Consider the following 56,689-nt stretch of genomic DNA (forward strand, 5'->3'; position numbering starts at 1 on the left):
TGCCTGCCATTGAGCAGATTAAGCAACACTGTGAGGTGATGAACGTCGATGCGGGCATTGATTACCGTCTGCGTACGCTGACGTCAGCACATTTATGGAAGTTCCCCTTGGCACCTGACACGTACGCTGAGATGGATCGCCTGTTTCAGGCGCTGTCAGGCGAAAAACGCGGTGAAGCGCCGGTGCTGGAAATCAACCATCGTAAAATGGCAACGATGGGCGTAGCGGAAGGGGTGATTGCCATTGATTTCAAAACGCTGTGCGGAGAAGGGCGCAGCCAGCATGATTACATTGAGCTGTCGCGCCGCTTTCACAGCGTTCTGCTGTTTGATGTGCCGGTGATGATCTACAAAACGGAAGATCAGGCGCGGCGTTTTCTGGCGCTGGTCGACGAGTTTTATGAGCGCCATGTCAAACTGGTCGTGGCGGCAGAAACTTCGCTGTTTGAAATTTATCAGGGCTCGCGCCTGAAATTTGAATATCAGCGCTGTTTGTCGCGTCTGCAGGAAATGCAGAGCGAGGAGTACCTGCGGCTGGCGCATTTACCCTGAGATTACGCGTAATAAATGAAAATAGGGTTCGATTTTTGTAATCGACTTCTCTATAATCTTGCGACCCCACGTTACAGCACAGGATTTTTTTCCCAAATCCTCTGCGTTCCGGTAACGCTATCCGAAGGGGTGGCTTGCTGGTCAAAATGGTCGTGTGAGCCTCATTCGTTTACTTAAGCGTTTGGGATTTCACCAACGTGTAACTTAATTTGGGTAAGCTTTTCGATGAAAACTTTTACAGCTAAACCAGAAACCGTCCAACGTGACTGGTATGTTGTTGACGCAACTGGCAAAACCTTGGGTCGCCTGGCGACTGAACTGGCGCGCCGTCTGCGTGGTAAACATAAAGCGGAATACACTCCGCACGTTGATACTGGTGATTACATCATCGTTCTGAACGCTGAAAAAGTTGCTGTAACCGGCAACAAGCGTACTGACAAGATCTACTATCACCACACCGGCCACATCGGTGGTATCAAACAGGCGACCTTTGAAGAGATGATTGCTCGCCGTCCTGAGCGTGTGATTGAGATCGCGGTTAAAGGCATGCTGCCGAAGGGCCCGCTGGGTCGTGCTATGTATCGTAAACTGAAAGTTTACGCAGGCAACGAGCACACCCATGCGGCACAGCAACCGCAAGTTCTTGACATTTAATCGGGATTAAAGGCAATGGCTGAAACTCAAAACTACGGCACTGGTCGCCGCAAAAGCTCTACCGCTCGCGTATTTATTAAGCCGGGTAGCGGTAACATCGTTATTAACCAACGTTCTCTGGAACAGTACTTCGGTCGCGAAACTGCCCGCATGGTAGTTCGTCAGCCGCTTGAGCTGCTGGACCTGGTTGGTAAATTCGATCTGTTCGTCACCGTTAAAGGTGGCGGTATCTCTGGTCAGGCAGGTGCGATCCGTCATGGTATCACCCGCGCTCTGATGGAGTATGATGAGTCACTGCGTGGCGAACTGCGTAAAGCAGGCTTCGTTACCCGTGATGCTCGTCAGGTTGAACGTAAGAAAGTCGGTCTGCGTAAAGCACGTCGTCGTCCTCAGTTCTCCAAACGTTAATTGTTGCTGCTTCGGCAGACACAGTTGGCAAAAAACCCGCTTCGGCGGGTTTTTTATTTTATGCATCAGGTCGCCCTGTCGCATAAAACCACAATACTGTTCGCATTTTGCCCGCAAAAATGCATTCCCCCACCCACAAGCTGCCTAAAATCTGGTAAACTCTGTGTCACTTTGCGCCCGCAAGCTGGCGCGTTATGCGCCTGGCATTTGTCGGGGGTGGTTAGCGCGAATTGCGAGCGAGTTCTATGAGCAGGTGAGTCGCCGTGTGGTTGGCTATTCGCAGTAACTTTTTGTGAACAAACTGGGAGGTTTTCATGGCTGTCGCTGCCAACAAACGTTCGGTAATGACGCTGTTTTCTGGTCCTACTGACATTTTTAGCCATCAGGTACGTATTGTGCTTGCCGAGAAAGGTGTCAGCGTAGAGATCGAGCAGGTCGAAATGGATAACCTGCCGCAGGATCTGATTGACCTCAATCCGTACCGCACCGTGCCGACGCTGGTAGATCGCGAACTGACGCTGTACGAATCACGCATCATCATGGAATATCTGGATGAGCGTTTTCCACACCCACCGTTGATGCCTGTTTACCCTGTCGCGCGTGGCGAAAGCCGTTTGATGATGCACCGTATCGAACAAGACTGGTACAGCCTGATGAGAAAGGTTGAGAACAGCAGTGGTCAGGAAGCTGAAGCGGCGCGTAAGCAGCTGCGTGAAGAGTTACTGGCGATTGCCCCTCTGTTTGGACGGACGCCATTCTTTATGAGCGACGAGTTCAGCCTGGTTGACTGCTATCTGGCACCGCTGCTGTGGCGTTTACCGTCAATGGGTATCGATCTGCTCGGTTCAGGCTCCAAAGAGCTGAAAGGCTATATGAACCGCGTATTTGAGCGTGACTCCTTCCTTGCTTCACTGACTGAAGCTGAACGTGAAATGCGCCTGCAAGCCCGGGGCTGATTTATGGAAATGTCACAACTCACAGCCCGTCGGCCTTATTTACTGCGTGCTTTCTATGACTGGTTACTGGATAACCAGCTCACACCGCATTTGGTCGTCGACATCAATCTGCCTGGTGTTCAGGTACCACTGGAATATGCACGTGATGGTCAGATTGTATTGAACATTGCGCCGCGTGCCGTCGGTAATCTTGACCTGGGTAACGATGAGGTTTCGTTTAACGCACGTTTTGGTGGCGTTCCGCGTCAGGTGAACGTCCCGATGGCGGCTATACTCGCTATCTACGCGCGTGAAAACGGTGCAGGCACGATGTTTGAACCTGAACCGGCCTACGAAGGCGGGACGCAGGAATTCCCAGAGAATCAGGAAGAAACGGTGATGTCAGTCATTGACGGCGACCGCCCTGATGATGCCAGCGATGATGATCATTCACCTGATGACGATCCGCCGCCACGTGGTGGCCGTCCCGCACTGCGTGTGGTGAAATAACACAGCATGCCCGTCACCTCGACGGGTATTTTTTTGCCTGCCAGATAGCGCGTTTTTGCCTGCCAGAGAGCAGGCATAAAAAAATCCGGGAACACAGGTTACCCGGATTTTTGCTTTCTGCGGCAGGGATTAATAAACGTCGCGCAGGTAGCGTTTCTCTTTCTTCAGCTGATCGATGTAGTCGGCCGCTCGCTCGCTGGACAGCCCGCCAAACTGGCGCACGATTTCATACAGCGCGCTATCGACGTCTTTCGCCATGCGTGATGCATCGCCACAGACGTAGAAGTAGCCCCCTTCCTGTAGCCAGGCATAGAGCTCTGCGCCCTGTTCCAGCATCCGGTTCTGCACGTAGATTTTCTTGTCCTGATCGCGCGAGAAGGCCAGATCAAGACGCGTGAGCAAACCGCTCTCCTGCCAGGCTGTGAGCTCTTCGCGATAAATGAAGTCGTGCTCCTGATGCTGATCGCCAAAGAACAGCCAGTTCTTGCCCTGGGCACCTGTCACCTGACGCTCCTGCAAAAACGCACGGAACGGCGCGATGCCCGTACCCGGTCCCACCATAATCAGCGGGGCATTGCCGTTGGCGGGCACACGGAAGGCTTTGTTAGGCGAAATAAAGATCGCGGGCTTTTCACCACGGCGCACGCGCTCTGCCAGGTAGGTTGAGCACACACCGCTACGGTTACGGCCACCGCTGTGATAGCGCACAGAGGCAATGGTCAGGTGCACCTGATTAGGATGCGCTTTTGAGCTGGATGAAATGGAGTAGGCGCGGTGCTGCAGCGGGCGCAGCAGGGCAACAAACTCTGTCACGCTCAGGCTACGCGTTAGCTCAAGCTGCAGCAGATCCAGCGTATCTTTGCCCCACAGCCAGACACCCAGGGCATCTTTATCATCATGCTGAAGGACATGGCGCAGCTCCTGGTTGGTGGTATTTTGTCCTACCCACTCAATCAGCTTGCGTGATGGCTCAGAAATTTCAAACTGGTAGGTCAGCAGGTCGCCCAGACTTCGGTCGAAACCCGGCACCGGCGTCTGATAATCGGCGTTCAACTGCGTAAGCAGCAGGTTAACCAGCGACGGTTCGTTGACCGGAATCACGCCAAGCGCGTCACCGGCTTCATACTTGAGACCGCTGTCGCTAAGATCAAACTCGAAGTGGCGAATGTCCTTGGCTGACTGTTCGCTCGACAGGCGCTTGTTGGTGATCAGGGCAGCCGCATAGGGGTTGGATTTGTTGCTGCCAGGAATGACGGGTGCTTCCGGGGCGCTCTCCAGCACCGTGCCGCTGCTGCCTGCGCTGCTGGCAAACTGTGGCATCGTGCTGTTCAGCCATTCATTCGACGGCTCTTCGTAATCAATATCGCAGTCGATACGGTCGACAACGCGTTTTGCACCAAGCTGTTCCAGACGCATATCCAGGAACTTACCTGCCTGGCAGAATCCGTCATAACCGGTATCGCCAATGGCCAGCACGGCGAAGTGCATCTGCTCCAGGCGCGGCGCAGTGCTGGCTGAAATCGCGTCCCAAAACAGCTGGGCGTTGTCGGGCATTTCACCTTCGCCATAGGTTGAGGTGACAATCAGCACGTGGCGCATGGTGGCGAACACGTCGAGATCCACATCGCCTAATGCCTGAACGACGGGCACCAGACCTTTGGCTCGGGCTGATTTCGCCGCTGACTGGGCCAACGCCTCAGCATTGCCGGTCTGAGAACCATAAAGGATGTGCAGTTGGGTGGTGGCGGCAGCACTGCTGCCCGCCGCTGGCTGCTGTTTATCTTCCAGCACCAACAAACGGGAGTGCAGGCCAGCCAGAAAGCCCGCCAGCCAGTATTTCTGGTCACCATTAAAAGGTGCATCTTCAGGAATATATGGAATTTTCATGGATACCTTTACTCAATCCCGCTCTTGACCGTCATACGTCGCCGTGTCGATGGCAGTCGGTTCCTGCGCGCTCAGCAGCTTGCTGCTGAGCGGATAAGGTTGCCGCTGCGCCCGGTACGACGAATAAATCCGGGTAATCATGATTAAACACAGTTCTGTTCACTGACTCTGCTGTCAGGCCAGTTTACCCACCGCTGCTGCAATTTCAGGTAACGCCGCACGCGCAAACAACTCTTCAAAATCAGGCAGGCGACCGAGGATTTCACGGTTGCAGGCATCCTGATACATGATCCAGCCATAGGTGGCCAGGCTGTCCATCGAGCGGATGTTACGTTGCGTCAGTGCCGCTTTATAATCGGACATGCGTTTTGAACCGATCAGGCTGGCCAACTCGCTGTCACTGTAGTTTTCAATCGCTGCTCGCGCATGGCGTTGCAGTTTACTGATCAGAGAAAAGTCTTCTGTCATCAGCAAATTGCGGACGGCTTTCTCCACGGCAGGGGCCTCAACTGAGGTGCCTTTAGGTAACTTACCTAATGCCAGTTGCTGCGCAAAGCTCAGTACGGTGTAGTTGTTAAGCAAAACAAACATTTCCTGCGTATCGGTCGCCCCATAGGCCGGTACCGCACCGTCAGCAATGGTTTTGCCTTCACGCCAGGCGGCTTTGAATTTGGCTACCTGATGGGCAGCCAGCGCCGTCGACAGTTCTTCCAGCAAATCCTTACGGGATTTCGCCTTCAGAATTTCACCGCCGTCCTGATAAAGCAGCAGAGAACGTGGCATCACGTAAACAAAGTGCTGACACTCGGTTTCCCAGTGTTCCAGCAGCCAGGCGGCACGCGGAGACTGCGTGGCCGCAAGGTGCCAGTTCAGCATGGTCCAGACCGCCTGCTTATGGATCTGCGCCAGCTCATCCTGGTCGGCAATGGAGCCAAACAGGACAGAATCGCCTGCCGCATGGTTGGCCAGTGAGCCATAGGGATCGTACTGGTAAGCAAAACCGCCGCTCATGCCGTTACCGAAGCCTTTACCAAAAGTGCCCAGGTTTAACACTGCGCCGTTGGTCATATATTCGCAGCAGAAGTCACCGACGCCTTCCACCACGGCAGTTGCACCGGAGTTACGTACCGCGAAACGGTCGCCCGCCTGGCCCTGAACGAACAGACGGCCGCCGGTTGCGCCAAACAGGGCGAAGTTACCGATCAGGACGTTGCCATCGCTGTCCTGTGCGCCGCCACCGGGTGATAACACCACCAGTTCGCCGCCGCACTGGCCTTTACCGACGCCATCGTTACAGGTGCCACGATGTTTCATCACCATGCCGTCATTGCAGAATGCACCAAAGGACTGACCTGCTGAGCCTGTTGTGGTGATGTTTACCGTTTCAGGTGCCAGGTAGCGACGACCGCGATCGTCCTGCAGCACGGCCGGCATCGCCTGGATCTGTGCCGCCGTCAGGGTGTGATTCAGCATGCGCTCAATATCGATAGCTAACTGACCGCCCACGCTTTTATTGCGGTTGTTAAGCACGACCTCGTGGCCCAACTGCAGCGTTGTTTTGCCCTGTTCCACCAGCTGCTGGCTGAGCTCTTCAACCCAGATGTCATCCAGCTCAAAATCTTTTTCCAGGTAAACCGGCTTGTCGATTTTCAGCTCTGGCACCACGGTGAGCATTGCGCGCAGATCCAGCTTGCCTACTTCCAGCGGGTGATCCATCAGGTGGAGCAGATCGGCGCGACCACGCGCTTCACGCAGGGAGCGCAGGCCCATCCGCGCCAGAATTTCACGCACTTCGTGTGCGACGTTCAGGAAATACTGTGCGAGCTGACGTGGATCGCCATCAAACGCTTCGGCGTTCGTGGTTAACCCTGCCGGGCATTTAACGTTACAGTTTTTCGCCATCACGCATTTCAGCATCATCAGCGCAGTGGTACCAAACTCAAAGCTGTCGCCGCCCAGCAGCGCGGATTTCACTACATCGCTGCCGGTTTGCTGTGCGCCGGAGCAGCGCAGCAGCACTTTGTCGCGCAGACCGTTTGCACACAGCGCCTGATGGACTTCGGCGATGCCGATTTCCGCTACGCGTCCGGTATATTTCAGGCTGGTCACCGAGGCCGCGCCTGTGCCGCCGGTGTTACCGGCAACGTTAATCACGTCAGCACCGGCTTTTGCCACGCCGACGGCAATGGTGCCAATTCCCTCGGAGGACACCAGCTTCACAATGACGCGTACGCGGGCCGCTTTACAGTCGTGAATCAGCTGCGCCAGATCTTCAATTGAGTAAGTATCGTGGTGCGGCGGAGGAGAAACCAGCTCAACGCCCGGCGTGCCGCCACGCGCTGCTGCGATCTCCACGGTCACTTTGGCCGCAGGAAGCTGGCCGCCTTCGCCGGGCTTCGCACCCTGGCCGATTTTGATCTCCAGCTCTTCCAGCATCGGATCGGCAAGGTAAGCCGCCCAGACACCGAAGCGGCCAGAGGCCAGCTGTTTGATGCGTGAGGCACGAATGGTGCCGTGACGCGAGTAGTGTTCGCCGCCTTCACCGCAGTTGCTCATGCCGCCAACCATATTGGTGCCGTGCGCGACCGCTTCATGCGCCGGAGCCACCAGCGCGCCGTGGCTCATTGCGCCAGAGGCGAATGTGCGGGTGATTTCGCATGCGGGTTGAATATCGCTCAGCGGCAGCGACGGCAGCGCGGTAAAGATACGTGACAGATAGTCTGCCGCTTTGCCGCTGGCGGTCACTTTCAGGCCACCGGCGACCACCTCAGCCGTTTCAATTTCGTCATTAAAGCGGGCTTTCAGCGCACGAGACAGGTTAAGCAGGCGCTCGCTCTCCGGCTTCAGCCCGACAATCGCATCGGTCAGACGCAACATAAAGGCGTTCTGGCTGCCTTCAATGGCATCACATACCAGACCGCGCGTGGCAAAGCCGTTGTTGGTCAGCGAGTAGCGACCCAGCTTACGCCGGAATTCGGCTTCACTGTCGATGTGGGTCAAGTCCGCCGGGAAGGCCAGAATATCGCGCAGTGCAGCGGGACGGCGCTTGCGCTCTTCATACATCAGGCTGGAGAACTGACGATAATCGGCCGTAATGGCAAAATTATTCATCACGTCATCCGGGATGCGCTCAAAGCTGCTGTCTTTGAATGTCTCTGGCTTGATGCCAAAGGCATTTTCCAGACGGGCCAGCGTCATCAGCCGAATAAAGTTATCCTCTTCACGCGCTTTGTCCGCGAAGCGAATCGGTTCTTCAGTCATATCAATAAAGGTGCGTACGGCAATGGTGCCGTAAGAGTGGCCCGCGCCTTCTGCACGCTCTTTAAACAGCCCCAGCAGGGGCACTTCGGATTCGCCCTGAATTTTCAGTGCGCTTTGATGCCAGTCCACCGCCATCTGCGCGATAGTGGCAAAGCCTGCGCCGCCGACGGGCGTTTTGATATTGGGGTAATACTTTCTCAGGACCGGATCGTCCGTATTCAGGAAGTTAGGCTCAAAGAATTCCCCGCTACTGTAGCTCTCTACGGTACACAGGCCGACTTTGCCCATGGTTTTCATCAGAGCTTTTTCAGCGGCTTTGGCGTAGCGTTTAAAGGCTTTATTGCCTTCCTCGCCTTCACCAAATTTTTCCTCAGCGCGCATTTGCACGCCAAGCGGATAAACGGCCGATGCGCCAAAGCCCAGCGTGGCAGCAATATGATGGGAAGAGATAATCTGCCCACTCTCTACCACCAGTGAAACGTCAAGGCGCAAGCCTTCCTGCACCAGACGCTGGTTAACCGCAGAGATAACCAGCAGCATTGGCAGGGCCGCTTGCGTGGAGGAGATATGGCGATCGGTCAGTACCGCGATGCCGCCCTGTGAACGGGCAAAATCCACCACCTGCTGGGCCAGATCGTCAATCGCTTTTTCCAGCGCACTGGCGTTGGCCGTGCGGCTGAGCAGGTCTTTGCCGATTACCGGTTCATACAGCATGTCAAAGCGGGCATAAGGCGCGACATTCTGTTCACGCAGCTGTAGCATGTCCAGATGGGTCAGAATCGGCGTAGGCACGATGATCTGGCGGCCTTTACTGCGTCCCAGATGCGGTTTCGCCCCCAGGGCTACGCGCAGCGTCATGCCGTCCGCTTCACGAATGGAGTCCAGCGGCGGGTTAGTCACCTGGGCAAAGCGCTGTGAGAAATAGTGCGCCATGCCGCCTTCATGATCGGACAGGCCGTTGATGGCGTTGCCGTAACCCATCGCCGAGATTTTCTCTGCGCCGGTGTTCAGCATGGGGTCCATCATGAACTTGAAGCTTTCCTGGTTGTAGTAGTAAGCCACGAAGCGCTGATAGGTTTTCAGATCGCCGCGATAGCGCAGGGGAGAGCCCTGTTGTTCCGCGGGAATGACCGGCAACTCTTGCAAATCGACACGCGATTTGCTGACCAATGCGGCATAGTCTTTTTCTGCAGCCAGTTTTTCCAGCGCCTCATGCGTGGTGTAACTGCGCTTTTCGCGATGATCAAAATAGAGCATCCCGCCAGCTTCGATACGACCACGGCGCAGCACGCTTTCAGGTGGGAACGCGATCTGGCCCGCTTCAGACATGGCACCAATATACTCCGCCGTTTCAACCGAACGCAGTGGACGCAGCCCCAGGCGATCAAGACGTGCACCAATCACTTCGCCGTTACCAAAGATGAGCGCGGCAGGGCCATCGTTTTTCTCTTCGTACAGCGAAAAATACTCCAGCATGTCGCGGACGGCAGGGGAGAGCGCGGTATCGTTTTCCCAGGCCGGGGGCATCATGGAAACCACGGCGGTGATCAGATCCAGATCGTCTTCCATCAACCGGCTGTGAATACTCTGGTCCAGGCGCGAACTGTCAGACTGACCTTTTGGTCGTACAATCGTTTTGCCACGGGCAGAGGCCAGCGCGGATTCGGCGATACGGTTTTTACGGTCGGTATTCAGCTCACCATTATGGGCCATCAACCGGAAAGGTTGCGCCATGGTGGTGTGCGGATCGGTATTGGTTGAGAAGCGAGTGTGGAAAAACAGTCCGCGTACCTGATGATCGGGATCGGTCAGATCCTTGAAGTAAGGAATCACTTCATTCGAGTTCAGGCGGGCTTTAAAGACTTGTGTGCGGGATGACAGCGACAGCGGATATAACCCGCCGAACTCGCTTTGGGTAAAGGCCTGGGCCTCAATGGTCAACAGTGCGCGATAGATCTGTTTTTCAAAATCACTTTGCTCACTGATGTCCTGAGGTGCGGCAAAAATCCACTGCACAATAGGAAGCTGAAACTGCACGGCAGCCGGACGTGTCACACTGTTATCCAGCGGCATTTCGCGTTTCATGATAACCGGCAGGTTAAAACGGCTTAACGTCTCTTCTACCAAACGTTCGGCATTGGCGCGCAGTTCAACGTCTTTAGGAACGAAAAAGTTACCGACGCCAAAGCGACCGGCTTCCAGCGCCTGACCGGTAATTTTACGGAAGAAATGCAGTGAAAGATCGACGTTAACGCCTGCGCCATCGCCAACGCCCTCAGCAGACATGCCACCGCGGTGCGGCACCGTGCAGAGCGCGCTATGCGCCATACGCAGAATTTCATGGGTCTGCTCGCCGTCCTTACGGGTAATGAAACCTACACCACAGCTGTCACTTCCTGCTGCTGGGTTATATAAGCCATAGGAATCAGGTTTTTTACTGGACATTGAGGGTCTCCTTAAACTGCTCTAGACATTACCTGCATTGTTTCAGGCACTGAGTTCAACTACACAATCTTCCCAGCGCAAATTCTTTCATTTCCGCGCCTGACAGCCTGCGCGGTTGGGTTTTGCGCACTTTTCAGCGTCAGGAGGAGATGCCCCTTGATGCGTAGTGCGTGTTTTTTCCGTTCTCGAAAGGAGATGACTCAAACCATGTGGACGTCATGTTGCATAGATATGCCGTGACGCGTGCCCATCATGAAAGCTTTCAGCGGAATTCCAACTTATCGGGAAAGCGAATCGAGGTCAAATAGCGAGTCTGACACAGTTTAACCTCGCTTTTATGTCGTTAACCTAATGAAATTATTATGTTTTTATGTCTAAAATGTGTCAGTTTTTCACTAAGGTACAAGGGATGAAATGTGAACTGTATCACTGTGCTGTAGGCGTGAAATCACTTAAGTATGCTGGAGACGAGGTGCTAAACAGCATCAAATGCTGCTTCAGGCAGTGGAAGCGCAGGATGTATCTGTTTTTCTTATAGCAGCAAATTTGAATGAATAAGGGCGGCATGATTAGCAAAATTAATTACGGTAGGTTGCTTAAAAATACGATTTATATGAATGAGTATGCATAAAAAGCAGGAAATCGCGGCAAAGGGACGTTGCCGGGCGAAAAAAGACGAGCAGATAAGACGCGCCTTTTTGACAGGCGGCCGTACAGATTCATTGAGTTAGCACAATTAGTCAAGGGTTTTAGCGGTAAGGTCATGAACGTCGGCGAAGCAACCGCCTTTTGCACCATTAAAGTGCGTTAGCGCTGGGATCTCACCGGATGCATTGCGACGACCACGAAGTAAATACGCTATCATGTGCCTGTTCTCATCCAGGGAGTGTTTATGAAACAGATTCGCCTGCTGGCGCAATATTATGTTGATTTGATGGTCAAGCTTGGCCTGGTACGTTTCTCGCTGTTACTGGCGTCGGCGCTGGTCGTGCTGGCCATGATTGTTCAGATGGCCGTGACCATGGTGCTGCGTGGTCATGTTGAAAGTATCGATATGGTCCGATCGGTCTTTTTTGGTCTGCTCATCACCCCTTGGGCGGTCTACTTTCTTTCTGTCGTCGTGGATCAACTGGAAGAGTCACGCCAGCGCCTGGCACGGCTGGTGGATAAGCTGGAAGAGATGCGTACGCGCGATCTTGAACTGAACCAGCAGATGAAAGAGACCATTTCCCAGCTCAATCAGGAAATCACCGACCGTAAAAAAGCCGAAGAGGCACGTGAACAGGTGATGGCGAAGCTGCGCGAAGAGGTTGCTCGTCGCGAACAGGCGCAAATCGAACTGGAGCAACAGTCCTCCTTTCTGCGCTCTTTCCTGGATGCGTCACCGGACCTGGTCTTTTATCGCAACATCGACAAACAGTTCTCAGGCTGTAACCGCGCCATGGAACTGTTAACCGGCAAAAGCGAAAAACAGCTGATTGGGCTTACCCCACGCGACATCTATGACAACGACACGGCCACCAAAGTCCTTGAAACAGATGAAAAGGTCTTCCGGCATAACGTGTCGCTCACCTATGAACAGTGGTTGCAGTATCCCGATGGGCGTAAAGCCTGTTTTGAGATCCGCAAAGTACCTTATTACGATCGGGTAGGTAAGCGGAGTGGGCTGATGGGCTTCGGACGCGATATAACCGAGCGTAAACGCTACCAGGACGCGTTGGAGAGCGCCAGCAGGGAGAAGACCACCTTTATCTCAACGATCAGCCACGAGCTTCGTACGCCGCTTAACGGCATTGTCGGCCTGAGTCGTATTTTGCTGGATACCGATCTGAATCAGGAGCAGCTCAAGTACCTTAAAACCATTCACGTCTCTGCGATTACCCTGGGCAATATTTTCAATGACGTGATTGAAGTCGATAAGATCGAACGTCGTAAGGTCCAACTGGATAACCAGCCGGTCGATTTCACCAGTTTCCTTGCCGATCTGGAAAACCTCTCAGGCTTACTGGCCCAGCCGAAAGGGCTGAAGTTCGTGATGGCACCACAGTTACCGCTGCCGCATAAAATCTCTACCGATGGCACGCGCCTGCGACAGATTCTGTGGAACCTGATTGGCAACGCCGTGAAATTCACCCAGCAGGGAGAGATTGTCGTGCGTGTGGCCTACGAGCAGGATGAAACGCTGCGCTTTGAGGTACAGGATTCCGGGCAGGGGATTCGTCAGGAAGAGCAGGATAAAATTTTTGCTATGTACTATCAGGTCACCGACCAGCATGGCGGCAAGCCAGCGACCGGAACCGGTATCGGCCTGGCGGTTTCACGCCGTCTGGCGCAGGCCATGGGCGGGGATATCAGCGTAAGCAGCGCACCGGGACAGGGCTCCTGCTTTACGGTGGTGATAAAAGCTCCGCGCATCGCAGAGGAAGTGGAAGATGAGGGCGTGGACGACACGCTGCCGCTGCCGGCCTTACATGTGCTGCTGGTGGAAGATATCGAGCTGAATGTGATCGTGGCCCGCTCGGTGCTGGAAAAACTTGGGTGCAGCGTAGAGGTGGCCATGACCGGGAAGGCGGCGCTGGAGATGTTCGATCCGCTGGAGTTCGATCTGGTGCTGTTAGATATCCAACTGCCGGACATGACCGGAATGGACGTTTCACGCGCCCTGCGCCAGCAACATCCTGATGCAAACCTGCCACCGTTAGTCGCCTTAACGGCCAACGTGCTGAAAGATAAAAAAGAGTATTTTGATGCGGGCATGGACGATGTGCTCAGTAAACCGCTTGCCGTACCGGCGTTAACGGCCATTATCAAAAAGTTTTGGGACTATCAGCCTGAAAGTGATGGCCTGCCCGTGACGGCGGCGAGCGCCAGTCAATCCGATGCATTACTGGATATCCCGATGCTTGAGCAATACCTTGAGCTGGTGGGGCCGAATCTGATCACGCAAAGTCTGACCATGTTTGAACAGATGATGCCGGGTTACCTGGATGTACTGGATTCTAATCTGATGGCGCGCGACCAAAAAGGCATTGCTGAAGAGGGGCACAAGATCAAAGGCGCAGCGGGATCGGTGGGTCTGCAGCACCTTCAGCAGGTGGCAAAGCAAATTCAAAGCCCTGAGTTACCGGCCTGGTGGGACAATGTGGGCGAATGGGTTGAAGAGCTTAAGCGTGAATGGCGACACGATGTGCAAGTACTGCGCGAGTGGGTGGCTGAAAAACAGCGGTAGTACAAAAAAATGACCCCAGCCGAGGCCGGGGTGCGCTAATACTGCGCCAACACCAGGGAAAAAGACGCTGCTGCTATGCTTAATGTTTTCAATGCAACAGCGGGGTATTGGTTAACACTTGCAACACCTTAGCAAATTCAAATTACCTTGTGACAAGATTCATTAAAATTTGTGATGTTGAACCGCGTTTAAATACAGGAAACATTAATTCGACAACATAGTCAAGCAAGGAATCAATTAAACAGTCACATTGGTTATTTTTTAATCAAAACTTCTGTTTTTTGTACGGGCTTAACCCAAATTTGTTAACAAAACCTGTGTTGCGCGCTGTAACCAAAATTTTTCATCGCTGTTCTGGATTAAAATAGATATAAACTTATGATAATAAAGAATAATGAAGAAATTCGTTCCCGCGGACCCAAAACGTTTCGGAAAACCTGATCTTCCCGCACCATTAAAAGGTTTTACCGATAGAAAACGCTTTATAGTTCGGCGAAAACATAGGGTTAAAACACCGTCTTGTAACAGTTAAAACACGAAACATGACGACTGAAAGAACATTTTGTCTCCAGCTAATGGAAACAGTTTGCTGCCCCAACAGAATTATACATAAGTTATATGAAACATTGAGGCGAGGTATTGTCACAAAATGGTATCATCTTTCTGAAAAAGTAGAGCGCACGACAGAGAGGATGGAACCGATTCCTTCTCTGCGGAAGTAATTGAACTCATTCAAACTATTGTTGCATTCACAATGCATTTTCATTCTCTTGTTATAAACATTGCACATTGTCACCCCGTCTTTTTCGGTAAAGATTTTTATTGCGGGTGGTGATTACGCCTGAAATTAATTAACACAAAAAAATTTGAGACGATCGTATGAGTAAGCATAAAGGGAATCTGTGGCGGCGCATTAAGCCGCTGGTGATGCGCATTGTATTGATTTGGGTGGGACTGTGGCTGGCGGGCATTTTACTCTTTTCGTTTGTACCGGTGCCGTTCTCTGCGGTGATGGCGGAGCGTCAGATAGGTGCCTGGTTTAGAGGCGATTTTGGCTACGTATCCCATTCCGACTGGGTAGGCCGAGAGGAAATCTCGCCCTGGATGAAACTGGCCGTTATTGCTTCAGAAGATCAAAACTTCCCCAATCATTGGGGCTTTGACGTGGCGGCCATCCAGTCCGTTCTGCACGACAGTGACAGCCGGATGCGCGGTGCATCAACCCTGTCGCAGCAAACGGCAAAAAACCTGTTTTTATGGGATGGACGTAGTTGGATTCGTAAAGGGCTGGAAGCAGGATTAACTGTTGGGCTGGAAACGGTGTGGACCAAACGGCGGATCTTAACGGTTTACCTGAACATCGCGGAGTTTGGCAAAGGCACTTTTGGGGTAGAGGCTGCGTCACGCCGCTTCTTTAATAAGCCCGCCAGCCGTTTAACCATGTCAGAAGCGGCATTGCTGGCTGCGGTTTTACCCAATCCACTGCGCTTTCGCGCAGACGCGCCATCAGGCTATGTTCGTCAACGCCAGCAGTGGATTTTGCGTCAGATGCGTCAGTTAGGTGGAGAAGGCTTTCTGCAGCGCAATCACCTGAACTGACGTTAATCTTCGTCGAATCCGGCTTCAAACAGCTCAATGACAGCGGCCAGTGCTTCGGTTTCCTGCGGGCCGCTGGCCTCTATCTCAATATGACCGCCTTTGGCAGAGTCCAGCATCAGTAACGCAATAACGCTGCTGGCTTCCGCCTCGGTACCGGTCTCATTGCGTAACAGCACTTCTGCATCGAAACTCTGTACCAGTTCAAACAGCTTCATGGCGGGGCGCGCGTGCATGCCCAGCTTATTTCTGATTTCAACAGTTTGCTTAACGGTCATGATTTACGTTTTTCCAGCGTGCGATGACGAGACTGTACATTTTTACCGCGTGAGCGAAAATAGTCAGCCAGCTGCTCTGCGATATAAACCGAACGGTGCTTACCGCCGGTACAACCGATCGCCACGGTGAGGTAGCTGCGGTTATTGGTCTCCAGCATGGGCAGCCAGAGTTCCAGATAGCTACGCGTCTGATAAATGAAGTTATGGACTTCGGTGTGACGATCGAGGAACGCGGCGACAGGCCGATCCAGGCCCGTCATCGGACGTAGCTTGGGGTCCCAGTGTGGGTTAGGCAAAAAGCGCACGTCAAAGACGTAATCGGCATCGATGGGAATACCATGTTTGAAGCCAAACGACTCAAACACCATCGTCAGCTCACGCTCGCGTTTACCCAGCAAGCGGGTACGCAGCATTTCAGCCAGCTCATGTACCGACATTTCTGAGGTATCAATAATCAGATCGGCACGGGAACGCAGAGGCTCAAGCAGGTCACTTTCTTCATCAATCGCGCTTTCCAGCGACAGATTCTTGCTGGATAACGGATGCAGGCGGCGCGTATCACTGTAACGACGGATCAGCGTGTTGCGATCGGCATCAAGAAACAGCAGCTGCGGTGAAAATGCCGAAGGCAGATTGTTGAGCGCTGTTTCAAAAATCTCAGGAGATTCAGGCATATTACGCACATCAATACTGACCGCCGCAGAGATATTGCGCTCGACCAGTGACTCTGCTAACTGTGGCAACAGTACCACTGGCAGGTTATCAACGCAGTAAAAACCCATGTCTTCCAGCGCGCGGAGCGCCACTGACTTTCCTGAGCCTGACCGACCGCTGACGATCATCAGCACCATGACCTTCTCTCCCGTTTTAAATCCGGTTCAAACCGGTAAATCACGCGCTTTATTGCTCTGTTGGTTCTTCGGTAATAATCGCATACAGCTCTTCATCGCTCTGCGCGGCACGCAGGCGGCGGCAAACCGTTTTATCCGCCAGCCGTTTTGCCACTAACGACAGCGTATGTAGATGGGTTTTACACTGGTCAGCCGGAACCAGCAGCGCAAAAAGGAGATCGACGGGCTGGTTATCCACGGCATCGAAAGCAATGGGTTGCTCCAGGCTGATAAAAACGCCTACGGCCCGTAAGGTATCCTCCTCCAGCTTGCCATGCGGAATGGCAATACCGTTACCGATACCGGTGCTCCCCATACGCTCACGCGTAAGAATCGCTTCAAACAACGTTTGATGCGGCAGGTTGAGCTGCTTAGCGGCCAGTTCGCTGATAATCTCAAGCGCCCGTTTTTTGCTTTGGCAGTGTACGCTACTGCGGGTGCAGTCTGGCGAAAGCACTGTGCTCAATTCCAGTGTTAAATCATTGTTCATTATCGTTTCACTTGCGAGTTCACATAGCCATCCAATCAATACGCAGACATCACGTAGCGAGTGAATGGCGCTGGCATAGATGACAAAACGGGGCGGTTAATCCGCCCCATCCTTTCAGCTCTGCGCGCCGGGCGCGCCTGCCAGCGTGAAGGTTAGTGTTTTTTTAGCTTGTCTTTATATTTGGTCAGTTGACGGGCCAACTTGTCAATCAATCCGTCAATCGCCGCATACATATCTTCCGCTTCAGAGGTCGCGTGCAGCTCGCCACCATTGACGTGCAGGGTCGCATCGGCGATTTGCGTCACCTTTTCCACTTTCAGGACAACATACACCTGATTGATATGATCAAAGTAATGTTCCAGTTTGGCAAATTTTGTCGTCAGGAACGCCCGCAAGGGGTCGGTGATTTCAACGTTTTGCCCGGTAAGGTTCAGCTGCATAGGTCTTCCTTCTCATTTCTGTCAAACCAGTTGTTTACGCTGATTTGAAGGCGGTATGGACAAAGACTCGCGATATTTAGCGACGGTTCGACGTGCCACTATTATCCCTTGATCAGATAACATGGAGGTCAGTTTACTGTCACTCAAGGGCTTGGCGGGGTTTTCCGCCGAGATTAATTTTTTCACCAGCGCACGAATAGCGGTAGATGACGCTTCTCCGCCACCTTCAGTATTAACATGGCTGGAGAAAAAATACTTCAGTTCAAAAATGCCACGCGGGCTGTGAAGGTATTTTTGCGTGGTAACGCGGGAAATGGTCGATTCATGCATATCGACAGCCTGGGCAATATCGGCCAGCACCATGGGACGCATAAATTCCTCTCCCTGCTCAAAAAAGGCCTGCTGCTGCTCAACAATACAGCGGGAGACTTTTAATAATGTCTCGTTACGGCTTTCAAGGCTTTTAATCAGCCAGCGGGCTTCCTGCAAGTTGCTGCGGATAAACTGACTGTCGCTGTCGTTACGTCCGGCACCGCCCATGGCGGCGTACTGCTGGTTAATCTTCAGTCGCGGGAGACTGTCGGTGTTGAGCTCAACCGTCCAGCGCGTCGCGACTTTGCGTACCAGCACATCAGGAATAACGTATTCCGGTTCGCCGGTGTTAATCGACTGCCCCGGACGTGGATCGAGCGACTGAATCAGCAGCATCGCCTCTTTCAGCACGTCTTCTTTCAGACGCGTCACGCGCATCAGGCTGCGGAAGTCATGATTAGCAAGAAGATCAAGATGGCTGCTGACGATCAACCGTGCTTCCGCCAGCATAGGCGTTTCGGGCGCGTACTGCGACAGCTGCACCAGCAGGCAGTCACGTAAATCGCGCGCGCCAACGCCGACCGGATCAAAACGCTGAATGCGCTTCAACACGGCTTCAACCTCATCCATTTCCAGCTCATCGTTACCGATACTGTCAAGAATGTCTTCAAGCGAAACGGTAAGGTAACCCGTGTCATCGATGGCATCGACGATGGATGTGGCAATGGCACGATCGTTATCGCTAAAAGGCGTTAACTCCACCTGCCACATCAGGTAGTCCTGAAGAGACTGCGTGGTTTCACCCTGGTAAATCGGCAGTTCATCATCCTGATAATCGGTACCGGTTCCTGAGGGCGTGCCTGCGGTGTAAATCTCATCCCAGGTCGCGTCAAGCGGCAACTCTTCGGGCATATCCTTCTGTTCCAGCGCTTCACGGGTGTCCAGTCCCGCTTCGCCTTCCTGATACTCTTTTGCGTCTATTTCTTCGTGCTGTTCGGTTTGCTCAAGCAGGGGATTACTTTCCAACGCCAGCTGTAACTCTTGCTGAAGTTCAAGCGTAGAAAGCTGCAGCAGACGAATCGCCTGCTGCAGCTGTGGGGTCATTGCCAGTTGTTGGCTGAGCCTGAGTTGCAAACCTTGCTTCATAGACAGGATGGATATTCCCGGGTAAACATCAGTATTAACGACACCTTATCAGAGTCTGAACTCTTCACCCAAATAAACCCGTTTAACTTGCTCATCTGCAAGGACTTCGCTCGGCGTACCGTGTGCAATCAGGTTGCCCTGACTGACGATATAAGCGCGTTCACACACCGCCAGCGTTTCACGCACGTTATGGTCAGTAATCAGCACGCCAAGGCCACTGTCACGCAGGTGTTCAATGATCTTTTTAATGTCGATAACGGAAATGGGATCAACCCCGGCAAACGGCTCATCCAGCAGGATAAATTTCGGATTAGCCGCCAGCGCACGCGCGATCTCAACACGACGGCGTTCACCGCCCGACAGCGATTGCCCCATATTGTCGCGCAGATGCGCAATATGAAACTCATCCATTAGCTCGTTAGCCCGGTCCTGTCGCTGCTCTTCGGTTAAGTCGTCGCGGATTTGCAGCACCGCCATCAGGTTGTCGTACACGCTCAGGCGACGGAAGATAGATGCTTCCTGCGGCAGATAGCCGATGCCGCGACGTGCACGCGCATGGAGCGGCAGAATACTGATGTCTTCGTCATCGATGATGATGCGTCCCGCATCACGCGGAACAATGCCTACCACCATGTAAAAGGTGGTGGTTTTACCGGCGCCGTTGGGGCCCAGCAGACCGACGATTTCACCGGATTTTACCTGCAGACTCACGTCTTCAACCACGCGACGGCCTTTATATGCCTTCGCCAGGTTTTCTGCGATTAATGTGGCCATAGTGATCAGTTACTCTTTTTTTCGCTGTTGGTTGACGCGGGCTTATCCTGCAACTGCGAAGGCACCAGCACGGTCGTCACGCGATTGCTCTGGCCCTGGCTGTAAGCCTGCATTTTTTGCTCTTTGACCAGATAGGTGATGCGGTCGCCTTTGATGTTGCTGTCCAGCTGTTGAATATACGCATTGCCGGTCAGCTCAACAAAGTCATTGGCCAGCTCATAATGCAGCTTGGACGCGTGCCCCTGAACCGGTTTGCCATTGTCCTGCATCTGGTAAAAGGTCGCAGGGTTACCATAAGCATCAACGATAGTTTTCTTACTGTCGCCGCCAGGACGCGTCACCACAACTTTATCAGCGGTAATTTTAATCGAACCTTGGGTGACAATGACGTTACCGGTGAAGGTCGCCACGTTGCCTTGCAGATCCAGAGCCTGGTTTGCAGAGTCGATATTGACGGGTTTGTCCGAGTCACCGGTCAGCGCCAGAGCAGGCACGCTGGTTGCAAGCAGCAGGCTGGCCAGTAAAAACTTAATGCTGTTTTTGTTCATTTTGAATTTCATAAGAAGTTTTGACCTTTTCGATTAACTCGGCGTTCTTTGTCCGTAAATTACCGCGCATTTTCATACCGGTAGAGTTAAAACTGCGGCCATATAACGTCACCTGATCGTCAGACGCGACGTCCTGAGTGACAAGATTGACCTGAGCATTGTCCGTTTTAATGCGCTCAAGCTCAGAATCCGGAGCCAGAGCATTCAACTCGACATGGCCATAAAGATACAGCATACGGTCTTTGGTAAGCTTTGCTTTATCTGCGCGTATCGTCCAGGTAGGCATTTTATTTTCGTCATAGGTGGTCATGACGGGATTATCGAACCAGCTTATTCCGCTGTCTTCAAAATAGGTCACTTTGTCCGATATCAGTTTGTAAGCCAGGCCGCCCTGCGGGTTATAGACCACAGAGTGCGAATTGGCACTGGTGTAGGTTGGCGTTTGATTATTATTCGCTACCGGCGCGCTGCTGTCGCTATCCCGGTTAGTGAAATTCCAGCCAATAAGCACCAGCGCAATCAAGGCCAGACCTAACGTTATCCAACGCCTGCTTTTACTCATACTGATTGCCCTTTGGCATCCTCGAATTTATTTTGCGCCATTAAGATGAGGTCGCACAGTTCCCGAACCGCACCGCGCCCACCGGCTATCCGCGTGACGTAACGCGCGCGCGCCAGCAGTAGCGGATGTGCATCCGCGACTGCCACGCTCAACCCAACTTTTGCCATCACTGGCCAGTCAATCAGATCGTCGCCAATATAGGCCACCTGATCGTCAGAGAGCGACAGTGTATCCAGAAGTTCGCCGTAGGCCAAAAGCTTATCGGATTGCCCCTGATAAAGGTGGCGAATGCCGAGCGTTTTGCAGCGATCTTCCAGCAGTTTGGCCATGCGGCCGGTAATAATAGCCACTTCGACGTCCGAGGTCAGCAGGCAACGCACGCCATAACCGTCGCGCACGTTAAAGGTTTTAAGCTCTTCGCCGCTGTTCCCCATGTAAATCAGGCCATCCGACATGACGCCATCGACGTCGCAAATCAGCAGGCGAATTTTACTGGCGCGCGCCATGACATCGCTACTGACCGGGCCGTAACACGTTTCTAAAGTGGCATTTTCCGACTGCATTGTTTCTTCCTGTTTATACGACGCCAGCGCGCAGCATGTCATGCATATGTACCACACCCAGCAAACGGTCGTCATCGGCCACCAGCAGGGAGGTAATGTTTTTGGTTTGCATCAAATTCAGTGCATCCACCGCCAGTACATTGGGCCGTACGCGGATCCCGCCACGGGTCATCACTTCAGCGATGGTGGCGTTTTGAAAATCAATGCCCATATCGAAGATGCGGCGCAGGTCACCATCGGTAAAGATGCCTTCTATCTTCATCAGATCATCCACAATCACCGTCAGGCCGAGATTCTTACGGGTGATTTCCAGCAGGGCATCCCGCAGTGATGCATCGCGTGTGACGTGAGGTAATTCATCCCCGCTGTGCATAATATCGCTAACGTGTAGCAGCAGCTTACGGCCCAGTGCACCACCCGGATGGGACAGCGCAAAGTCCTCTGGCGTGAAGCCACGCGCCTCCAGCAAGGAAACGGCCAGGGCATCGCCCATGACTAAGGTTGCCGTCGTGCTGGTGGTCGGTGCCAGGCCCAGCGGGCAGGCTTCCTGTGGCACTTTGATACACAGGTGAATATCCGCAGCACGGGCCATCGCGCTTTCAGGGCGGCTTGTCATACAGATTAACTTTATTTTCTGGCGTTTCATCACCGGAATCAACGCCAGAATCTCACTGGATTCACCACTGTTCGAAATCGCGATGACGATGTCGTCTTTACCGACCATGCCAAGGTCGCCGTGGCTGGCTTCAGCAGGATGCACAAAGAACGCCGGCGTGCCGGTGCTGGCAAAGGTTGCCGCCATTTTTTTACCGATATGGCCCGATTTGCCCATGCCCATGACCACGACTTTTCCCCGACAGGCATAAATCAGTCTGCAGGCGTCCGTGAATGCCTCGTTGATATATTGATCAAGTTGTTCAAGGCCTTCGCGCTCGATGCGCAATACCGTTTTACCGGCTTTCTGGAAATCAAAATCTACCGTTGGTTGCTGATATGACATGGTGAATCTGTCCTTTTTAGCCGTCTATAAACGCAGGCTGTAGCCACAGCAGCGTTACCCAGACGAAGAAACCACAGAGTAAAAGCGTGCCTGCCGTACGGCCAACCCGGCGGCGACGCAGCAAACAAAGCATGGCGAACAGCACGCTTACACCAAGCATTATCCAGTAATCGCGTGCAAAAGCGTGATAGTCTACGCTGCCGGGATGAATCAGTGCCGGCAGACCCAAAACGATGGCCAGATTATAAATGTTGGCGCCAATCAGGTTGCCGATAGCAATATCATCTTCACCTTTCAGCGCGCCTGCGATAACCGTTGCCAGCTCCGGCAAACTGGTACCTACGGCGATAAGCGTCAGCCCCATCACCAGCTCGCTGACGCCAAAGTAATCGGCAAATACGGTCGCGTTATCGATCACCATGTGCGTCGACATGGGCAGAATAATCAGCGCCACGGCCAGCCAGAGAAAAGCGACGGTATTTCCGCTCTCTTCACGCGGCAGTTCAGCTAATTGTTCACGCGTTAACGTATCGTTATTATCCTTTTCTGCTTTCCGCGCGATGCGGATCGTCACTATCAGATAAATCGCGGCAATAGCAATCAGTGCAATACCGTCCAGACGACTAAGATAGTTATCGAATAACATGATGCCGCTCAGTAATGAGACCAACACCATCAGCGGCAGTTCACGACGTATTAAATTGGAATGGATGCTCAGGGGATGCAACAACGCTGCACCGCCGAGAATCAAAAGAATATTGGTGATGTTCGAGCCAAGCGCGGTGCCCACCGCCAGATCCATCTGCCCCAACTGCGCAGCAGAGAAGGAGAGAATGATCTCCGGGAGCGAGGTGCCGATACTGACGACGGTCATGCCGATGATCAACGGCGGGATGCCAAAGGATCGACAAAGTATTGCAGCACTAAACACCAGACGATCGGCACCATAAGCCAGTAAAAGCAGACCGATAATCAGCAGTGCGGTAGCGACGAACATGAAAAATCCTTGCTTAAAACCCCTGTTGGCTTGCCTTCAGGTTCTTTGTGACAAAACAGGCGCTGATTTTGACCGTCTGATCGACAAAAGTAAATTTTATGACCGTTTTCGCCAAATCTTTGCATTAAGTTTCTGTAAAGCTATCGTGCGTTTAACCTTAACAGGCTACCATCGTACCCTATTGTTTACGCCCGATCCGTAATAGAGGTGATAATGATCCAACAAAAAACGAACCTGGTTGAGGTTCGTGGCGTGAGTTTTTCACGTGGCGATCGCAAAATTTTCGACGATATTTCGCTGACGGTACCAAAAGGTAAAGTGACGGCGATTATGGGACCGTCGGGGATCGGGAAAACGACGTTGCTACGCTTAATTGGCGGGCAACTGCAGCCTGACAGTGGTGAGATCTGGTTTCGGGATGAGAACATTCCGACATTGTCGCGCACAAAGTTGTACGAAGCGCGTAAAAAGATGAGCATGCTGTTTCAGTCAGGTGCGCTGTTTACCGACCTGACAGTGTACGAAAATGTGGCCTGGCCGCTACGCGAACATACCCGGTTACCCGCACCGATCCTACACAGCACCGTGCTGATGAAGCTCGAAGCGGTGGGGCTGCGTGGCGCAGCACAGCTAAAACCGGCGGAGTTGTCTGGCGGAATGGCGCGACGTGTCGCGCTGGCACGCGCGATTGCGCTTGAGCCAGAGCTGATCATGTTTGATGAGCCGTTTGTCGGGCAGGACCCTATTACCATGGGCGTGCTCGTTAAGCTGATTGATGAACTGAATCATGCGCTGGGCCTCACCTGTATCGTGGTATCGCATGATGTGCCTGAAGTATTAAGTATTGCCGATTACGCTTACATCGTGGCGGGACAAAAAATTATTGCACAGGGTACGACGCCAGACTTGCGTGCTGACAACGATCCCCGCGTGCGTCAGTTTATCGATGGCATCGCGGATGGACCCGTCCCGTTTCGTTTTCCGGCGGGTGACTATTTGGCCGACTTAACCGGTTCAGGGAGAATCTAAGCTGATGTTGTTAAAAGCACTGGCGTCGTTGGGACGCCGGGGAATAGGAACCTGTGCCAGCTTTGGGCGCGCCGGTTTAATGCTTTTTCATGCGCTGGTGGGTAAGCCTGCGTTCCGCAAACATTTTCCGCTGCTGATCAAACAGCTTTACAGCATCGGCGTACTGTCTCTGGTGATCATTGTGGTCTCCGGCCTGTTTATTGGCATGGTGCTGGGGTTGCAGGGTTATCTGGTGTTAACCACCTATGGCGCAGAAACCAGTCTGGGCATGTTGGTGGCGCTGTCGCTGCTACGTGAACTGGGGCCGGTTGTGACGGCGCTGCTGTTTGCGGGACGGGCAGGATCGGCATTAACGGCAGAGATTGGACTGATGAAAGCGACCGAACAGCTTTCCAGTATGGAAATGATGGCGGTCGATCCGCTGCGCCGTGTTGTCTCGCCACGCTTTTGGGCGGGCTTTATCAGTATGCCGCTGCTGGCGTTAATTTTTACCGCCGTAGGGATTACCGGCGGTGCGCTGGTTGGCGTGAGCTGGAAAGGCATTGATCCCGGCTTCTTCTGGTCGGCCATGCAAAACGCCGTCGATTTTCGTAGCGACGTGGTCAACTGCATTATTAAAAGCGCTGTGTTTGCCGTTACTGTCACCTGGATTGCGTTGTTTAATGGTTACGATGCGATCCCGACCTCTGAAGGTATTAGCCGCGCCACGACGCGCACCGTGGTGCATGCATCACTGGCGGTGCTCGGTTTAGATTTTGTGCTGACAGCACTGATGTTTGGGAATTGATGCGATGCAAAGCAAAAAAAGCGAAATTTGGGTTGGCGTGTTTATGATCATGGCACTGATTGCCGTGCTGTTTCTCTGCCTGCGCGTGGCAGATCTCAAATCTCTGGGGACGGAACCAACCTGGAAACTGTATGCCACCTTCGATAATATCGGCGGCCTGAAAGCCAGTTCGCCGGTGAAAATCGGTGGTGTGGTGATTGGCCGTGTAACGGATATTGATCTTGAACCTAAAACGTTACTGCCGCGCGTTACGATGGCGATCAGTGACAAATACGCCAACCAGATCCCGGATACCAGCTCGCTGGCGATCCGTACTCAGGGTTTACTGGGCGAGCAATTCCTGTCGTTAAATATCGGCTTTGACGATCCCGAACTGGGGTCGTCAATGTTGAACGATGGCGGCACGATACGTGATACCAAGTCGGCGATGGTGCTGGAGGATTTGATTGGCCAGTTCCTGTATAAAAGCGGCGACAACAAAGGCAACAAGCAAACCAGTGACAGTAAGGATGCGCAGGGCGGCGACGTGGCCGCACCGGCAGCAGCAGCTCAACCTTAAATAGAGGGATAACATGATGTTTAAACGTTTTCTGATGATTGCCATGCTGGTGGTCGCGCCACTGGCTGCGACTGCGGCCGATCAAAGTAATCCTTATAAACTGATGAATGAAGCGGCAAACAAGACGTTTACCCGCCTGAAGAATGAGCAGCCGAAAATCAAGCAGGACCCTAACTATCTGCGTGAGATCGTCCGTCAGGAGCTGCTGCCTTATGTGCAAATCAAGTATGCCGGCGCGTTAGTGCTGGGCCGTTTCTACCGAGATGCCACACCGGCGCAGCGTGAAGCCTACTTTAAGGCGTTTGGTGACTATCTGGCGCAGGCTTATGGCCAGGCGCTGGCGCTTTATCACGGCCAGACTTATCAGATTGAACCTGAGAAGCCGATTGGCAATACGAATATCCTCGCTATCCGCGTAACCATCATCGATCCTCAGGGCCGTCCGCCTGTGCGTCTGGATTTCCAGTGGCGTAAAAACAGCCAGACCGGCAACTGGCAGGCTTTTGATATGATCGCGGAAGGCGTGAGCATGATCACCACCAAACAGAATGAGTGGGGCGATCTGTTACGTACGAAAGGGATTGATGCGCTGACTGCCCAGTTGGAATCTTCAGCGAAACAGCCTATCACCCTGGATCAAAACAAATAATGCAGGCATCACTGCACTGGTCCCGCGAGGCAAATACGCTGCGGCTGGAAGGCGAGCTGGACCATGACACGCTGCTGAGCCTGTGGGAGCAGCGTGAAACGCTGGTTAAGGCGGTCGAATTGATCGATGTCTCCGCCCTGGAAAGGGTGGATTCATCGGGGCTTGCGTTGCTGGTGCATCTGCGGGAGATTGCCTCGCAACAGGGAGGCACGCTGCGCTTTGTTGGCATTGGCGACAAACTGCAGTCATTGATCACCCTTTACAACCTGCAACAAATTATTGTTTCTGCGGATTAAAGCGCCTGAATTCGCCTTTCGCGCAAAAGCCCCGGTCCTGTACAGGGGCTTTTGCGTATTTAAGAATCAGGCACTTTCCTCTACTATGTCAGCCTTATTATTATTAAGTGAAGTTAAGAGCGATGGAAAACAGTGAGATTCAGGCCGTGCTGATGGCAGCGCTGCCCTTAGAAGAAGTTCATGTCATCAGCAATGATGGCAGCCATTTTCAGGTGATCGCCGTGGGCGAGTTGTTTGGTGAGTTAAGCCGCGTTAAGAAGCAGCAGGCTGTGTATGCGCCGCTGATGGAATTTATTGCGGACAACCGCATTCACGCGGTCTCCATCAAAACTTACACGCCTGCTGAGTGGGCACGTGACCGTAAACTTAACGGTTTTTGATTCCCTCCGGGGCCGCTCGATCTGAGCGTGACCGTTTACTAGCCAGTTAATTGAGAACCGTGTTAATGGATAAATTTCGTGTGCAAGGCCCCACCCGCTTAAGTGGTGAAGTGACCATTTCCGGCGCGAAGAACGCCGCTCTGCCCATTCTGTTTGCTGCTTTACTGGCTGAAGAGCCGGTCGAGATCACGAATGTGCCAAAGCTGCGTGACATCGACACTACCATGAAGCTGTTGACACAGCTGGGTGCCAAAGTTGAGCGCAACGGTTCTGTACACGTCGATGCCAGCGGCGTAGACGTTTTTTGCGCGCCTTATGAACTGGTAAGAACCATGCGCGCTTCAATCTGGGCGCTGGGTCCGCTGGTGGCGCGTTTTGGTCAGGGCGAAGTGTCACTGCCTGGCGGCTGCGCCATCGGCGCGCGTCCGGTTGACCTGCACATTACGGGCCTGGAGCAGTTAGGTGCAGAGATTAAGCTGGAAGAAGGTTATGTCAAAGCCTCAGTCAATGGCCGCCTGAAAGGCGCGCTGATCGTGATGGATAAAGTCAGCGTGGGCGCGACCGTTACCATCATGAGCGCAGCGACGCTGGCGACCGGCACCACCGTGATTGAGAATGCGGCACGTGAACCTGAAATTGTGGATACGGCTAACTTCCTGAATACGCTGGGCGCAAAAATCAGTGGCGCAGGTACCGATAAAATTACCATCGAGGGCGTTGAGCGCCTGGGCGGCGGCGTTTATCGCGTGCTGCCAGACCGTATTGAAACCGGCACCTTCCTGGTCGCGGCAGCGATTTCCGGTGGCAAGGTTCTGTGTCGTAACGCCCAGCCCGATACGCTGGATGCGGTGCTCGCTAAGCTGCGCGATGCCGGTGCAGACATTGAAACCGGTGAAGACTGGATCAGCCTGGATATGCACGGCAAACGCCCTAAAGCGGTCAACGTGCGTACGGCTCCCCATCCGGGTTTCCCGACCGATATGCAGGCGCAGTTTACGTTGCTGAATCTGGTGGCCGAAGGGACGGGACTTATTACCGAAACCATTTTCGAAAACCGCTTTATGCACATTCCTGAGCTGATTCGTATGGGCGGGCACGCAGAAATTGAGAGCAATACCGCAATCTGTCATGGTGTGGAAACCTTATCAGGGGCACAAGTCATGGCTACGGATCTTCGCGCCTCAGCCAGCCTGGTGCTGGCAGGTTGTATTGCGGAAGGCACTACGCTGGTCGATCGCATTTACCACATTGACCGCGGCTATGAGCACATTGAAGATAAGCTGAAAGCGATGGGTGCGAATATCGAGCGCATCAGCGGCGAATAAGAATAAGTTCGCTGCTTCACGCGGATAAAACCAGCCTTGAAACACGGCTGGTTTTTTTTCATCCTCAGATCGCGTTACGTTAGTTATTGGCTTCGTTATCTGTCGATCGCACACGTTTTTTGCGATCCAGCAAACAATGGGTTTCAGGATCGTAATAACGGCTTGGCCATATCTCGGACGGATGGACATTGATCGCATCGGCAATCAGCCATTCGCCTTTAGGCCAGGGGCGCGAAAGCGCGTTGGCCAGGGTTGATGAGCTTAGTCCTGACTGACGTGAAAGCGCCGCAAGTGTGGTACCGCGTTTACGAAGCGCGGCAATAATATCGGCAGGATGCCAGTCCTCAGTCCTGTTCTGCATAACCTTTTTCTCCTTGTCCTTGTCAGTAAGTCACACGCGAGTGGTGATAACTTATTTAAATACTATCTGGAAATTTATGGGTTTTTATATCAGAGAATTTCCATAAGATTCCAGTAATATTTAGGCAAGCAGACAGAACTGAGCGACCTGACGCAAAAGGCGCGTAACGCATGCAAGGGCGGAGAAAGGGGGAGAGCAACGGAGCCAGGGCGGCTCCGTCAGGGATCAGAAATCGCGTTGTACCGACATGTGCGCCAGTGACTCCAGGGCCGAGCGCCACGGCGTTTCTGGCAGAATCTGCAAGGCTTCAATGGCTTTATCGGCCTCCTGTTCAGCACGCTTACGCGTCCATTCCAGTGAGCCACACTGATTCATGGCTTCCAGAACCGGTGCCAGTAAATGGCGGCCATTACCCTGTTCAATAGCATCACGGATCATTTTCGACTGCTCAGGCGATCCATTGTTCATCGCATGAAGCAGGGGCAGGGTGGGTTTACCTTCGCTGAGATCGTCGCCGGTATTTTTCCCCAGGGTTTCCCCGTCCGCGCTGTAATCCAGTAAATCATCAATTAACTGGAAAGCCGTTCCCAGATAGCGCCCATAATCCTGCAGAGCCTTTTCTTGCGCCGGCGTTGCCTCCGCTAAAATTGCCGATGCCTGCGAGGCCGCTTCAAATAAGCGCGCGGTTTTACTGTAGATCACCCGCATATAGCTCTCTTCCGTGATGTCAGGATCGTTGACGTTCATCAGCTGGAGCACTTCACCTTCAGCGATGACGTTCACCGCTTCAGACATCAGCGCCAGGATGCGCAGCGAACCCATGCTGGTCATCATCTGAAAGGCGCGAGTATAGATAAAATCACCAACCAGCACGCTGGCTGCATTGCCAAATGCAGCGTTCGCGGTGGCCTTACCACGGCGCATATCGGATTCATCCACGACATCGTCATGCAGAAGCGTGGCGGTGTGGATAAATTCGATCAGCGCCGCATTGGTGACGTGTAGATCGCCCTGATAGCCCATGGCGCGCGCTGACAGCACGGCAATCATGGGACGGATGCGTTTACCGCCACCACTGATGATGTAATAGCCCAGCTGGTTGATGAGCGAGACATCTGAATTCAGCTGGTCGAGTATGGTCTGGTTAACGGCAGCCATGTCCTGTGCGGTTAATTCGTTAATCTGTTCTAAGTTCATTCGTCTTTTCAGCTATGACTCGTTTCTCTGCCATGGTAAGCGGTTTTACCCAGCCAGCGTTCAGTAATCTGTTACTGATTGTACTTGAATTTTCAGGTTGAGAAACGTTTGCATTGAGCCTGTGTTTTTTTTCTGCAAGAGTGTGCAAAGTGCTCTTGTCTTCTGTTGGAGTTTTGCGTAGAATTCGCGCCCTATTGTGAATATTTAGCGCGCCGCCTGATGAACTGAAAGGCAAGCGCAGAAGCGGAGTTTTATATGTACGCGGTTTTCCAAAGTGGTGGTAAACAACACCGAGTAAGCGAAGGTCAGACCGTTCGCCTGGAAAAGCTGGACATCGCAACCGGTGAAACCATCGAGTTTGACCAGGTTCTGATGATTGCAAATGGCGAAGACGTGAAAATCGGCGCGCCACTGGTTTCAGGCGGTGTGATCAAGGCAGAAGTTGTTGCTCATGGTCGTGGCGAGAAAATTAAGATCGTTAAGTTTCGTCGTCGTAAGCACTACCGTAAGCAAGCAGGCCATCGCCAGTGGTTCACTGATGTGAAAATCACTGGTATCACGGCGTAAGAGGAGATCTGACAAATGGCACATAAAAAGGCTGGTGGTTCGACTCGAAATGGTCGTGACTCCAATGCAAAACGTCTGGGTGTAAAACGTTTCGGTGGCGAATCTGTCCTGGCAGGTAGCATCATCGTTCGTCAGCGCGGAACCAAATTCCACGCGGGTAACAATGTAGGCTGTGGTCGTGACCACACTCTGTTTGCTACTACAGACGGCAAAGTAAAATTCGAAGTTAAAGGTCCGAACAACCGTAAATATATCAGCATCGTTGCTGAGTAAGGTTGTCGTGACGCAGACGTTTTACGTCTGAACGCACGAATTGAAGGCCCCGCAACTCTTGCGGGGCTTTTTACATTCTGCGACCCATTGCCCGACAGGCGACATCGCCTGAAAGATTGCTGTACACTTTATGTACACGCTGGCGTAAGCCAGTTTTGATTTATCCGCCGCTGGTCACGCAGAAGACCCTGGCGGACCCGTCTGCAGCGTATTGCAGACGATTGTGTGACGGAGAAAGAAAATGAAGTTTGTTGATGAAGCGACAATTTTGGTCGTCGCAGGTGATGGCGGTAATGGTTGTGTCAGTTTCCGCCGCGAAAAATATATCCCGAGGGGCGGCCCGGACGGTGGTGATGGTGGTGATGGCGGCGACGTATTTTTGGTTGCTGACGAAAACCTCAACACGCTGATCGATTATCGTTTCGAAAAATCTTTCCGCGCTGAGCGTGGGCAGAATGGTCAGAGTCGTGACTGTACCGGTAAGCGTGGTAAAGATATCACCGTTAAAGTACCGGTAGGCACCCGCGTTATCGACCAGGGAACTGGCGAAACACTGGGCGATATGACACGTCACCAGCAGACGTTGATGGTAGCCAAAGGTGGCTGGCATGGCCTGGGAAATACCCGTTTTAAATCCTCGGTTAACCGCAGTCCGCGTCAAAAAACTATGGGCACGCCCGGTGAGAAACGCGATCTGCAGCTGGAGCTGATGCTGCTGGCTGATGTGGGCATGTTGGGTTTACCTAATGCCGGTAAATCGACCTTTATTCGTGCCGTTTCTGCGGCCAAGCCAAAAGTGGCGGACTATCCCTTTACCACCCTGGTGCCAAGCCTCGGTGTTGTGCGTATGGATAGCGAGCAGAGCTTTGTTATCGCAGATATTCCCGGCCTGATTGAAGGCGCGGCCGAAGGCGCAGGTTTAGGCATTCGCTTCCTGAAGCACCTCGAACGCTGCCGCGTGCTGCTGCACCTGATCGATATTGCTCCCATTGACGAGAGCGATCCGGTTGAAAACGCCCGTATTATTCTGGGTGAGCTGGAAAAATACAGCGATAAGCTGTTTAACAAACCGCGCTGGCTGGTGTTTAACAAAGTCGATCTCATCGACGACGAAGAAGCCCAGGCACGCGCAAAAGCCATTGCCGAGGCGCTGGGTTGGGAAGATAAATACTATCTTATCTCTGCCGCCAGCCGTCAGGGCGTCACTGACCTGTGCTGGGATGTGATGAGCTTTATCAACGCCAACCCGAAAGAAGCTGACGTTGAAGAAAAACAGCCGGAGAAAGTGGAGTTCATGTGGGATGATTACCACAAAGAAGCCATTGAAACGGCAACGGTTGAAGAAGACGAAGAGTGGGATGACGACTGGGATGAGGATGACGACGAAGGCGTCGAAATCATCTACCAGCGCTAAACTTCTTAATAACTGCCCCCTTTCCGCCGGAACGGGGGCAGATTTATTTCAGCACTCCGCCAGCACCGCCCGCGTAAATCCTGCGCTACAGCCTAATCGATCCTGTTCGTTATGAATCCCAATCTGCCACGACGGACTGCGTTTACCCACATGCAAATGACGCGCAGCCGACCGCCTGAAACGGCGCGCTGATGGCTGGTATTCACTTCCCACGCCCGCCACGTGGCTGCCCCTTCCTCTGCTGCCAGATAGCCTGCCACAGAAGCCCGGGTTGCGGCTAACCGCATCGAGGCTCCGCCATGCAGTTGGTCAACGGGTTGCCGTGTTCGTCAGCGAAAAAAGCCTGCCTTTACTCACTTATTAACTTAAGTAAAAATTATGCTTTTTCGACGCGCGTCTGGCGCGGATTGGCGACTGGACGAGTGCTACTCCGTGAAGGTAAAACAGAGCGAGGGGATAATGCGACCACAACGCCACCTGGAGATGGCAAGACTACCAATAGCTCGAACGCGTGGGGATGCACCGGCATGTACGCGTAAACACCCAGTGTCAATCGACAATAAAAAACGCAGCGGATGAATTGTCCGCTGCGTTTTATCAGTATGAATCAGTAATTCTTATTAATATCGCGATAAAGTCGGCTTTCAAAACGCACCAGTGGAATACGGCGCGTGCGCTGATCTTCTGGCGGAACCGCGTAACCCGACAGGAACTGCACGAACGCCACGCGCGCCCCGCTGGAGGTGGTGATAAAGCCTGCGAGGTTGTAAACGCCTTGCAGCGAACCGGTTTTTGCCGACACTTTGCCATCCAGTCCTGCTTCATGCAGGCCGCCACGGTACTGCAGCGTGCCATCGTGTCCGGCCAGCGGCAGCATCGAGATATAGTCCAGTTTGCTGTCGTTCTGTGCAATATATTGCAGGACCTGCATCATGGTGGCGGGGGAGATCAGATCGTGGCGTGACAGGCCCGAACCATCCACCTGGATGCTGTTACCTAAATCAATATTGGCCTTTTCACGCAGGACGCGACGAACCGCGTCTGATCCCGCACGGAAGGTGCCGGGCACGTTGAAGTAATGGTGGCCGATAGTACGAAAAACCGTGTCGGCAATCATATTATCGGACTTCTTCAACATGGTGTGCAGCAGCGTATGCAGCGGGGCCGACTGCGTAGACGCCAGCACCGTACCCGGCTCGGTCACCTGCGTCTGGCGCAACAGATGGCCGCTGTAATCAATACCAGCAGAACGCAATTCAGCTTTCAGGATCTCGCCTGCCCAGGCTGCGCCATCCTGAACCGCAAAGGCCAAAGGAAGCGGATCGCTGCGCTGACGCATACAGCCGGTTAAGGTGTAGCGGTTCAACTCTCCCGGCACGACGTCCAGCTCGCAGTATTGCCCTTCGCCACTGTTGCGCCCAATCGTGCGTACCTGGCTCAGCATGTGCGCCGGGTAATAGGACGCAATGCGGATAAAGGCATTTTCGCCTGCCTTCTCAGCACTGTAGAGCGAAACCGAGAAGCAGTTTTTATCCACAATGGCTGCGGCAGGTGGTGCACTAAAGCACTGGGTCATGTCGTTCCACGGCCAGCCTGGTGCGGCGTCATGGCTGGCAAACACCGAGGTATCAATGACCAGATTACCTTTGATGTGCGTGATGCCTTGTTTTTTTAACGCCGCGACCATATTACGCAGATCCTGGCGGCCCAGCGTCGGGTCGCCAGCAAACCGGGCAACTAAATCACCATTAAGCGTGCCATCGACCAGCGCGCCTTTGGTTTCAAAGGTCGTTTGAAAACGGTAATCACCGCCCAGTTCCAGTAAAGCCGCCAGGGCGGTAATCACTTTCATGGTACTGGCGGGAAGTGCCATCTGTTTCCCGTGGTAATCAATAATTGGCGTTGATGCGCCCACTTTTTGCACCAGCAAAGCCAGATTGGCACCATCTGGCAGATACTGCATGTATTCATCAACTGGCGCTGCTTGTGCCTGCAGCATAAAAGCACAGGTTAATCCGGTAACAAGTCGTGAAAATCGCATAATCTCGCGGTAACTGACAGGTGAAGGCGACAATACTACGTCCCAGGACGGTGGAAAGTAAACGATGACCCGCAGGGAACTCTGGGTTAAAATACGTATCAAATTGCAAAACCTTTTCTGGCCTGGAACACTTTCCGGGTCAGTATTCTTTTATTTGCAAAACGAGGTCTTGCGCCGCAGAACGCTTTTTTCTGCAGTCACCGGTCAGGATGCACCGTGAAACAGGAATGATGACGAGGAGCTAAAATGAACCAGATTCCGATGACGTTAAGAGGCGCTGAAAGGCTGCGCGAAGAGCTGCATGAGCTGAAAACGGTGAAGCGCCCGCGCATTATTGCCTCCATTGCGGAGGCCCGCGAGCACGGCGATTTGAAAGAGAACGCCGAATACCATGCTGCGCGTGAAGAACAGGGGTTCTGTGAGGGACGCATTCAGGAGATTGAAGCCAAACTCTCCAATGCACAGGTGATTGATGTGACTCAGATGCCGAAAACCGGCCGCGTGATTTTTGGCGCAACGGTTAGCATCCTGAATGTGGACACCGATGAAGAGTTCACTTATCGCATCGTGGGTGATGATGAGGCAGACTTTAAACAAAATCTGATTTCTGTTAACTCGCCGATGGCACGTGGTCTGGTGGGTAAAGAAGCCGATGACGTTGTGATTATCAAAACGCCAGGCGGTGATGTTGAGTACGAAATCCTGAAGGTGGAATACATCTGACAGGGTGCAACTGTCTGAAAAGGGTTGCCGTACAATGTAAAGAAAGGAAAAAGGCCGCGCTGCGGCCTTTTATCCCATGTAAGAGCATGGCACTTTCTTTGCCCACTTAACGTGGCAGAGAAATCTTGCTCTCTTTAGCGGGGCGATACAGCACCAGCATTTTGCCAATAACCTGAACGTTGCTGGCACGGGTCTCACGTACAATGGCTTCAACGATCAACTGCCTGGTTTCACGTTCTTCAGCGGCAATTTTCACCTTGATCAATTCGTGATGTTCCAGCGCTTGTTCAATCTCAGCCAGTACACCTTCGGTCAGGCCATTGCCTCCGAGCATGACAACTGGCTTGAGCGGATGGGCGAGGCCTTTGAGGTGCTGTTTTTGTTTGGTACTTAGATTCATCGTATTATTTACTTACTCGGGGATTGAAAACGGTTCATTCTACCGCCATCTCGGGTATATCGCCAAATCGACGCAGCCTATCGCGTGCAGATTTATCGCTACGATGACGATTTAGTTGGAAATTTTATGACCGGTAAAAAGCGTTCAGCCAGCTCCAGCCGCTGGCTACAGGAACACTTTAGCGATAAATACGTGCTCCAGGCACAGAAAAAAGGGTTGCGTTCGCGCGCCTGGTTTAAACTTGATGAAATACAGCAGGGTGACAAGCTTTTCAAACCCGGTATGACCGTGGTAGATCTGGGTGCTGCACCCGGTGGCTGGTCACAATATGTGGTACAGCAAATAGGGACCAAAGGCCGCGTTATTGCTTGTGATATTCTGCCGATGGACCCTATTGTTGGTGTCGATTTCCTTCAAGGTGATTTTCGTGAAGAATCGGTGATCAAAGCGTTACTTGAACGTGTGGGCGATCAAAAAGTCCAGGTCGTCATGTCTGATATGGCACCGAATATGAGTGGTACACCTGCCGTAGATATTCCCCGGTCGATGTATTTGGTGGAGCTGGCGTTGGAGATGTGTCGTGACATTTTGGCTCCCGGCGGTAGTTTTGTAGTGAAAGTGTTCCAGGGAGATGGCTTTGATGAATACCTGCGGGAAATTCGCTCCCTGTTTACGAAAGTGAAAATACGTAAGCCTGACGCTTCACGTTCACGTTCACGTGAAGTTTATATTGTGGCGACTGGGCTTAAACTGTAACCAACGTAATGGATAACCCGGCATTCCTGCTGCGATTCCATGTGCGAAGGATCTATAGTACCCTACGCTATCTGTTAACACCGTTGTAATATGAGGTTAATCCCTTGAGTGACATGGCGAAAAACCTGATTCTCTGGCTAGTCATCGCGGTCGTGCTGATGTCGGTCTTCCAGAGCTTTGGGCCCAGCGAGTCGAATGGCCGTAGGGTTGATTATTCAACCTTCCTGTCGGAAGTGAACCAGGATCAGGTCCGCGAGGCACGTATTAACGGGCGTGAAATTAACGTTATCAAAAAAGACAGCAATAAATACACCACTTACATTCCTGTCAATGACCCCAAGTTACTCGATAACCTGTTGACCAAGAACGTGAAAGTGGTTGGTGAACCACCGGAAGAACCCAGTCTGCTGGCGTCTATCTTCATCTCATGGTTCCCAATGTTACTGCTGATTGGTGTATGGATTTTCTTCATGCGTCAAATGCAGGGCGGCGGTGGCAAAGGCGCAATGTCCTTTGGTAAAAGCAAAGCCCGCATGCTGACGGAAGATCAGATTAAAACCACTTTTGCTGACGTTGCAGGCTGTGACGAAGCGAAAGAGGAAGTCAGCGAGCTGGTTGAATACCTGCGTGAGCCGAGCCGTTTCCAGAAGCTGGGTGGTAAAATCCCTAAAGGCGTGCTGATGGTTGGCCCGCCGGGTACCGGTAAAACCTTGCTGGCGAAAGCCATTGCGGGTGAAGCGAAAGTGCCCTTCTTTACCATTTCGGGCTCTGACTTTGTTGAAATGTTCGTCGGTGTGGGTGCATCTCGTGTGCGCGACATGTTTGAACAGGCGAAGAAAGCGGCACCCTGCATTATCTTTATCGATGAAATCGATGCTGTCGGTCGTCAGCGTGGCGCCGGTTTAGGTGGCGGTCACGATGAACGTGAGCAGACCCTGAACCAGATGCTGGTTGAGATGGATGGTTTTGAAGGTAACGAAGGCATCATTGTTATTGCCGCAACCAACCGTCCAGACGTTCTTGACCCTGCGCTGCTGCGTCCGGGCCGCTTTGACCGTCAGGTTGTGGTTGGCTTGCCAGACGTTCGTGGTCGTGAGCAGATTTTGAAAGTGCACATGCGCCGTGTGCCGTTAGCAACTGATATCGACGCGGCAATCATCGCTCGCGGTACGCCGGGCTTCTCAGGTGCCGATCTGGCTAACCTGGTCAACGAAGCGGCGCTGTTCGCTGCGCGCAGCAACAAACGTGTAGTGTCGATGGTTGAGTTTGAAAAAGCCAAAGACAAGATCATGATGGGTGCAGAGCGTCGTTCCATGGTGATGACGGAAGCGCAGAAAGAGTCCACGGCTTATCACGAAGCCGGTCACGCCATTATTGGTCGCCTGGTGCCGGAACACGATCCGGTGCACAAAGTGACGATTATCCCGCGTGGTCGTGCGTTAGGTGTGACCTTCTTCCTGCCTGAAGGCGACGCAATTAGCGCCAGCCGTCAGAAACTGGAAAGCCAGATTTCAACGCTGTACGGCGGTCGTCTGGCAGAAGAGATTATCTACGGTGTAGAGCATGTCTCAACGGGCGCATCGAATGACATCAAAGTGGCGACCAATCTGGCACGTAACATGGTGACCCAGTGGGGCTTCTCTGAAAAACTGGGTCCATTGCTGTACGCAGAAGAAGAGGGTGAGGTTTTCCTTGGTCGCTCCGTGGCGAAAGCCAAGCATATGTCCGATGAAACCGCCCGTATTATCGACCAGGAAGTGAAACATCTGATCGATACTAACTATCAGCGTGCGCGTCATATCCTGGGTGAAAATCTGGACATCCTTCATGCGATGAAAGACGCGCTGATGAAGTATGAAACCATTGATGCACCGCAGATCGACGACCTGATGGCACGCCGGGAAGTGCGTCCACCAGCGGGCTGGGAAGATCCCGGCAGCAGCAATTCTGACAGTAATGGCACGCCAAAGGCACCGCGTCCGGTCGATGAACCGCGTACGCCAAACCCAGGCAACACCATGTCAGAACAGTTAGACAAATAAGACGCCACGTCTTTTAATAAAACCCCGGCTGGTCCGGGGTTTTTTACATCTATACATTGCGCCACAAGGAGTTTTTCACCATGAAATTGTTCGCCCGTGATTCCCATCTCGATTTGTCATTTCCACATGTGATGGGCATTCTGAATGTCACGCCGGACTCTTTTTCCGATGGTGGTAAACATAACGCGCTGGTCGACGCGCTCACGCATACCAATGAAATGGTCAATGCCGGCGCAACCATTATTGACGTCGGTGGCGAATCCACGCGTCCCGGCGCGGATGAGGTCAGTGTTGACGAGGAGCTTGAGCGGGTGATCCCGGTGGTCGAAGCGATCGCTCAACGTTTTGAAGTGTGGATTTCGGTCGACACGTCTAAGGCTGAGGTCATCACGGAAGCCGCCAGAGTGGGCGCTCACATTATCAATGATGTTCGCTCTTTATCCGAGCCGGGGGCGCTGGCCGCCGCCGCCGCGACAGGCTTGCCTGTGTGCCTGATGCACATGAAGGGCGAGCCACGAACCATGCAGCAGGCACCGGCTTATCAGAATATCGTCAACGACGTGGATGCGTACTTCGTCGAGCAACTGGCCCGCTGCGAGGCGGCCGGAATAAAAAAAGAGAATCTGCTGCTCGACCCGGGCTTCGGATTCGGTAAGAATCTCAGCCACAATTATGAGCTGTTGGCCCGCCTCAGCGATTTCCACCATTTTGGTCGGCCATTGCTGGTTGGTATGTCGCGTAAGTCGATGATTGGTCAACTGCTGAACGTGGGGCCAGGTCAGCGTCTGACCGGCAGCCTGGCCTGTGCAGTTATTGCCGCCATGCAGGGGGCACACATTATTCGCGTTCACGATGTGAAAGAAACGGTCGAAGCGATGCGCGTGGTCGAAGCGACACAAAGAGCTAAAGGATGACAGAGCATGAGTAATCGTAAATATTTTGGTACAGATGGGATTCGCGGCAAAGTGGGTGAGTCACCTATCACCCCTGATTTTGTTCTGAAACTTGGCTGGGCCGCAGGGAAAGTTCTGGCACGCCACGGTTCGAAAAAAATTATTATAGGTAAAGACACGCGTATTTCGGGCTATATGCTGGAATCTGCGCTGGAAGCTGGCCTGGCTGCGGCAGGCTTATCTGCTGCGTTTACCGGCCCGATGCCGACGCCTGCCATTGCCTATCTGACCCGAACGTTCCGTGCCGAAGCCGGTATCGTGATTTCAGCGTCCCATAATCCGTTTGATGATAACGGCATTAAGTTCTTCTCTGCCGAAGGCACCAAGTTGCCTGACGATGTGGAAGAAGCGATTGAGCTGGAAATGGAAAAGCCGCTGACCTGTGTTGAATCAGCCCTGCTGGGCCGCGCCAGTCGTATCGTGGATGCCGCCGGACGTTACATTGAATTTTGTAAAGGCACCTTCCCCAGCGAGCTCAGCCTGAATGGCCTGAAAATTGTGGTGGACTGCGCTAACGGCGCAACCTATCACATCGCACCTAACGTACTGCGTGAACTTGGCGCAACGGTGATTGCGATCGGTGTGCAGCCTGACGGCATGAACATCAATAAAGCGTGTGGCGCGACCGATCTGAAAATGCTGCAACAGCGTGTACTGGCTGAGAAAGCAGACATTGGTCTGGCTTACGATGGTGACGGCGATCGCATTATGATGGTTGACCATCTCGGCGAGAAAGTGGATGGCGATCAGATTCTGTATATCATTGCCCGCGAAGGTCTGCGCCAGGGGCAGTTGCGCGGCGGTGTCGTGGGAACGCTGATGAGCAACATGGGGCTGGAACTGGCCCTGAAGCAGCTGGGCATTCCCTTTGTGCGTGCCAAAGTGGGCGACCGCTATGTGCTCGAAAAACTTCAGGAAAAAGGCTGGCGGCTGGGCGCTGAAAACTCAGGCCACGTGATTCTGCTGGATAAAATCGCCACCGGCGACGGCATTGTAGCAAGTTTGCAAGTGCTCACTGCTATGGTACGTAATCATATGAGCCTGCATGACCTCTGCACCGGAATGAAGATGCTGCCTCAGGTGTTGGTCAATGTGCGCTTTGCCGGTGAGCACGATCCCCTGGAAAGCGATGCCGTAAAAGCGGTAGCGCAGGACGTAGAAAAAGCGCTGGCTGGAAAAGGGCGCGTGCTGCTGCGTAAATCCGGTACCGAACCCTTAATCCGTGTGATGGTCGAAGGTGAGGATGCCGCCCAGGTGACGGCACTGGCTAACCAGATTGCCGATGCGGTCAAAGCCGTCTGACGCGCGTGACAGGCAGGCGCAGCAGCCTGTTCCTGCCTGCAAAATCATCGCACTGGCGCTTTTTTCTGCAATCAGCCTGTGACAGCTAAATTGCACTTGCAGAGGTATGCGCCATTGGTTAGTATTCACACCCGCTTCTGATGGGTGATGAACACACTCCCTGTCATATTGGTTGAAGCTTTAACTGTGCGGATTACGCGCAAGGAAACAGGTTGATTATGTACGAAGCTCTGTTAGTTGTTTTCCTTATTGTAGCAATTGGCCTTGTGGGTCTTATTATGCTGCAGCAAGGCAAAGGCGCTGATATGGGAGCATCATTTGGTGCAGGCGCGTCTGGCACGCTGTTTGGTTCAAACGGGTCGGGTAACTTTATGACTCGCATGACCGCAGTTCTGGCTACGCTGTTTTTCGTCATCAGCTTGATTCTGGGTAACCTGAACAGCAATAAGATCTCCAAAGGAAGCGAGTGGGAAAACCTCACTGCGCCAGCTCAGTCTCAACAGCAGACTCAGCCAGCTAAACCGGCTACGCCGGGCAATGATATCCCGCACTAATAGCAGTAAAATAGCGTCAAACTAAAGCGGCAGAACAGCGTCGCAGTCAGTGCAGTACCGAGGTGGTGAAATTGGTAGACACGCTACCTTGAGGTGGTAGTGCTCGAAAGGGCTTACGGGTTCAAGTCCCGTCCTCGGTACCAAATCTTAGTATTACTTGCATTTTATGCATGTTCGGCGTAATATTCGCCACGTTTTCGGACGCGGGGTGGAGCAGCCTGGTAGCTCGTCGGGCTCATAACCCGAAGGTCGTCGGTTCAAATCCGGCCCCCGCAACCACTTTCCCTTAGAGTTCTTTTTCAAATATACTGTGTGCATCGACGGGCGCATAAGCAGCGAATTTTGAAAAAAATTCTTTTGGATGGGCGTCCGGGCCGCAATGCGGCATACAGGGTCCAGTGATAAAAAGCCCCGAATATTCGGGGTTTTTTGTTATTAGCGAATCGTAATACTGGGCTATAGGCCCTTTTTTTATGTCTTGGGGGTGGGCTTGTCCACATTAGAGCAAAAATTGACAGAGTTGGTATCTGCTCCGGTAGAAGCGCTCGGCTACGAACTGGTCGGAATTGAATTCGTTCGTGGTCGCACATCAACCCTGCGCATCTATATTGATAGTGAAGATGGCATCAATGTTGACGATTGCGCGGACGTCAGCCACCAGGTGAGTGCGGTGATGGATGTGGAAGATCCCATCACGGTGCCTTACCACCTTGAAGTGTCCTCACCGGGGCTCGATCGTCCTCTGTTCACTGCAGAACATTATGCACGCTTTACCGGCGATGAGGTGAGCCTGGTGCTGCGTATGGCCGTTCAAAACCGCCGTAAATGGCAGGGAATCATCAAGTCTGTTGAGGGTGAGATGATAACGGTAAACGTTGAGGGTAACGACGAGGTGTTCGCGCTGAGTAATATTCAGAAAGCGAACCTGGTCCCCCACTTTTAAAAGTCCGGATTGAGGCCAACCAGGATGAACAAAGAGATCTTAGCTGTTGTAGAAGCCGTTTCTAACGAAAAAGCCCTGCCGCGTGAGAAAATCTTCGAAGCGCTGGAGAGCGCGCTGGCGACTGCGACCAAGAAAAAGTACGAGCAGGAAATTGACGTACGCGTCAGCATCGACCGTAAAAGCGGCGACTTCGATACCTTCCGCCGTTGGGAGATCGTCGATCAGGTTACGCAGCCAACGCGCGAGATCACGCTGGATGCGGCTCGCTACGAAGACGAGTCTCTCAATCTGGGCGAATACGTAGAAGACCAGATTGAATCCGTTACGTTTGACCGTATCACGACCCAGACGGCGAAGCAGGTTATCGTACAAAAAGTACGTGAAGCCGAGCGTGCAATGGTGGTGGATCAGTTCCGCGAGCAGGAAGGCGAAATCATCACCGGTGTGGTGAAAAAAGTGAACCGTGACAACATCTCGCTGGATCTAGGCAACAATGCTGAAGCCGTGATCCTGCGTGAAGACATGCTGCCACGCGAAAACTTTCGCCCAGGCGACCGTATTCGCGGTGTACTGTATGCAGTACGTCCTGAAGCACGTGGCGCGCAGCTGTTTGTGACGCGCTCTAAACCTGAAATGCTGATCGAACTGTTCCGCATTGAGGTGCCAGAAATTGGCGAAGAAGTGCTTGAAATTAAAGCCGCGGCCCGCGATCCGGGTTCACGTGCAAAAATTGCAGTAAAAACAAATGATAAACGTATCGATCCGGTCGGTGCCTGCGTCGGGATGCGCGGTGCGCGTGTTCAGGCTGTGTCCAGTGAACTGGGCGGCGAGCGTATCGATATCGTGCTGTGGGACGATAACCCAGCACAGTTTGTTATTAACGCCATGGCCCCGGCTGATGTGGCGTCAATCGTGGTTGATGAAGATAACCACACGATGGATATCGCTGTTGAGGCTGGCAATCTGGCCCAGGCGATCGGCCGTAATGGCCAAAACGTGCGTCTGGCTTCACAGCTGAGTGGCTGGGAGCTGAACGTGATGACCGTCGATGATCTGCAGGCTAAGCATCAGGCTGAAGCCCATGCAGCAATCGATATGTTCACGAAGCATCTCGACATCGACGAAGAGTTCGCCACCATTCTGGTGGAAGAGGGCTTCTCAACGTTGGAAGAAATGGCCTATGTGCCTATCAACGAGCTGTTGGAAATTGACGGCCTCGACGAAGAGACCATTGAAGCCCTACGTGAACGAGCAAAAAATGCGTTAACCACCCTGGCACTGGCAAAAGAAGAGAGCCTTGGTAATCAGGAACCCGCTGAAGACCTCTTGAATCTTGAGGGTCTGGATCGTGCACTGGCTTTCCGCCTGGCATCCAAAGGCGTTTGCACGCTGGAAGATCTCGCAGAGCAAGGTGTTGACGATCTGACGGATATTGAAGGGCTGACTGATGAGCAAGCTGGCGCGCTGATTATGGCCGCACGCAATATCTGCTGGTTCGGCGATGACGCGTAATAACAGGAAGGAACAGCATGACAGATGTAACCGTAAAATCGCTGGCAGCAGAAATTCAGACCTCGGTCGATCGCCTGGTACAGCAGTTTGCTGATGCGGGGATCCCAAAGTCTGAAAATGATGCGGTGACCCAGCACGAGAAAGAAACCTTACTGTCTCACCTGAAGCATGGTCAGGCCGGTTCAGGCAAACTGACATTGCAGCGCAAAACGCGTAGCACCTTGAATATTCCTGGCACCGGGGGTAAAAGTAAGTCGGTGCAAATCGAAGTCCGCAAAAAGCGTACGTACGTAAAAGGCGATGCAGAGTCTGAGCAAGCTCAGGCAGAAGCAGAAGCCGAGGCGCAGCGTGAAGCGGAAGAGCAGGCGCAACGCGAGGCCGCTGAACAAGCGCGTCGTGAAGCGGAACAGAAAGCGCAACGTGAAGCCGAAGAGAAAGCCAGGCGCGAAGCCGCTGAAAAGGCTAAGCGTGCAGCAGCGGAAAATGAGAAAGTGACTAATCAACCTACCGACGAAGTGACCAAGGCCGCGCAGTCCGATAAAGCACGTCGTGAAGCCGAAGCCGCCGAACTGAAGCGTAAAGCGGAAGAAGAAGCGCGCCGTAAGCTGGAAGAGGCTGCCCGCCTCGCTGCGGAAGAAGCCCGCCGTTTAGCCGTAGAAAAAGCGGCTGAATGGGAAAAGCCTGAAGAAGAGGACAAGGGCGACTATCACGTCACCACCTCTACGCATGCCCGCCAGGCCGAAGACGAGAACGATCGTCAGGTGGAAGCCGGCCGTGCCCGCACGCGCAGTGCAAAAGCCGCGCGTCCGGTTAAAAAAGGCAACAAGCATTCAGAAGCCAAAACTGACCGTGAAGAAGCGCGTGCGCAGGTTCGCGGCGGTAAAGGCGGCAAGCATCGCAAACCAAGCGCACTGCAGCAGGGCTTTAACAAGCCAGCGCAGGCGGTTAACCGTGATGTCATCATTGGCGAAACCATCACCGTTGCCGAACTGGCTAACAAAATGGCCGTCAAAGGTTCACTGGTCATCAAAGCGATGATGAAGATGGGCGCTATGGCGACCATCAATCAGGTTATCGACCAGGAAACCGCACAGCTGGTTGCCGAAGAAATGGGCCACAAAGTGACCCTTCGTCGTGAAAACGAGCTGGAAGAAGCGGTAATGGACGATCGTGATACCGATGCCGCACAGGAATCTCGTGCGCCGGTCGTGACCATCATGGGCCACGTTGACCACGGTAAAACCTCACTGCTGGACTATATTCGCTCCACCAAAATCGCCTCTGGCGAAGCGGGCGGTATCACGCAGCACATCGGTGCCTATCACGTCGAAACTGATAACGGCATGGTGACCTTCCTGGATACGCCGGGCCACGCCGCGTTTACCGCAATGCGTGCTCGTGGTGCGCAGGCAACGGATATCGTTATCCTGGTCGTGGCTGCGGACGATGGCGTTATGCCACAGACCGTTGAAGCTATCCAGCACGCCAAAGCGGCGAAAGTGCCGGTGGTGGTTGCAGTCAACAAGTGCGATAAGCCAGAAGCCGATCCGGATCGTGTTAAAAACGAGCTGACTCAGTACGGGATCATCCCGGAAGAGTGGGGCGGCGAAAACATGTTCGTTAACGTCTCTGCGAAAGCCGGTACCGGTATTGACGACCTGTTGAACGCTATCCTGCTGCAGGCAGAAGTACTTGAGCTGACCGCTATCCGTGAAGGTATGGCGAGCGGTGTGGTCATTGAATCGTTCCTCGACAAAGGTCGTGGTCCGGTTGCTACCGTGCTGGTACGCGAAGGTACGTTGAACAAAGGCGACATCGTTCTGTGCGGCTTCGAATACGGCCGTGTCCGTGCGATGCGTGACGAACTGGGTCGTGAAGTAATGGAAGCGGGTCCGTCTATCCCGGTTGAGATCCTTGGCCTGTCAGGTGTACCGGCAGCGGGTGATGAAGCAACCGTGGTTCGTGACGAGAAGAAAGCACGTGAAGTGGCTTTGTATCGTCAGGGCAAATTCCGTGAAGTTAAGCTGGCTCGTCAGCAGAAATCTAAGCTGGAAAACATGTTTGCGAACATGACCGAAGGCGAAGTATCCGAACTGAACATCGTGCTCAAAGCGGACGTTCAGGGTTCTGTGGAAGCGATCTCCGACTCCCTGCTGAAACTCTCCACCGACGAAGTGAAGGTGAAGATTGTGGGTTCAGGCGTAGGTGGAATCACCGAAACCGACGCCACGCTGGCAGCAGCATCCAACGCCATCCTGCTGGGCTTCAACGTCCGTGCTGACGCCTCTGCGCGCCGCGTAGTTGATGCGGAAAGCCTGGATCTGCGTTACTACTCCGTCATCTATAACCTGATTGACGAAGTGAAAGCGGCGATGAGCGGTATGCTGGCACCAGAGTACAAACAGCAGATCATCGGTCTGGCTGAAGTGCGCGACGTGTTCAAATCACCGAAATTTGGTGCAGTGGCAGGTTGTATGGTGACGGAAGGTAACATCAAACGTCACAACCCAATCCGTGTACTGCGCGATAACGTGGTGATTTACGAAGGCGAACTGGAATCACTGCGTCGCTTTAAAGATGACGTCAACGAAGTGCGTAACGGCATGGAGTGTGGTATCGGCGTGAAGAACTATAATGACGTTCGTGTCGGCGATATGATCGAAGTCTTCGAAGTGATTGAAGTTAAACGCACCATCGCTTAAGTCCTGGCATTGATGATGCAATTTGGGAGGCCGCTGGCCTCCCGAATTATTTGGGAGAAATAAAAAATGGCGAAAGAATTTGGCCGTCCGCAGCGTGTCTCGCAAGAGCTGCAAAAAGAGGTTGCCATGATCCTGCAGCGTGAGATTAAAGATCCACGTCTTGGCATGATGGTCACCGTTTCTGGCGTTGAGGTATCACGTGACCTCGCTTACGCCAAAGTGTTTGTCACCTTCCTCAATGATAAAGATGAAGAAGCCGTACAAAATGGCCTGAAAGCGTTAAAAGAAGCCTCTGGTTATATCCGCACGCTGTTGGGTAAAGCCATGCGCCTGCGTATCGTGCCGGAGCTGACCTTCTTCTACGACAACTCGCTGGTTGAAGGTATGCGCATGTCAAACCTCGTCACCAACGTGGTGAAAAAAGACGTTGAGCGTCGTGGTCCTGAGTCCACGGACGATAACGAGGAGGCGTAATGAGTCGTCCTCGTCGTCGCGGTCGCGACGTCCATGGCGTGTTATTGCTGGATAAGCCACAAGGGATGTCATCCAATGATGTCCTGCAAAAGGTAAAGCGCATTTTTAACGCTAACCGTGCAGGACATACCGGGGCGCTCGATCCGCTGGCAACCGGCATGTTGCCTATCTGCCTGGGCGAAGCCACCAAATTTTCTCAGTATCTGCTGGACTCCGATAAGCGTTATCGCGTGATTGCCCGTCTGGGTGAGCGCACCGATACCTCGGATGCTGACGGTAACCTGGTGCAAACCCGTCCGGTGGACTTTACCCAGGCTGCGCTGGACACGGCGCTGGAGGGTTTTCGCGGCGATATCATGCAGGTGCCGTCAATGTTTTCTGCATTGAAACATCAGGGCAGAAAACTGTACGAATACGCGCGCGAAGGCATCACCATTGAGCGTGAGCCGCGTCCAATTACCGTTTATGACCTGCAGTTTATTCGCTGGCAGGGCGATGAGCTGGAACTGGAAATCCACTGTTCCAAAGGTACCTACATCCGCACCATTATTGACGATTTGGGCGAGAAGCTGGGCTGCGGTGCGCACGTCATCATGCTGCGCCGTATGCAGGTGGCACGCTATCCGTTTGAGAGAATGGTGACGCTGGAACAGTTGCAGGCGCTACAGCACAACGCTAACGAGACGGGTGAGGATCTGGCGCAGCATCTTGATCCGCTGCTTTTGCCAATGGACAGCCCCGCGTCAGATTTCCCGGCGGTAAACGTGTCCTCTGATGTGGCCGCATACTTTAAACAGGGCCAACCGGTTCACGCCAGTCAGGCACCGGCTCAGGGCCTCGTGCGCGTCACCGAAGGTGAAGAGGGCAAATTTATCGGCATGGCAGAAATTGCCGAGGATGGCCGCATTGCTCCCCGACGTTTAGTGGTTGAGTATCAGAATTAAGTTGTGCGCTTTCCGCGTTGGGCATTTGCGTTGCCCTGAAGCGAAGAGTAGAATGGCGCGGCTTTAAAGCGGGATGCTGAATTAGAGATCGGCGCCCATACATTCATTTAACTGGAGTTTATTATGTCTCTAAGCGTAGAAGCTAAAGCAGAGATCGTTGCTAAATATGGTCGTGGTGCTAACGACAGCGGTTCAACCGAAGTTCAGGTTGCCCTGTTGACCGCGCAGATCAGCCATCTGCAGGGTCACTTCTCTGAGCACAAGAAAGACCACCACAGCCGCCGCGGTCTGCTGCGCATGGTATCTCAGCGTCGTAAGCTGCTGGACTACCTGAAGCGTAAAGACGTTGCACGCTACAGCAGCCTGATCGAAAGTCTCGGTCTGCGTCGCTAGTCTTAAAATCGGGTCGTCAGGGATGCCACTCACGTGTGCTAAAAACCCGACTGGCGATCAGATTTGTGCGAGTTTCATGAAAAGGGGGCCTTTATGGCCCCTTTTTTCGAGCAATGCGCAGCAATCCTGAGCAAACTCATGTATTGTTGTTGGGTGTGATCTTTGTTTGCAGAGGTTCGCGCGGCTAATGAGAGGCTTTTACCGCAGGGGCGGTTAAGGGTTGTCATTAGTCGCGAGGATGCAACGAGGATCGGTAATCAATGGCAGGCTCAATATAGCACTGCCCCGATGTTAAGGACTTTGATTTTGCTTAATCCGATCGTACGCAAATTCCAATATGGTCAACATACCGTCACGCTGGAAACCGGCATGATGGCTCGCCAGGCGACTGCCGCTGTTATGGTGAGCATGGACGATACCGCAGTATTTGTCACCGTGGTTGGTCAGAAAAAAGCCAAACCAGGCCAGGACTTTTTCCCACTGACCGTGAACTATCAGGAGCGTACTTACGCTGCTGGTCGTATCCCAGGCAGCTTCTTCCGTCGTGAAGGTCGTCCAAGCGAAGGCGAAACCCTGATTTCACGTCTGATCGACCGTCCTGTGCGTCCACTGTTCCCGGAAGGTTTCGTTAACGAAGTGCAGGTTATCGCCACGGTTGTGTCGGTAAACCCACAGGTTCACCCAGACATCGTTGCCATGATCGGTGCCTCTGCAGCGCTGGCGCTGTCAGGCCTTCCGTTCAACGGCCCAATCGGTGCAGCGCGCGTTGGTTATATCAATGACCAGTACGTACTGAACCCAACCGCGGATGAGCTGAAAACCTCACGCCTGGATCTGGTCGTTGCCGGTACGCAGAACGCCGTTCTGATGGTGGAATCTGAAGCAGAAATCCTGTCTGAAGAACAAATGTTGGGCGCAGTGGTGTTCGGCCACGATCAACAGCAGATTGTGATTGAAAACATCAATTCACTGGTCGCCGAAGCGGGCAAACCGCGTTGGGACTGGCAGCCAGAGCAGGCGAATACTGCACTGATTTCACGCGTTGCGGCGCTTGCCGAAACACGTATCAGCGATGCGTACCGTATCACTGACAAGCAAGAACGTTATGCTCAGGTTGGCGTCATTAAAGACGAAACCATTGCTGCGTTGCTGGCGGAAGATGAATCACTGGATGCGGCCGAAATCGGCGACATCGTTCACAGCCTGGAAAAGACGGTTGTCCGTACCCGCATTCTGAACGGCGAGCCACGTATCGATGGTCGTGAGAAAGACATGATCCGTGGTCTGGACGTGCGCACCGGCGTGCTGCCGCGTACTCACGGTTCAGCCCTGTTCACCCGTGGTGAAACGCAGGCGCTGGTTACTGCTACCCTGGGTACGACCCGCGATGCGCAGAACCTGGATGAGCTGATGGGCGAACGTACCGACAGCTTCCTGTTCCACTACAACTTCCCTCCGTACTCTGTCGGTGAGACCGGTATGGTGGGTTCGCCTAAGCGTCGTGAAATTGGTCACGGTCGTCTGGCGAAACGCGGCGTGCTGGCTGTGATGCCAAAAGCCGAAGATTTCCCGTATACCGTTCGCGTGGTTTCTGAAATCACCGAATCTAACGGTTCTTCTTCTATGGCCTCGGTCTGTGGTGCCTCTCTGGCGCTGATGGATGCCGGTGTGCCAATCAAGGCATCTGTTGCGGGTATCGCGATGGGCCTGGTAAAAGAAGACGACAAGTTTGTTGTCCTGTCCGACATCCTGGGTGACGAAGACCACCTGGGCGATATGGACTTTAAAGTCGCCGGTAGCCGTGAAGGTATCACCGCGCTGCAGATGGACATTAAAATCGAAGGCATCACCCGCGAAATCATGCAGGTTGCGCTGAACCAGGCCAAAGGTGCACGTCTGCATATTCTGGGCGTCATGGAGCAGGCTATCAGCACCCCGCGTCAGGAAATTTCTGAGTTCGCGCCACGTATTTACACCATCAAGATCAGCTCCGACAAGATCAAAGATGTGATTGGTAAAGGCGGTTCCGTGATCCGTGCGCTGACCGAAGAAACCGGTACAACCATCGAAATCGAAGATGACGGTACCGTGAAAATCGCAGCGACCGACGGTCTGAAAGCGAAAGAAGCTATTCGCCGTATCGAAGAAATCACCGCAGAAATCGAAGTGGGCCGTGTCTATAGCGGTAAAGTCACCCGCATCGTAGACTTCGGAGCCTTCGTCGCTATCGGCGGCGGTAAAGAAGGTCTGGTGCATATTTCTCAAATCGCAGACAAGCGTGTTGAGAAAGTGACTGACTATCTGCAGATGGGTCAGGAAGTGCCGGTTAAGGTGATGGAAGTCGATCGCCAGGGCCGTGTACGTCTGAGCATCAAAGAAGCGACAGAAACCAAGCCTGAAGCTGTTGCAGCTGAGAGCACACCTGACGCTGAATAAGTCTTTCCTGATTTGCCTCTCCTTGCCTGGCAGGGAGAGGCTTTTGTGTCATCGCGAGGGCGGGAATCCTTGTGCACAGCAGGCGGATAACAGGATGGTTGTCCCAATGTTTGTATTCGGGAGTGGGAAATGAAGCCTTTTTTGCGCTGGTGTTTTGTTGCGACAGCTTTGACGCTGGCAGGATGCAGCAACTCCAATTGGCGTAAGAACGAAGTTCTTGCAGTACCTTTACAGCCCACACTGCAACAGGAAGTGATTCTGGCTCGCATGGAACAAATTCTTGCCAGTCGAGCCCTTACCGATGATGAACGCGCACAGCTGTTATATGAGCGCGGAGTGTTGTATGATAGTTTGGGTCTTAGGGCATTAGCGCGGAACGATTTTTCGCAAGCGCTGTCTATAAGACCAGATATGCCAGAGGTGTTTAACTATCTTGGTATATACTTAACGCAGGCGGGCAACTTTGATGCCGCCTATGAAGCGTTTGATTCTGTACTTGAGCTTGATCCAACTTACAACTATGCGCATTTAAATCGTGGTATCGCCCTCTATTACGGTGGTCGATACAAGTTAGCGCAAGATGATCTGCTGGCGTTTTATCAAGACGATCCTAACGATCCTTTCCGCAGCTTGTGGCTCTACCTTGTCGAAAGCAAGATGGATGCAGACAAAGCGAAAGTAGCGCTTAAGCAGCGTTACGACAAAGCGGTCAAGGACCAATGGGGATGGAATATTGTCGAGTTCTACCTTGGCGACATCAGCGAAGCAACACTGATGGAACGTCTCAAGGCGGACGCAACGGATAACACCTCGCTCGCTGAACATCTCAGTGAAACCAACTTCTATTTAGGTAAGTATTACCTAAGTCTGGGGGAGAAGGACAACGCAGAAGCGTTGTTCAAACTGGCGGTCGCCAACAACGTTAATAACTTTGTTGAACACCGATACGCATTGTTGGAACTGGCGCAACTCGGCCAGGCACAAGACGATTTATCAGAATCTGACCAGCAATAGCTGACGAACTTTTTTGCCTGTAAAACCTGTCAAGTCATCATCTTCAGGGATGAAGGCTTTTCTGTTCGTCAAAACTTCTAATTTGAGCCGGTTCACACTTTTTGATGAAAATGACTGAAAGTTTTCACGACGAGTTATGTAGACTGGCCGCCGCAATCAACGAGGCACGTGTACTACATGACTGATATTCAAACCACTTTTGCTGACCTTGGCCTGAACGCCGAACTCCTTGAATCACTGAATGGCATGGGCTATGTAAAGCCATCCCCAATCCAGGCTGAGTGTATTCCTCACCTGCTGGCGGGCCGTGACGTGTTAGGTATGGCGCAGACCGGGAGTGGTAAAACCGCAGCGTTCTCGCTGCCGCTGTTACATAACATCGACCCAACTGTTAAAGCACCGCAAATTTTGGTGCTGGCACCGACCCGCGAACTGGCGGTGCAGGTTGCTGAAGCTGTTACCGAATTCTCTAAACATATGCGCGGTCTGAACGTGGTTGCCCTTTACGGCGGCCAGCGTTATGACGTGCAGCTGCGCGCACTGCGCCAGGGACCACAGGTTGTCGTGGGTACGCCAGGCCGCCTGCTGGACCACCTGAAACGTGGCACCTTAGATTTGTCTAATCTGCGTGGTCTGGTTCTGGACGAAGCAGATGAAATGTTACGCATGGGCTTCATCGAAGACGTTGAAACTATCATGGCGCAGATCCCAGAAGGTCATCAGACCGCACTGTTCTCTGCCACTATGCCAGAAGCGATTCGTCGTATTACCAAGCGTTTCATGAAAGATCCGCAGGAAGTTCGCATCCAGTCAAGTCTGACAACGCGCCCGGATATCAGCCAGAGCTACTGGACTGCCCACGGCCGTAAAACTGATGCGCTGGTTCGCTTCCTTGAAGCAGAAGACTTTGATGCGGCGATTATCTTCGTACGTACTAAAAATGCAACGCTGGAAGTCGCTGAAGCGCTGGAGCGTAGCGGTTACAACAGTGCGGCACTTAATGGCGATATGAACCAGGCACTGCGCGAGCAGACGCTGGAGCGCCTGAAAGATGGTCGTCTGGATATCCTGATTGCTACCGACGTTGCGGCCCGTGGCCTGGACGTTGAGCGTATCAGCCTGGTTGTTAACTACGATATTCCGATGGACTCAGAATCATACGTTCACCGTATCGGCCGTACCGGTCGTGCAGGTCGTGCCGGTCGCGCACTGCTGTTCGTAGAGAACCGCGAGCGTCGTCTGCTGCGTAATATCGAACGCACCATGAAGCTGACTATTCCAGAAGTTGAGCTGCCAAATGCAGAACTGCTGGGTCAGCGTCGTCTGGCTAAGTTTGCTGCGAAAGTTCAGCAGCAACTGGAAAGCAGCGATCTGGAGCAGTACCGTGCGCTGCTGGCTAAGATGCAGCCTGAAGAAGAGCTGGATATCGAAACCCTGGCTGCGGCTCTGCTGAAAATGGCACAGGGTGAGCGTCCGCTGATCGTTCCTGCTGATGCACCACGTCCTGCGCGTCGTGAATTCCGTGAGCGTGACGATCGTCGTGAGAGCCGTGATTCACGTGAAGCACGTGGCCCACGCGAAAACCGTGAGGGCGGCGACCGTCCACGTCGCGAGCGTCGTGACGTTGGCGATATGCAGCTGTACCGTATTGAAGTGGGTCGTGATGACGGTGTTGAAGTTCGTCATATCGTGGGCGCTATTGCTAACGAAGGCGATATCAGCAGCCGTTACATCGGTAACATCAAACTGTTCGGTACGCACTCTACCATCGAGCTGCCGAAAGGCATGCCTGGCGATGTGCTGCAGCACTTTACCCGTACACGTATTCTGAACAAGCCGATGAATATGCAGTTACTGGGTGATGCTCAGCCGCATGAAGGTGGCCGTGGCGAACGTCGTCCGGGTGCCGGTGCTGGCGAGCGTCGTGGCGGTGCTGCGCGTCCTGAAGGTCAGGGCCCGCGTCGCTTCTCTTCTGAGCGCCGTGAAGGCGGTCGTGATGGTGCACGCCCTTTCAATCGTGAAGGCGGTCGTGGTCCACGTCGTGAAGACGGTGCTGCTGCACCACGTCGTCGTGACGCGTAAGCGAGCTTATTCGGTGTAATAAAAAGGGAAGCCTACGGGCTTCCTTTTTTTGTCTTGTCGTTGACCCATCACAGGATCACCGCCGCTGGCTACAGGCTGCTGGCAGCTTCCATGGCCAGCTTAAACGAATGCAGGCGCGCTTCGTTGTCGTAAATTTGCCCGTTAACCATCACCTCATTTGCCTGAGTTTCACGCAGCAGTGAAGCCAGACCATGCCGTACCTTATCCACATCGCCAACCAGAGACATGCTCAGCGCCTGCTGCACGCCATACTGTTCTGACGGCGACCACAGACTGTCCATATTCTGTACCGGTGCAGGCAGTGGACCCGGTTTACCACGACGCAGGTTAATAAATTGCTGCTGCATGGAGGTAAACAGAAAACGCGCTTCACTTTCGGTGTCAGCGGCAACAATGTTTATGCACACCGTGGCGTACGGCTCGGCAAGGCGCGCGGAAGGCTTGAAGTTCTCACGATAGACGTGCAGGGCCTGGAACAGCTGGTCCGGCGCAAAGTGTGAGGCAAAGGCAAACGGCAGTCCCATTTTGGCCGAGAGCTGAGCGCTATAAAGGCTGGAACCTAACAGCCACACCGGAATTTTCATTCCTAAGCCGGGAACCGGCTGCACCGGCGGCTGCGCACCTGCTTCCGCATCAAACCAGTCGATCAGCTCGGCAACATCGTCCGGGAAGGTATCGGCATGAATGCCAGACAGATGACGACGCAGTGCCAGCATCGTGCGCTGGTCCGAACCCGGTGCACGGCCTAATCCCAGATCGATACGATCGGGATACAGCGAAGCCAGGGTACCAAACTGCTCTGCAATCATCAGCGGTGAGTGATTGGGCAACATAATGCCACCAGAACCCAGACGCAGCGTGGTGGTGTTGGCGGCCAGATAGCCAATCAGCACGGCGGTGGCCGCACTGGCAATGCCAGTCATATTGTGGTGCTCGGCGAGCCAGTAACGTTCAAACCCCAGTTTTTCTGCCTGACGCGCCAACGCGAGTGAATTATGGAAAGCATCACGTGGCGTCGCGCCCTGCGGAACAGGGGCAAGATCCAGAACGGAAAGGCGAACGTTTTTTTTATCAGACATGGGTACTCCAGAGTGTATAGCGCAGGTGTCAGACCCTGCACCATCAAGTATTGCGTAACATCCGCCATATTAAAACTTTTTACACTCTCAGTATGTTGCCTGTATGTGCCTTTCAGTCGGTGGTCAGTAAAACCATCCCCGCCAGCTTGCGCCAGTAGCCGTTACAATCCCGATTTTTCTCCAGATCCAGCGGTGCCTGGCCTTCCTCGTTTTGGCGAAAACGGTCAATAAGACTTAAGGTTTGCGTGTCCTGAGGCGACAGCCGCACGATATCCACCCAGTTGCGCATGCCAACCAGATCGTTCCCCAGGTTATAGCAGTAACCGCTCATGGTCTGGATACCGTTTAAGACGAAGACCTGCTGTTGCTCCTGCGACAGGACCTTGCGTCCGTTAGGGTAATGAATGCAGCAGGTTTCGCAGTCATCTTTGGCGCGATTCTCCGAGCGAGCCGTAAAGCAGCGAGCCGACAGCGCCAGTGGCAGATGGCCATAGCCCAGCACTTCCACCTCGAACTGCTGGCGTATGCCTTTGGTTTCGCACTGCTGTAGCAGTTGCACCAGCCAGTCGCGTGGCATTTCAACCGGCAAACACCAGCGCGTCATTCCCTCTTTCACCAGAAGCTGCAGCGTATCAGCGTTATACACATTCAGCGTGGGGCCCGCGACAAAGGGCAGCTTGCGTTCGGCTGCCATGTTGACGGTGCCAACGTCGTTGGCCTCAATAATAAACTCGCCATTTTCAACATAGCGCTGCAGCTCTTTGAGCTCAGAAGGGGATTGCAGCAAAGCCAGGGTACTGATGACCACCTGCTTACCACTGGCTGACAGCTCACGCGCCAGGCCCATCCAGGCAGCAAAGGGCGTCGCACGCCGCTTGCTGCAGACCGTTTCCCCAAGATAGATGATATCGGCGCTGCTGCTGGCGGCGAGTTGATAAAAGTGTTCCAGCGTGGCGGTTGGCCAGTACCACAGCACTGGCCCAAGGGCGTATTTCATGGTTTTTCCTTACTGCCAGTCACGATGATAAGCGCCTAACGTGGTTTGCGAGCCCTCAGACAGCGCGCCCAGCGTCTGCATCCACTGCTGCGCCACGTCAAAGTTATCCGGCTCGGCTTTACAACGATCGATCGCCTGACGCCAGACGCGGGCCACATCGGAAACATAGGCAGGGCTGCGCTGGCGCCCCTCAATTTTCACCGAGGCAATGCCTGCCCGTAGCAACGCTGGCAACAGTTCAAGCGTGTTCAGACTGGTGGGTTCTTCCAGCACATGGTAGCGCTGGTCGTCGACCTGATAGCGGCCTTTGCACAGCGTGGGATAGCCCGCGCTCTCCTCCGCGTCATAACGATCGATCAGCACCTCATTGAGACGTGCCTCCATGCCGGCTGGCGTCTGTTGCCAGCGCACAAACTTCGCGGGTGAGCAGGCACCTTTACTGTTCGGGGATTCACCCGTTAGCCAGGAGGAGAGATAGCAGCGGCCCTCCGCCATGATACACAGGCTGCCAAAGGCAAAGACCTCCAGCGGAACAGGGGTACTGCGCGCCAGCTGTTTTACCTGATGAATCGACAGAACGCGCGGCAGCACCACACGGTGCAAATGAAAATGGCGATGGTAAAAACGAATGGCTTCAAGGTTAGTGGCGGAAGCCTGTACTGACAGATGGCGTTCAACATGTGGATAGCGTGCGGTGGCATATTCCAGCGTCGCCATATCGGCCAGAATCAGCGCGTCCGCGCCGCTGTCAGCCGCCACGTCAATGGCCCGCTGCCAGCGATGCATGCCATCGGGATGTGCAAAGGTATTGATCGCCACGTGCAGCTTACGACGATGCTGATGGAGATAATGTGCCGCCTCAAGCAGCTTCTTATCAGTAAAGTTTAACCCGGCGAAGTGACGCGCATTGGTGTCATCTTTCAGCCCGACATAAACCGCATCGGCACCATTCTCAACGGCGGTGCGTATTGCAGGCAGGTTCCCGGCCGGACACAGCAACTCCATACT

54 protein-coding genes and 2 tRNA genes (1 of these 56 cut by a window edge) are annotated in these 56,689 nt (G+C 53.3%); 35 read left to right on the forward strand and 21 right to left on the reverse strand.

Going from position 1 to position 56,689, the window contains the following annotated elements:
- The 5 genes from zapE to sspB form a co-directional block, all read left to right on the forward strand.
- Positions 1 to 551: the final stretch of a cell division protein ZapE gene (gene zapE, locus NR177_RS01330; RefSeq protein ID WP_063878123.1), read on the forward strand. The gene continues 577 nt to the left of window position 1, outside the view; only the last 551 of its 1,128 coding nucleotides appear in the window; the start codon falls outside the window, past its left edge; the stop codon is at positions 549 to 551.
- Positions 552 to 776: 225 nt separating this feature from the next.
- Entirely contained in the window at positions 777 to 1,205 is a 429-nt protein-coding gene (rplM, locus tag NR177_RS01335; protein WP_063878124.1) for a 50S ribosomal protein L13, read from the forward strand.
- 15 nt (positions 1,206 to 1,220) lie between these two features.
- Entirely contained in the window at positions 1,221 to 1,613 is a 393-nt protein-coding gene (rpsI, locus tag NR177_RS01340) for a 30S ribosomal protein S9 (RefSeq protein WP_063878125.1), read from the forward strand.
- Positions 1,614 to 1,927: 314 nt separating this feature from the next.
- Positions 1,928 to 2,569, forward strand: a complete 642-nt coding sequence (gene sspA, locus NR177_RS01345) for a stringent starvation protein SspA (protein WP_013024313.1) — start codon at positions 1,928 to 1,930, stop codon at positions 2,567 to 2,569.
- Between the two features lie 3 nt (positions 2,570 to 2,572).
- Complete coding sequence (sspB, locus tag NR177_RS01350) at positions 2,573 to 3,058, forward strand: ClpXP protease specificity-enhancing factor (RefSeq protein WP_063878126.1); 486 nt, start codon at positions 2,573 to 2,575, stop codon at positions 3,056 to 3,058.
- 129 nt (positions 3,059 to 3,187) lie between these two features.
- Here sspB and NR177_RS01355 read toward each other — a convergent pair whose 3' ends face one another.
- Both NR177_RS01355 and NR177_RS01360 read right to left on the reverse strand, forming a co-directional pair.
- Positions 3,188 to 4,945, reverse strand: coding sequence for a sulfite reductase subunit alpha (locus tag NR177_RS01355; protein WP_063878127.1), 1,758 nt, complete (start codon positions 4,943 to 4,945; stop codon positions 3,188 to 3,190).
- Between the two features lie 174 nt (positions 4,946 to 5,119).
- Positions 5,120 to 10,651: a glutamate synthase-related protein gene (locus NR177_RS01360; protein WP_256852142.1), complete on the reverse strand. Its 5,532-nt coding sequence runs from the start codon at positions 10,649 to 10,651 to the stop codon at positions 5,120 to 5,122.
- Positions 10,652 to 11,543: 892 nt separating this feature from the next.
- Here NR177_RS01360 and arcB point away from each other — a divergent pair.
- Positions 11,544 to 13,880, forward strand: coding sequence for an aerobic respiration two-component sensor histidine kinase ArcB (gene arcB, locus NR177_RS01365; protein ID WP_063878129.1), 2,337 nt, complete (start codon positions 11,544 to 11,546; stop codon positions 13,878 to 13,880).
- Positions 13,881 to 14,759: 879 nt separating this feature from the next.
- Positions 14,760 to 15,479, forward strand: coding sequence for a monofunctional biosynthetic peptidoglycan transglycosylase (mtgA, locus tag NR177_RS01370; protein ID WP_256852143.1), 720 nt, complete (start codon positions 14,760 to 14,762; stop codon positions 15,477 to 15,479).
- A gap of 2 nt (positions 15,480 to 15,481) precedes the next feature.
- On the opposite strand, the gene npr is transcribed toward mtgA, so the two are convergent.
- From npr to NR177_RS01425, 11 genes are all read right to left on the reverse strand, one after another.
- A complete protein-coding gene (gene npr / locus NR177_RS01375) occupies positions 15,482 to 15,754 on the reverse strand; it encodes a PTS phosphocarrier protein NPr (protein ID WP_063878131.1) in 273 nt (90 codons plus the stop codon).
- Positions 15,751 to 16,605 carry an RNase adapter RapZ gene (gene rapZ / locus NR177_RS01380; protein WP_063878132.1) on the reverse strand — a complete coding sequence of 285 codons (855 nt, stop codon included), beginning with the start codon at positions 16,603 to 16,605 and terminating at the stop codon, positions 15,751 to 15,753. Before rapZ ends, npr begins: the two co-directional genes overlap by 4 nt.
- 49 nt (positions 16,606 to 16,654) lie before the next feature.
- Positions 16,655 to 17,134: a PTS IIA-like nitrogen regulatory protein PtsN gene (gene ptsN / locus NR177_RS01385; RefSeq protein ID WP_063878133.1), complete on the reverse strand. Its 480-nt coding sequence runs from the start codon at positions 17,132 to 17,134 to the stop codon at positions 16,655 to 16,657.
- Positions 17,135 to 17,286: 152 nt separating this feature from the next.
- Positions 17,287 to 17,574, reverse strand: a complete 288-nt coding sequence (gene hpf, locus NR177_RS01390) for a ribosome hibernation promoting factor (RefSeq protein WP_063878134.1) — start codon at positions 17,572 to 17,574, stop codon at positions 17,287 to 17,289.
- A gap of 21 nt (positions 17,575 to 17,595) precedes the next feature.
- Complete coding sequence (gene rpoN, locus NR177_RS01395) at positions 17,596 to 19,032, reverse strand: RNA polymerase factor sigma-54 (protein WP_096011459.1); 1,437 nt, start codon at positions 19,030 to 19,032, stop codon at positions 17,596 to 17,598.
- Between the two features lie 48 nt (positions 19,033 to 19,080).
- The gene (lptB, locus tag NR177_RS01400; RefSeq protein ID WP_256852144.1) at positions 19,081 to 19,806 is read right to left on the reverse strand and encodes an LPS export ABC transporter ATP-binding protein; all 726 of its coding nucleotides are present in this window, start codon (positions 19,804 to 19,806) and stop codon (positions 19,081 to 19,083) included.
- Positions 19,807 to 19,811: 5 nt separating this feature from the next.
- Positions 19,812 to 20,366, reverse strand: coding sequence for a lipopolysaccharide ABC transporter substrate-binding protein LptA (lptA, locus tag NR177_RS01405; protein WP_063878137.1), 555 nt, complete (start codon positions 20,364 to 20,366; stop codon positions 19,812 to 19,814).
- Positions 20,335 to 20,916 (reverse strand): LPS export ABC transporter periplasmic protein LptC, encoded by a 582-nt coding sequence (lptC, locus tag NR177_RS01410; protein ID WP_241567392.1) that lies wholly within the window; start codon positions 20,914 to 20,916, stop codon positions 20,335 to 20,337. Before lptC ends, lptA begins: the two co-directional genes overlap by 32 nt.
- The gene (gene kdsC / locus NR177_RS01415) at positions 20,913 to 21,479 is read right to left on the reverse strand and encodes a 3-deoxy-manno-octulosonate-8-phosphatase KdsC (RefSeq protein ID WP_256852145.1); all 567 of its coding nucleotides are present in this window, start codon (positions 21,477 to 21,479) and stop codon (positions 20,913 to 20,915) included. Before kdsC ends, lptC begins: the two co-directional genes overlap by 4 nt.
- Before the next feature lie 13 nt (positions 21,480 to 21,492).
- Positions 21,493 to 22,479, reverse strand: coding sequence for an arabinose-5-phosphate isomerase KdsD (gene kdsD, locus NR177_RS01420; protein WP_256852146.1), 987 nt, complete (start codon positions 22,477 to 22,479; stop codon positions 21,493 to 21,495).
- Between the two features lie 16 nt (positions 22,480 to 22,495).
- Positions 22,496 to 23,476, reverse strand: a complete 981-nt coding sequence (locus NR177_RS01425; RefSeq protein ID WP_063878141.1) for a calcium/sodium antiporter — start codon at positions 23,474 to 23,476, stop codon at positions 22,496 to 22,498.
- A 213-nt stretch (positions 23,477 to 23,689) separates the two neighbouring features.
- On the opposite strand from NR177_RS01425, the gene mlaF reads away from it, so the two are divergent.
- The 7 genes from mlaF (at position 23,690) to murA (ending at position 28,501) form a co-directional block, all read left to right on the forward strand.
- The gene (mlaF, locus tag NR177_RS01430) at positions 23,690 to 24,505 is read left to right on the forward strand and encodes a phospholipid ABC transporter ATP-binding protein MlaF (RefSeq protein WP_063878143.1); all 816 of its coding nucleotides are present in this window, start codon (positions 23,690 to 23,692) and stop codon (positions 24,503 to 24,505) included.
- Positions 24,506 to 24,509: 4 nt separating this feature from the next.
- Complete coding sequence (mlaE, locus tag NR177_RS01435) at positions 24,510 to 25,292, forward strand: lipid asymmetry maintenance ABC transporter permease subunit MlaE (RefSeq protein ID WP_013024331.1); 783 nt, start codon at positions 24,510 to 24,512, stop codon at positions 25,290 to 25,292.
- A gap of 4 nt (positions 25,293 to 25,296) precedes the next feature.
- Positions 25,297 to 25,851, forward strand: coding sequence for an outer membrane lipid asymmetry maintenance protein MlaD (gene mlaD / locus NR177_RS01440; protein ID WP_063881084.1), 555 nt, complete (start codon positions 25,297 to 25,299; stop codon positions 25,849 to 25,851).
- 16 nt (positions 25,852 to 25,867) lie between these two features.
- Positions 25,868 to 26,500: a phospholipid-binding protein MlaC gene (gene mlaC, locus NR177_RS01445; protein ID WP_063878144.1), complete on the forward strand. Its 633-nt coding sequence runs from the start codon at positions 25,868 to 25,870 to the stop codon at positions 26,498 to 26,500.
- The gene (mlaB, locus tag NR177_RS01450) at positions 26,500 to 26,796 is read left to right on the forward strand and encodes a lipid asymmetry maintenance protein MlaB (RefSeq protein WP_063878145.1); all 297 of its coding nucleotides are present in this window, start codon (positions 26,500 to 26,502) and stop codon (positions 26,794 to 26,796) included. The genes mlaC and mlaB overlap by 1 nt, the downstream gene beginning before the upstream one ends.
- A 122-nt stretch (positions 26,797 to 26,918) precedes the next feature.
- Entirely contained in the window at positions 26,919 to 27,176 is a 258-nt protein-coding gene (gene ibaG, locus NR177_RS01455) for a BolA family iron metabolism protein IbaG (protein ID WP_063878146.1), read from the forward strand.
- 65 nt (positions 27,177 to 27,241) lie between these two features.
- Positions 27,242 to 28,501 (forward strand): UDP-N-acetylglucosamine 1-carboxyvinyltransferase, encoded by a 1,260-nt coding sequence (murA, locus tag NR177_RS01460; protein ID WP_063878147.1) that lies wholly within the window; start codon positions 27,242 to 27,244, stop codon positions 28,499 to 28,501.
- 79 nt (positions 28,502 to 28,580) lie between these two features.
- Here the strand turns inward: murA and NR177_RS01465 are convergent, their stop codons facing one another.
- Positions 28,581 to 28,862, reverse strand: coding sequence for a helix-turn-helix transcriptional regulator (locus NR177_RS01465; protein ID WP_063878148.1), 282 nt, complete (start codon positions 28,860 to 28,862; stop codon positions 28,581 to 28,583).
- A 225-nt stretch (positions 28,863 to 29,087) separates the two neighbouring features.
- On the reverse strand, positions 29,088 to 30,059 hold the full coding sequence (ispB, locus tag NR177_RS01470; protein ID WP_063878149.1) for an octaprenyl diphosphate synthase: 972 nt from the start codon (positions 30,057 to 30,059) through the stop codon (positions 29,088 to 29,090).
- Between the two features lie 255 nt (positions 30,060 to 30,314).
- Between ispB and rplU the strand changes: the two genes are divergently transcribed.
- The 3 genes from rplU (at position 30,315) to cgtA (ending at position 32,313) form a co-directional block, all read left to right on the forward strand.
- On the forward strand, positions 30,315 to 30,626 hold the full coding sequence (gene rplU / locus NR177_RS01475; RefSeq protein ID WP_013024339.1) for a 50S ribosomal protein L21: 312 nt from the start codon (positions 30,315 to 30,317) through the stop codon (positions 30,624 to 30,626).
- 15 nt (positions 30,627 to 30,641) lie between these two features.
- Positions 30,642 to 30,899, forward strand: a complete 258-nt coding sequence (gene rpmA, locus NR177_RS01480; protein WP_063878150.1) for a 50S ribosomal protein L27 — start codon at positions 30,642 to 30,644, stop codon at positions 30,897 to 30,899.
- A gap of 241 nt (positions 30,900 to 31,140) precedes the next feature.
- Complete coding sequence (gene cgtA, locus NR177_RS01485; protein WP_063878151.1) at positions 31,141 to 32,313, forward strand: Obg family GTPase CgtA; 1,173 nt, start codon at positions 31,141 to 31,143, stop codon at positions 32,311 to 32,313.
- A gap of 92 nt (positions 32,314 to 32,405) precedes the next feature.
- Here cgtA and NR177_RS01490 read toward each other — a convergent pair whose 3' ends face one another.
- Positions 32,406 to 32,600, reverse strand: coding sequence for a hypothetical protein (locus NR177_RS01490; RefSeq protein WP_256852147.1), 195 nt, complete (start codon positions 32,598 to 32,600; stop codon positions 32,406 to 32,408).
- Between the two features lie 320 nt (positions 32,601 to 32,920).
- Positions 32,921 to 34,354 carry a serine-type D-Ala-D-Ala carboxypeptidase gene (dacB, locus tag NR177_RS01495; protein ID WP_096011536.1) on the reverse strand — a complete coding sequence of 478 codons (1,434 nt, stop codon included), beginning with the start codon at positions 34,352 to 34,354 and terminating at the stop codon, positions 32,921 to 32,923.
- Positions 34,355 to 34,600: 246 nt separating this feature from the next.
- Between dacB and greA the strand changes: the two genes are divergently transcribed.
- Complete coding sequence (gene greA / locus NR177_RS01500) at positions 34,601 to 35,077, forward strand: transcription elongation factor GreA (protein WP_096011462.1); 477 nt, start codon at positions 34,601 to 34,603, stop codon at positions 35,075 to 35,077.
- Between the two features lie 106 nt (positions 35,078 to 35,183).
- Here greA and yhbY read toward each other — a convergent pair whose 3' ends face one another.
- Complete coding sequence (gene yhbY / locus NR177_RS01505; protein WP_063878153.1) at positions 35,184 to 35,477, reverse strand: ribosome assembly RNA-binding protein YhbY; 294 nt, start codon at positions 35,475 to 35,477, stop codon at positions 35,184 to 35,186.
- A gap of 126 nt (positions 35,478 to 35,603) precedes the next feature.
- Here yhbY and rlmE point away from each other — a divergent pair, with 126 nt between their 5' ends.
- The 17 genes from rlmE to NR177_RS01585 all read left to right on the forward strand — a co-directional run bounded on the left by rlmE (position 35,604) and on the right by NR177_RS01585 (position 53,584).
- Positions 35,604 to 36,233 (forward strand): 23S rRNA (uridine(2552)-2'-O)-methyltransferase RlmE, encoded by a 630-nt coding sequence (gene rlmE / locus NR177_RS01510; protein ID WP_063881086.1) that lies wholly within the window; start codon positions 35,604 to 35,606, stop codon positions 36,231 to 36,233.
- 113 nt (positions 36,234 to 36,346) lie between these two features.
- Positions 36,347 to 38,275 carry an ATP-dependent zinc metalloprotease FtsH gene (gene ftsH, locus NR177_RS01515; RefSeq protein WP_063878154.1) on the forward strand — a complete coding sequence of 643 codons (1,929 nt, stop codon included), beginning with the start codon at positions 36,347 to 36,349 and terminating at the stop codon, positions 38,273 to 38,275.
- A gap of 80 nt (positions 38,276 to 38,355) precedes the next feature.
- Positions 38,356 to 39,189, forward strand: coding sequence for a dihydropteroate synthase (gene folP / locus NR177_RS01520; protein WP_241567396.1), 834 nt, complete (start codon positions 38,356 to 38,358; stop codon positions 39,187 to 39,189).
- Between the two features lie 6 nt (positions 39,190 to 39,195).
- Entirely contained in the window at positions 39,196 to 40,530 is a 1,335-nt protein-coding gene (gene glmM / locus NR177_RS01525) for a phosphoglucosamine mutase (RefSeq protein WP_063878156.1), read from the forward strand.
- A gap of 218 nt (positions 40,531 to 40,748) precedes the next feature.
- Positions 40,749 to 41,084: a preprotein translocase subunit SecG gene (secG, locus tag NR177_RS01530; RefSeq protein WP_063878157.1), complete on the forward strand. Its 336-nt coding sequence runs from the start codon at positions 40,749 to 40,751 to the stop codon at positions 41,082 to 41,084.
- A gap of 56 nt (positions 41,085 to 41,140) precedes the next feature.
- Positions 41,141 to 41,227, forward strand: a tRNA-Leu gene (locus NR177_RS01535).
- A 59-nt stretch (positions 41,228 to 41,286) separates the two neighbouring features.
- Positions 41,287 to 41,363 (forward strand) — tRNA-Met (locus tag NR177_RS01540).
- 211 nt (positions 41,364 to 41,574) lie between these two features.
- Positions 41,575 to 42,027 (forward strand): ribosome maturation factor RimP, encoded by a 453-nt coding sequence (gene rimP, locus NR177_RS01545; RefSeq protein WP_006121761.1) that lies wholly within the window; start codon positions 41,575 to 41,577, stop codon positions 42,025 to 42,027.
- A gap of 24 nt (positions 42,028 to 42,051) precedes the next feature.
- A complete protein-coding gene (gene nusA / locus NR177_RS01550) occupies positions 42,052 to 43,539 on the forward strand; it encodes a transcription termination factor NusA (RefSeq protein ID WP_063878158.1) in 1,488 nt (495 codons plus the stop codon).
- Positions 43,540 to 43,556: 17 nt separating this feature from the next.
- Entirely contained in the window at positions 43,557 to 46,241 is a 2,685-nt protein-coding gene (gene infB / locus NR177_RS01555) for a translation initiation factor IF-2 (protein WP_063878159.1), read from the forward strand.
- A gap of 66 nt (positions 46,242 to 46,307) precedes the next feature.
- Positions 46,308 to 46,715: a 30S ribosome-binding factor RbfA gene (rbfA, locus tag NR177_RS01560; RefSeq protein WP_063878160.1), complete on the forward strand. Its 408-nt coding sequence runs from the start codon at positions 46,308 to 46,310 to the stop codon at positions 46,713 to 46,715.
- Positions 46,715 to 47,659 (forward strand): tRNA pseudouridine(55) synthase TruB, encoded by a 945-nt coding sequence (gene truB, locus NR177_RS01565; protein ID WP_063878161.1) that lies wholly within the window; start codon positions 46,715 to 46,717, stop codon positions 47,657 to 47,659. The genes rbfA and truB overlap by 1 nt, the downstream gene beginning before the upstream one ends.
- Positions 47,660 to 47,782: 123 nt before the next feature.
- Positions 47,783 to 48,052 carry a 30S ribosomal protein S15 gene (gene rpsO / locus NR177_RS01570; RefSeq protein WP_006121766.1) on the forward strand — a complete coding sequence of 90 codons (270 nt, stop codon included), beginning with the start codon at positions 47,783 to 47,785 and terminating at the stop codon, positions 48,050 to 48,052.
- 306 nt (positions 48,053 to 48,358) lie between these two features.
- Positions 48,359 to 50,488 (forward strand): polyribonucleotide nucleotidyltransferase, encoded by a 2,130-nt coding sequence (gene pnp / locus NR177_RS01575; protein ID WP_096011465.1) that lies wholly within the window; start codon positions 48,359 to 48,361, stop codon positions 50,486 to 50,488.
- A 129-nt stretch (positions 50,489 to 50,617) separates the two neighbouring features.
- Entirely contained in the window at positions 50,618 to 51,502 is an 885-nt protein-coding gene (gene nlpI, locus NR177_RS01580) for a lipoprotein NlpI (RefSeq protein WP_063878163.1), read from the forward strand.
- 110 nt (positions 51,503 to 51,612) lie between these two features.
- Positions 51,613 to 51,687: a protein YrbN gene (gene yrbN / locus NR177_RS23930; protein ID WP_226374622.1), complete on the forward strand. Its 75-nt coding sequence runs from the start codon at positions 51,613 to 51,615 to the stop codon at positions 51,685 to 51,687.
- Complete coding sequence (locus NR177_RS01585) at positions 51,680 to 53,584, forward strand: DEAD/DEAH family ATP-dependent RNA helicase (protein WP_063878164.1); 1,905 nt, start codon at positions 51,680 to 51,682, stop codon at positions 53,582 to 53,584. The genes yrbN and NR177_RS01585 overlap by 8 nt, the downstream gene beginning before the upstream one ends.
- Positions 53,585 to 53,673: 89 nt before the next feature.
- Here the strand turns inward: NR177_RS01585 and NR177_RS01590 are convergent, their stop codons facing one another.
- From NR177_RS01590 to NR177_RS01600, 3 genes are all read right to left on the reverse strand, one after another.
- Positions 53,674 to 54,684 carry a luciferase-like monooxygenase gene (locus tag NR177_RS01590; RefSeq protein ID WP_256852148.1) on the reverse strand — a complete coding sequence of 337 codons (1,011 nt, stop codon included), beginning with the start codon at positions 54,682 to 54,684 and terminating at the stop codon, positions 53,674 to 53,676.
- A 112-nt stretch (positions 54,685 to 54,796) separates the two neighbouring features.
- The gene (locus NR177_RS01595) at positions 54,797 to 55,681 is read right to left on the reverse strand and encodes a U32 family peptidase (RefSeq protein ID WP_256852149.1); all 885 of its coding nucleotides are present in this window, start codon (positions 55,679 to 55,681) and stop codon (positions 54,797 to 54,799) included.
- A gap of 9 nt (positions 55,682 to 55,690) precedes the next feature.
- Positions 55,691 to 56,686 carry a peptidase U32 family protein gene (locus NR177_RS01600; RefSeq protein WP_256852150.1) on the reverse strand — a complete coding sequence of 332 codons (996 nt, stop codon included), beginning with the start codon at positions 56,684 to 56,686 and terminating at the stop codon, positions 55,691 to 55,693.
- Between the last annotated feature and the right edge of the window lie 3 nt (positions 56,687 to 56,689).

This window comes from Pantoea sp. Fr+CA_20 (assembly GCF_024520835.1).
In the GTDB taxonomy this organism is placed as follows: domain Bacteria; phylum Pseudomonadota; class Gammaproteobacteria; order Enterobacterales; family Enterobacteriaceae; genus Pantoea; species Pantoea allii.

What these genes read in the sequence shown, in the direction of transcription:
- rplM (WP_063878124.1), top strand. Translation starts at nt 777, where the DNA reads ATGAAAACTTTTACAGCTAAACCAGAAACCGTCCAACGTGACTGGTAT.
- rpsI (WP_063878125.1), top strand. Translation starts at nt 1,221, where the DNA reads ATGGCTGAAACTCAAAACTACGGCACTGGTCGCCGCAAAAGCTCTACC.
- sspA (WP_013024313.1), top strand. Translation starts at nt 1,928, where the DNA reads ATGGCTGTCGCTGCCAACAAACGTTCGGTAATGACGCTGTTTTCTGGT.
- sspB (WP_063878126.1), top strand. Translation starts at nt 2,573, where the DNA reads ATGGAAATGTCACAACTCACAGCCCGTCGGCCTTATTTACTGCGTGCT.
- NR177_RS01355 (WP_063878127.1), bottom strand. Translation starts at nt 4,945, where the DNA reads ATGAAAATTCCATATATTCCTGAAGATGCACCTTTTAATGGTGACCAG.
- NR177_RS01360 (WP_256852142.1), bottom strand. Translation starts at nt 10,651, where the DNA reads ATGTCCAGTAAAAAACCTGATTCCTATGGCTTATATAACCCAGCAGCA.
- arcB (WP_063878129.1), top strand. Translation starts at nt 11,544, where the DNA reads ATGAAACAGATTCGCCTGCTGGCGCAATATTATGTTGATTTGATGGTC.
- mtgA (WP_256852143.1), top strand. Translation starts at nt 14,760, where the DNA reads ATGAGTAAGCATAAAGGGAATCTGTGGCGGCGCATTAAGCCGCTGGTG.
- npr (WP_063878131.1), bottom strand. Translation starts at nt 15,754, where the DNA reads ATGACCGTTAAGCAAACTGTTGAAATCAGAAATAAGCTGGGCATGCAC.
- rapZ (WP_063878132.1), bottom strand. Translation starts at nt 16,605, where the DNA reads ATGGTGCTGATGATCGTCAGCGGTCGGTCAGGCTCAGGAAAGTCAGTG.
- ptsN (WP_063878133.1), bottom strand. Translation starts at nt 17,134, where the DNA reads ATGAACAATGATTTAACACTGGAATTGAGCACAGTGCTTTCGCCAGAC.
- hpf (WP_063878134.1), bottom strand. Translation starts at nt 17,574, where the DNA reads ATGCAGCTGAACCTTACCGGGCAAAACGTTGAAATCACCGACCCCTTG.
- rpoN (WP_096011459.1), bottom strand. Translation starts at nt 19,032, where the DNA reads ATGAAGCAAGGTTTGCAACTCAGGCTCAGCCAACAACTGGCAATGACC.
- lptB (WP_256852144.1), bottom strand. Translation starts at nt 19,806, where the DNA reads ATGGCCACATTAATCGCAGAAAACCTGGCGAAGGCATATAAAGGCCGT.
- lptA (WP_063878137.1), bottom strand. Translation starts at nt 20,366, where the DNA reads ATGAAATTCAAAATGAACAAAAACAGCATTAAGTTTTTACTGGCCAGC.
- lptC (WP_241567392.1), bottom strand. Translation starts at nt 20,916, where the DNA reads ATGAGTAAAAGCAGGCGTTGGATAACGTTAGGTCTGGCCTTGATTGCG.
- kdsC (WP_256852145.1), bottom strand. Translation starts at nt 21,479, where the DNA reads ATGCAGTCGGAAAATGCCACTTTAGAAACGTGTTACGGCCCGGTCAGT.
- kdsD (WP_256852146.1), bottom strand. Translation starts at nt 22,479, where the DNA reads ATGTCATATCAGCAACCAACGGTAGATTTTGATTTCCAGAAAGCCGGT.
- NR177_RS01425 (WP_063878141.1), bottom strand. Translation starts at nt 23,476, where the DNA reads ATGTTCGTCGCTACCGCACTGCTGATTATCGGTCTGCTTTTACTGGCT.
- mlaF (WP_063878143.1), top strand. Translation starts at nt 23,690, where the DNA reads ATGATCCAACAAAAAACGAACCTGGTTGAGGTTCGTGGCGTGAGTTTT.
- mlaE (WP_013024331.1), top strand. Translation starts at nt 24,510, where the DNA reads ATGTTGTTAAAAGCACTGGCGTCGTTGGGACGCCGGGGAATAGGAACC.
- mlaD (WP_063881084.1), top strand. Translation starts at nt 25,297, where the DNA reads ATGCAAAGCAAAAAAAGCGAAATTTGGGTTGGCGTGTTTATGATCATG.
- mlaC (WP_063878144.1), top strand. Translation starts at nt 25,868, where the DNA reads ATGTTTAAACGTTTTCTGATGATTGCCATGCTGGTGGTCGCGCCACTG.
- mlaB (WP_063878145.1), top strand. Translation starts at nt 26,500, where the DNA reads ATGCAGGCATCACTGCACTGGTCCCGCGAGGCAAATACGCTGCGGCTG.
- ibaG (WP_063878146.1), top strand. Translation starts at nt 26,919, where the DNA reads ATGGAAAACAGTGAGATTCAGGCCGTGCTGATGGCAGCGCTGCCCTTA.
- murA (WP_063878147.1), top strand. Translation starts at nt 27,242, where the DNA reads ATGGATAAATTTCGTGTGCAAGGCCCCACCCGCTTAAGTGGTGAAGTG.
- NR177_RS01465 (WP_063878148.1), bottom strand. Translation starts at nt 28,862, where the DNA reads ATGCAGAACAGGACTGAGGACTGGCATCCTGCCGATATTATTGCCGCG.
- ispB (WP_063878149.1), bottom strand. Translation starts at nt 30,059, where the DNA reads ATGAACTTAGAACAGATTAACGAATTAACCGCACAGGACATGGCTGCC.
- rplU (WP_013024339.1), top strand. Translation starts at nt 30,315, where the DNA reads ATGTACGCGGTTTTCCAAAGTGGTGGTAAACAACACCGAGTAAGCGAA.
- rpmA (WP_063878150.1), top strand. Translation starts at nt 30,642, where the DNA reads ATGGCACATAAAAAGGCTGGTGGTTCGACTCGAAATGGTCGTGACTCC.
- cgtA (WP_063878151.1), top strand. Translation starts at nt 31,141, where the DNA reads ATGAAGTTTGTTGATGAAGCGACAATTTTGGTCGTCGCAGGTGATGGC.
- NR177_RS01490 (WP_256852147.1), bottom strand. Translation starts at nt 32,600, where the DNA reads ATGCGGTTAGCCGCAACCCGGGCTTCTGTGGCAGGCTATCTGGCAGCA.
- dacB (WP_096011536.1), bottom strand. Translation starts at nt 34,354, where the DNA reads ATGCGATTTTCACGACTTGTTACCGGATTAACCTGTGCTTTTATGCTG.
- greA (WP_096011462.1), top strand. Translation starts at nt 34,601, where the DNA reads ATGAACCAGATTCCGATGACGTTAAGAGGCGCTGAAAGGCTGCGCGAA.
- yhbY (WP_063878153.1), bottom strand. Translation starts at nt 35,477, where the DNA reads ATGAATCTAAGTACCAAACAAAAACAGCACCTCAAAGGCCTCGCCCAT.
- rlmE (WP_063881086.1), top strand. Translation starts at nt 35,604, where the DNA reads ATGACCGGTAAAAAGCGTTCAGCCAGCTCCAGCCGCTGGCTACAGGAA.
- ftsH (WP_063878154.1), top strand. Translation starts at nt 36,347, where the DNA reads ATGGCGAAAAACCTGATTCTCTGGCTAGTCATCGCGGTCGTGCTGATG.
- folP (WP_241567396.1), top strand. Translation starts at nt 38,356, where the DNA reads ATGAAATTGTTCGCCCGTGATTCCCATCTCGATTTGTCATTTCCACAT.
- glmM (WP_063878156.1), top strand. Translation starts at nt 39,196, where the DNA reads ATGAGTAATCGTAAATATTTTGGTACAGATGGGATTCGCGGCAAAGTG.
- secG (WP_063878157.1), top strand. Translation starts at nt 40,749, where the DNA reads ATGTACGAAGCTCTGTTAGTTGTTTTCCTTATTGTAGCAATTGGCCTT.
- nusA (WP_063878158.1), top strand. Translation starts at nt 42,052, where the DNA reads ATGAACAAAGAGATCTTAGCTGTTGTAGAAGCCGTTTCTAACGAAAAA.
- infB (WP_063878159.1), top strand. Translation starts at nt 43,557, where the DNA reads ATGACAGATGTAACCGTAAAATCGCTGGCAGCAGAAATTCAGACCTCG.
- rbfA (WP_063878160.1), top strand. Translation starts at nt 46,308, where the DNA reads ATGGCGAAAGAATTTGGCCGTCCGCAGCGTGTCTCGCAAGAGCTGCAA.
- truB (WP_063878161.1), top strand. Translation starts at nt 46,715, where the DNA reads ATGAGTCGTCCTCGTCGTCGCGGTCGCGACGTCCATGGCGTGTTATTG.
- rpsO (WP_006121766.1), top strand. Translation starts at nt 47,783, where the DNA reads ATGTCTCTAAGCGTAGAAGCTAAAGCAGAGATCGTTGCTAAATATGGT.
- nlpI (WP_063878163.1), top strand. Translation starts at nt 50,618, where the DNA reads ATGAAGCCTTTTTTGCGCTGGTGTTTTGTTGCGACAGCTTTGACGCTG.
- NR177_RS01585 (WP_063878164.1), top strand. Translation starts at nt 51,680, where the DNA reads ATGACTGATATTCAAACCACTTTTGCTGACCTTGGCCTGAACGCCGAA.
- NR177_RS01590 (WP_256852148.1), bottom strand. Translation starts at nt 54,684, where the DNA reads ATGTCTGATAAAAAAAACGTTCGCCTTTCCGTTCTGGATCTTGCCCCT.
- NR177_RS01595 (WP_256852149.1), bottom strand. Translation starts at nt 55,681, where the DNA reads ATGAAATACGCCCTTGGGCCAGTGCTGTGGTACTGGCCAACCGCCACG.
- NR177_RS01600 (WP_256852150.1), bottom strand. Translation starts at nt 56,686, where the DNA reads ATGGAGTTGCTGTGTCCGGCCGGGAACCTGCCTGCAATACGCACCGCC.